Annotated in this window: 46 protein-coding genes and 7 pseudogenes (2 of these 53 cut by a window edge); 34 read left to right on the top strand and 19 right to left on the bottom strand. The window is 62.4% G+C overall.

Going from position 1 to position 57,206, the window contains the following annotated elements; translation table 11 throughout:
* Positions 1 to 1,260: pseudogene (locus E4Q23_RS02505) on the top strand (dynamin family protein); it begins 696 nt to the left of the window's first position.
* A 44-nt stretch (positions 1,261 to 1,304) separates the two neighbouring features.
* Here E4Q23_RS02505 and miaA read toward each other — a convergent pair.
* Positions 1,305 to 2,210, bottom strand: coding sequence for a tRNA (adenosine(37)-N6)-dimethylallyltransferase MiaA (miaA, locus tag E4Q23_RS02500; RefSeq protein ID WP_169065186.1), 906 nt, complete (start codon positions 2,208 to 2,210; stop codon positions 1,305 to 1,307).
* 47 nt (positions 2,211 to 2,257) lie between these two features.
* Entirely contained in the window at positions 2,258 to 4,141 is a 1,884-nt protein-coding gene (gene mutL, locus E4Q23_RS02495) for a DNA mismatch repair endonuclease MutL (RefSeq protein WP_169065185.1), read from the bottom strand.
* A gap of 256 nt (positions 4,142 to 4,397) precedes the next feature.
* On the opposite strand from mutL, the gene coaBC reads away from it, so the two are divergent.
* Entirely contained in the window at positions 4,398 to 5,591 is a 1,194-nt protein-coding gene (coaBC, locus tag E4Q23_RS02490) for a bifunctional phosphopantothenoylcysteine decarboxylase/phosphopantothenate--cysteine ligase CoaBC (protein ID WP_169065157.1), read from the top strand.
* Positions 5,591 to 6,055, top strand: coding sequence for a dUTP diphosphatase (dut, locus tag E4Q23_RS02485; protein ID WP_169065156.1), 465 nt, complete (start codon positions 5,591 to 5,593; stop codon positions 6,053 to 6,055). The genes coaBC and dut overlap by 1 nt, the downstream gene beginning before the upstream one ends.
* A gap of 16 nt (positions 6,056 to 6,071) precedes the next feature.
* Here dut and E4Q23_RS02480 read toward each other — a convergent pair whose 3' ends face one another.
* Both E4Q23_RS02480 and E4Q23_RS02475 read right to left on the bottom strand, forming a co-directional pair.
* Positions 6,072 to 6,602: a disulfide bond formation protein B gene (locus E4Q23_RS02480; RefSeq protein ID WP_291997939.1), complete on the bottom strand. Its 531-nt coding sequence runs from the start codon at positions 6,600 to 6,602 to the stop codon at positions 6,072 to 6,074.
* Positions 6,603 to 6,695: 93 nt separating this feature from the next.
* Positions 6,696 to 7,859 carry a DesA family fatty acid desaturase gene (locus E4Q23_RS02475; RefSeq protein WP_169065155.1) on the bottom strand — a complete coding sequence of 388 codons (1,164 nt, stop codon included), beginning with the start codon at positions 7,857 to 7,859 and terminating at the stop codon, positions 6,696 to 6,698.
* Between the two features lie 180 nt (positions 7,860 to 8,039).
* Here E4Q23_RS02475 and E4Q23_RS02470 point away from each other — a divergent pair, with 180 nt between their 5' ends.
* The 4 genes from E4Q23_RS02470 to E4Q23_RS02455 all read left to right on the top strand — a co-directional run bounded on the left by E4Q23_RS02470 (position 8,040) and on the right by E4Q23_RS02455 (position 10,567).
* A complete protein-coding gene (locus E4Q23_RS02470; RefSeq protein WP_169065154.1) occupies positions 8,040 to 8,747 on the top strand; it encodes a winged helix-turn-helix domain-containing protein in 708 nt (235 codons plus the stop codon).
* Entirely contained in the window at positions 8,734 to 10,140 is a 1,407-nt protein-coding gene (locus tag E4Q23_RS02465) for an ATP-binding protein (protein ID WP_169065153.1), read from the top strand. The genes E4Q23_RS02470 and E4Q23_RS02465 overlap by 14 nt, the downstream gene beginning before the upstream one ends.
* Before the next feature lie 77 nt (positions 10,141 to 10,217).
* Positions 10,218 to 10,376 carry a hypothetical protein gene (locus tag E4Q23_RS02460; protein ID WP_169065152.1) on the top strand — a complete coding sequence of 53 codons (159 nt, stop codon included), beginning with the start codon at positions 10,218 to 10,220 and terminating at the stop codon, positions 10,374 to 10,376.
* 5 nt (positions 10,377 to 10,381) lie between these two features.
* Positions 10,382 to 10,567, top strand: a complete 186-nt coding sequence (locus tag E4Q23_RS02455) for a hypothetical protein (RefSeq protein WP_169065151.1) — start codon at positions 10,382 to 10,384, stop codon at positions 10,565 to 10,567.
* A gap of 188 nt (positions 10,568 to 10,755) precedes the next feature.
* Here the strand turns inward: E4Q23_RS02455 and E4Q23_RS02450 are convergent, their stop codons facing one another.
* The 5 genes from E4Q23_RS02450 to E4Q23_RS02430 all read right to left on the bottom strand — a co-directional run bounded on the left by E4Q23_RS02450 (position 10,756) and on the right by E4Q23_RS02430 (position 15,581).
* Positions 10,756 to 12,072: an RsmB/NOP family class I SAM-dependent RNA methyltransferase gene (locus tag E4Q23_RS02450; RefSeq protein WP_169065150.1), complete on the bottom strand. Its 1,317-nt coding sequence runs from the start codon at positions 12,070 to 12,072 to the stop codon at positions 10,756 to 10,758.
* Positions 12,069 to 13,100: a DUF3108 domain-containing protein gene (locus tag E4Q23_RS02445; protein ID WP_169065149.1), complete on the bottom strand. Its 1,032-nt coding sequence runs from the start codon at positions 13,098 to 13,100 to the stop codon at positions 12,069 to 12,071. The genes E4Q23_RS02450 and E4Q23_RS02445 overlap by 4 nt, the downstream gene beginning before the upstream one ends.
* Before the next feature lie 18 nt (positions 13,101 to 13,118).
* Entirely contained in the window at positions 13,119 to 13,772 is a 654-nt protein-coding gene (gene purN / locus E4Q23_RS02440; RefSeq protein ID WP_169065148.1) for a phosphoribosylglycinamide formyltransferase, read from the bottom strand.
* Between the two features lie 127 nt (positions 13,773 to 13,899).
* Positions 13,900 to 14,556, bottom strand: a complete 657-nt coding sequence (locus tag E4Q23_RS02435) for a DedA family protein (protein ID WP_169065147.1) — start codon at positions 14,554 to 14,556, stop codon at positions 13,900 to 13,902.
* 152 nt (positions 14,557 to 14,708) lie between these two features.
* Positions 14,709 to 15,581 (bottom strand): lysophospholipid acyltransferase family protein, encoded by an 873-nt coding sequence (locus E4Q23_RS02430; RefSeq protein WP_169065183.1) that lies wholly within the window; start codon positions 15,579 to 15,581, stop codon positions 14,709 to 14,711.
* Between the two features lie 648 nt (positions 15,582 to 16,229).
* Here E4Q23_RS02430 and E4Q23_RS02425 point away from each other — a divergent pair.
* The 4 genes from E4Q23_RS02425 to E4Q23_RS02410 are packed head-to-tail and all read left to right on the top strand — an operon-like array spanning position 16,230 to position 20,650.
* A complete protein-coding gene (locus tag E4Q23_RS02425; RefSeq protein ID WP_169065146.1) occupies positions 16,230 to 17,003 on the top strand; it encodes a DUF3348 domain-containing protein in 774 nt (257 codons plus the stop codon).
* Positions 17,004 to 17,059: 56 nt separating this feature from the next.
* Positions 17,060 to 19,078, top strand: a complete 2,019-nt coding sequence (locus E4Q23_RS02420; protein WP_211203603.1) for a hypothetical protein — start codon at positions 17,060 to 17,062, stop codon at positions 19,076 to 19,078.
* On the top strand, positions 19,078 to 19,734 hold the full coding sequence (locus tag E4Q23_RS02415; protein WP_169065145.1) for an OmpA family protein: 657 nt from the start codon (positions 19,078 to 19,080) through the stop codon (positions 19,732 to 19,734). The genes E4Q23_RS02420 and E4Q23_RS02415 overlap by 1 nt, the downstream gene beginning before the upstream one ends.
* Positions 19,735 to 19,777: 43 nt before the next feature.
* The gene (locus E4Q23_RS02410) at positions 19,778 to 20,650 is read left to right on the top strand and encodes a DUF2894 domain-containing protein (RefSeq protein ID WP_169065144.1); all 873 of its coding nucleotides are present in this window, start codon (positions 19,778 to 19,780) and stop codon (positions 20,648 to 20,650) included.
* 328 nt (positions 20,651 to 20,978) lie between these two features.
* Here the strand turns inward: E4Q23_RS02410 and E4Q23_RS02405 are convergent, their stop codons facing one another.
* The 3 genes from E4Q23_RS02405 to E4Q23_RS02395 all read right to left on the bottom strand — a co-directional run bounded on the left by E4Q23_RS02405 (position 20,979) and on the right by E4Q23_RS02395 (position 22,471).
* Positions 20,979 to 21,701, bottom strand: a complete 723-nt coding sequence (locus E4Q23_RS02405) for an LrgB family protein (protein ID WP_169065143.1) — start codon at positions 21,699 to 21,701, stop codon at positions 20,979 to 20,981.
* Positions 21,698 to 22,057, bottom strand: coding sequence for a CidA/LrgA family protein (locus E4Q23_RS02400; protein WP_169065142.1), 360 nt, complete (start codon positions 22,055 to 22,057; stop codon positions 21,698 to 21,700). The genes E4Q23_RS02405 and E4Q23_RS02400 overlap by 4 nt, the downstream gene beginning before the upstream one ends.
* A 150-nt stretch (positions 22,058 to 22,207) precedes the next feature.
* Positions 22,208 to 22,471, bottom strand: coding sequence for a hypothetical protein (locus E4Q23_RS02395; RefSeq protein ID WP_169065141.1), 264 nt, complete (start codon positions 22,469 to 22,471; stop codon positions 22,208 to 22,210).
* A 176-nt stretch (positions 22,472 to 22,647) separates the two neighbouring features.
* On the opposite strand from E4Q23_RS02395, the gene hfq reads away from it, so the two are divergent.
* The 21 genes and pseudogenes from hfq to E4Q23_RS02290 all read left to right on the top strand — a co-directional run bounded on the left by hfq (position 22,648) and on the right by E4Q23_RS02290 (position 45,405).
* Positions 22,648 to 22,887: an RNA chaperone Hfq gene (hfq, locus tag E4Q23_RS02390; RefSeq protein ID WP_169065140.1), complete on the top strand. Its 240-nt coding sequence runs from the start codon at positions 22,648 to 22,650 to the stop codon at positions 22,885 to 22,887.
* A gap of 111 nt (positions 22,888 to 22,998) precedes the next feature.
* Entirely contained in the window at positions 22,999 to 24,171 is a 1,173-nt protein-coding gene (gene hflX / locus E4Q23_RS02385; protein ID WP_169065139.1) for a GTPase HflX, read from the top strand.
* A gap of 20 nt (positions 24,172 to 24,191) precedes the next feature.
* Complete coding sequence (gene hflK, locus E4Q23_RS02380; protein WP_169065138.1) at positions 24,192 to 25,457, top strand: FtsH protease activity modulator HflK; 1,266 nt, start codon at positions 24,192 to 24,194, stop codon at positions 25,455 to 25,457.
* An 11-nt stretch (positions 25,458 to 25,468) separates the two neighbouring features.
* Positions 25,469 to 26,347 (top strand): protease modulator HflC, encoded by an 879-nt coding sequence (gene hflC, locus E4Q23_RS02375; protein WP_423753296.1) that lies wholly within the window; start codon positions 25,469 to 25,471, stop codon positions 26,345 to 26,347.
* Positions 26,344 to 26,529 carry a DUF2065 domain-containing protein gene (locus tag E4Q23_RS02370; RefSeq protein ID WP_042330770.1) on the top strand — a complete coding sequence of 62 codons (186 nt, stop codon included), beginning with the start codon at positions 26,344 to 26,346 and terminating at the stop codon, positions 26,527 to 26,529. Before hflC ends, E4Q23_RS02370 begins: the two co-directional genes overlap by 4 nt.
* Positions 26,526 to 27,687 (top strand): annotated as a pseudogene (locus tag E4Q23_RS02365) (ATP phosphoribosyltransferase regulatory subunit). The gene E4Q23_RS02370 and the pseudogene E4Q23_RS02365 overlap by 4 nt, the downstream one beginning before the upstream one ends.
* 5 nt (positions 27,688 to 27,692) lie before the next feature.
* Positions 27,693 to 29,001, top strand: a pseudogene (locus tag E4Q23_RS02360) (adenylosuccinate synthase).
* A gap of 237 nt (positions 29,002 to 29,238) precedes the next feature.
* Positions 29,239 to 29,730, top strand: coding sequence for a hypothetical protein (locus E4Q23_RS02355; protein ID WP_169065136.1), 492 nt, complete (start codon positions 29,239 to 29,241; stop codon positions 29,728 to 29,730).
* A gap of 198 nt (positions 29,731 to 29,928) precedes the next feature.
* Positions 29,929 to 32,584: pseudogene (gyrA, locus tag E4Q23_RS02350) on the top strand (DNA gyrase subunit A).
* 106 nt (positions 32,585 to 32,690) lie between these two features.
* Entirely contained in the window at positions 32,691 to 33,782 is a 1,092-nt protein-coding gene (gene pheA, locus E4Q23_RS02345) for a prephenate dehydratase (protein WP_169065134.1), read from the top strand.
* A gap of 28 nt (positions 33,783 to 33,810) precedes the next feature.
* Entirely contained in the window at positions 33,811 to 34,899 is a 1,089-nt protein-coding gene (gene hisC / locus E4Q23_RS02340) for a histidinol-phosphate transaminase (protein ID WP_169065133.1), read from the top strand.
* Between the two features lie 7 nt (positions 34,900 to 34,906).
* Positions 34,907 to 35,812 (top strand): prephenate dehydrogenase, encoded by a 906-nt coding sequence (locus E4Q23_RS02335; protein WP_169065132.1) that lies wholly within the window; start codon positions 34,907 to 34,909, stop codon positions 35,810 to 35,812.
* 2 nt (positions 35,813 to 35,814) lie between these two features.
* Positions 35,815 to 37,767 (top strand): bifunctional 3-phosphoshikimate 1-carboxyvinyltransferase/cytidylate kinase, encoded by a 1,953-nt coding sequence (locus E4Q23_RS02330; protein ID WP_169065131.1) that lies wholly within the window; start codon positions 35,815 to 35,817, stop codon positions 37,765 to 37,767.
* Between the two features lie 189 nt (positions 37,768 to 37,956).
* Entirely contained in the window at positions 37,957 to 39,654 is a 1,698-nt protein-coding gene (gene rpsA / locus E4Q23_RS02325) for a 30S ribosomal protein S1 (RefSeq protein ID WP_169065130.1), read from the top strand.
* Positions 39,655 to 39,663: 9 nt separating this feature from the next.
* A complete protein-coding gene (locus E4Q23_RS02320; RefSeq protein ID WP_169065129.1) occupies positions 39,664 to 39,957 on the top strand; it encodes an integration host factor subunit beta in 294 nt (97 codons plus the stop codon).
* The gene (locus E4Q23_RS02315; RefSeq protein WP_248595197.1) at positions 39,888 to 40,307 is read left to right on the top strand and encodes a LapA family protein; all 420 of its coding nucleotides are present in this window, start codon (positions 39,888 to 39,890) and stop codon (positions 40,305 to 40,307) included. Before E4Q23_RS02320 ends, E4Q23_RS02315 begins: the two co-directional genes overlap by 70 nt.
* Before the next feature lie 160 nt (positions 40,308 to 40,467).
* Positions 40,468 to 41,637: a lipopolysaccharide assembly protein LapB gene (lapB, locus tag E4Q23_RS02310; RefSeq protein ID WP_211203601.1), complete on the top strand. Its 1,170-nt coding sequence runs from the start codon at positions 40,468 to 40,470 to the stop codon at positions 41,635 to 41,637.
* Positions 41,638 to 41,720: 83 nt separating this feature from the next.
* A pseudogene (gene rfaE1, locus E4Q23_RS02305) lies at positions 41,721 to 42,654 on the top strand (D-glycero-beta-D-manno-heptose-7-phosphate kinase).
* A gap of 9 nt (positions 42,655 to 42,663) precedes the next feature.
* Positions 42,664 to 43,668, top strand: coding sequence for an ADP-glyceromanno-heptose 6-epimerase (gene rfaD / locus E4Q23_RS02300; RefSeq protein WP_169065128.1), 1,005 nt, complete (start codon positions 42,664 to 42,666; stop codon positions 43,666 to 43,668).
* Positions 43,661 to 44,559: pseudogene (cysM, locus tag E4Q23_RS23490) on the top strand (cysteine synthase CysM). The gene rfaD and the pseudogene cysM overlap by 8 nt, the downstream one beginning before the upstream one ends.
* 60 nt (positions 44,560 to 44,619) lie before the next feature.
* A complete protein-coding gene (locus E4Q23_RS02290) occupies positions 44,620 to 45,405 on the top strand; it encodes a 3'-5' exonuclease (protein WP_169065127.1) in 786 nt (261 codons plus the stop codon).
* Between the two features lie 115 nt (positions 45,406 to 45,520).
* Here the strand turns inward: E4Q23_RS02290 and E4Q23_RS02285 are convergent, their stop codons facing one another.
* Positions 45,521 to 46,345, bottom strand: a complete 825-nt coding sequence (locus tag E4Q23_RS02285; protein ID WP_169065126.1) for a DUF2189 domain-containing protein — start codon at positions 46,343 to 46,345, stop codon at positions 45,521 to 45,523.
* A gap of 438 nt (positions 46,346 to 46,783) precedes the next feature.
* Here E4Q23_RS02285 and E4Q23_RS02280 point away from each other — a divergent pair, with 438 nt between their 5' ends.
* Both E4Q23_RS02280 and rimO read left to right on the top strand, forming a co-directional pair.
* Positions 46,784 to 47,002: a hypothetical protein gene (locus tag E4Q23_RS02280; RefSeq protein WP_169065125.1), complete on the top strand. Its 219-nt coding sequence runs from the start codon at positions 46,784 to 46,786 to the stop codon at positions 47,000 to 47,002.
* A 127-nt stretch (positions 47,003 to 47,129) separates the two neighbouring features.
* Entirely contained in the window at positions 47,130 to 48,455 is a 1,326-nt protein-coding gene (gene rimO, locus E4Q23_RS02275) for a 30S ribosomal protein S12 methylthiotransferase RimO (RefSeq protein WP_169065124.1), read from the top strand.
* Positions 48,456 to 48,482: 27 nt separating this feature from the next.
* Here the strand turns inward: rimO and E4Q23_RS02270 are convergent.
* The 6 genes and pseudogenes from E4Q23_RS02270 to E4Q23_RS02245 form a co-directional block, all read right to left on the bottom strand.
* Positions 48,483 to 51,615: pseudogene (locus tag E4Q23_RS02270) on the bottom strand (error-prone DNA polymerase).
* 67 nt (positions 51,616 to 51,682) lie between these two features.
* A complete protein-coding gene (locus E4Q23_RS02265) occupies positions 51,683 to 52,828 on the bottom strand; it encodes a nucleotidyltransferase domain-containing protein (protein WP_169065123.1) in 1,146 nt (381 codons plus the stop codon).
* Positions 52,828 to 53,745: an HprK-related kinase A gene (locus E4Q23_RS02260; protein ID WP_169065122.1), complete on the bottom strand. Its 918-nt coding sequence runs from the start codon at positions 53,743 to 53,745 to the stop codon at positions 52,828 to 52,830. The genes E4Q23_RS02265 and E4Q23_RS02260 overlap by 1 nt, the downstream gene beginning before the upstream one ends.
* The gene (locus E4Q23_RS02255; RefSeq protein WP_169065121.1) at positions 53,742 to 54,032 is read right to left on the bottom strand and encodes an HPr-rel-A system PqqD family peptide chaperone; all 291 of its coding nucleotides are present in this window, start codon (positions 54,030 to 54,032) and stop codon (positions 53,742 to 53,744) included. Before E4Q23_RS02255 ends, E4Q23_RS02260 begins: the two co-directional genes overlap by 4 nt.
* Positions 54,033 to 54,630: 598 nt before the next feature.
* Complete coding sequence (locus tag E4Q23_RS02250) at positions 54,631 to 54,996, bottom strand: hypothetical protein (protein ID WP_169065120.1); 366 nt, start codon at positions 54,994 to 54,996, stop codon at positions 54,631 to 54,633.
* A 170-nt stretch (positions 54,997 to 55,166) separates the two neighbouring features.
* Positions 55,167 to 57,206, bottom strand: partial view of a [protein-PII] uridylyltransferase gene (locus E4Q23_RS02245; protein ID WP_169065119.1) — the 3' portion only. 567 nt of this gene lie beyond the right edge of the window; only the last 2,040 of its 2,607 coding nucleotides appear in the window; its start codon lies beyond the right edge, outside the window — the gene reads right to left on this strand; it ends in the stop codon at positions 55,167 to 55,169.

The following is a 57,206-nucleotide window of genomic DNA, read 5'->3' as shown; positions in this document are numbered from 1 at the left end:
CCGTGCTCTTCATCCTGGCCGCTGACACCGGTGTCACGCAGTCGGATCTGACGGTCTGGCGCGAACACATCGGCACGCCGGGTGGCCGCAAGAAAGGGCGCATCGTTGTTCTGAACAAGATTGACAGCCTGTGGGACGAACTCAAGTCGCAGCAAGAGATCGATGCGGAAATCAGCCGACAGGTCGAAACTTGTGCATGGACGCTGGATTTGCCGGAAAACCAGATTTTTCCCGTTTCCGCCCAGAAAGCGCTGCTCGCCAAGATCAACGACGATCAGCCCTTGCTCGAGCGCAGTCGCGTGTCCGAGCTCGAGCGCGCGCTGACCGACGAGCTGATTCCGGCCAAGCAGGAAATCGTTCGCGACAATACCGAAAGCGAGTTCGCCGATTGCTACCAGCGCACGCGCAGTCTGCTCGACTCGCGCCTGCTTGGCTTGCGCGAACAACTCGTCGAACTCACCGAGCTGCGCGGCAAGAACAAGGGCGTTGTCGAGTACATGATGGGCAAGGTGCGTCATGAGAAGGAGGAGTTCGAGAGTGGCTTGCAGCGCTACTACGCGGTGCGCAGCGTCTTTTCACAGCTGACCAACAAGCTCTTTGCGCACCTCGGTGTCGACCCGCTGCGCTTGCTGACCAATCACACGCGTGAAACGATGGTTGCGGCAACTTTCTCGAAGACGCTATCCACAGCGATGGCGCATTTTTTTTGAGGCGGCGCGTGACAACCTCCGCAGATCGCGTGGCGAGGTTGCGGAAATCACGACCATGATGGAAGTCATCTACAAGAAGTTTGCCGTCGAGCATGGCCTGAAGCTGGGGACGCCGATCGCGTTTTCGCTGCGCCGCTACGAAAAGGAAATCGATCGCCTCGACCAGTGGTGCAATACCCACATCAACACCATGTTCCAGTTGCTGACTCACGAAAAGTCGCAGCTCACGCAGCGCTTCTTCGAGGAGGTTGCGGTACAGGTGCGGAAAACCTTTGAGCATGCCAATCGTGATGCCGAGTCATGGCTGAAGGCGATCATGGCGCCGATGGAGATTCAGATTCGTGAGCATCAGATCCAGCTGAAGCGCCGGCTGGAGAGCATCAAGCGCATTCACCAGGCGACCGACACGCTGGAAGAACGTATCGAAGAACTGGTTCACGTCGAGAATGGCCTGGTGTCGCAAAAGCAGGCGCTCACCGAAATCGGCACTGGGGTTGGTGACGTCCTGCGGCGGGCGGTAAGCATAGAGGAAGTGCGCAGCGCGGCGTGAGCAGCATGCGTCGCCGACCCCAGCCCATGCCGTATCCATCCCCCTCAGCGCAGAATGTCGCCGAGCAGCTGCGCGACGCGCTCTTCGGCGTCGGCCGCGAGGCAGTCGACGATCTCTGAGCGCAGCGTGTTCCTGAGCCAGGTGATCTGGCGTTTGGCCAGCTGGCGAGTGGCAAAGATGCCGCGGTCGCGCAGCTCGCGGCGTGGCAGCAGGCCATCCTGTACTTCCCACACCTGCCGATAGCCGACACAGCGCATCGACGGTAGCGCCGCGTGCAAGAGGTAGCGCTCGCGCAACATGGCCACTTCCGCTTCCAGGCCGGCGGCCAGCATTGCAGAAAAGCGTTCGGCGATGCGCTGGTGCAGGACGGCGCGTTCGGACGGCAGCAGGCCGATGGTCGTGAACTGGTAAGCCGTGCTCTGCTTCTCGCCCGCGGCGAGCAGAGTCGACAGCGGTCGACCGCTCAAGCGGAATACTTCGAGTGCCCGCTGGATGCGCTGTGCATCGGTCGTGTGCAGGCGCGCTGCCGTCGCCGGGTCGATCGTTGCCAGTTCGGCGTGCAGCGCTGGCCAGCCGCGTAGTGCGGCTTCGCGGTCTATCTCTGCGCGCGTGGCTGGATCGGCCTGCGGCAGTTCGGCCAAGCCTTCGAGCAGTGCCCTGAAGTAGAGCATGGTGCCGCCGACGAGCAGCGGCACGCGTCCTCGCGCGCTGATCTCGGCCATCGCCGCCAGGGCGTCGGTACGGAAGCGCGCCGCCGAGTAGACTTCGGTCGGCGGAATCAGGTCGATCAGCTGATGTGGAAATTCGGCCAGGGTCGCGGCGTCGGGCTTGGCGGTACCGATATTCATGTCGCGAAAGACCTGCGCCGAATCGACGCTGATCAGCTCCACCGGGAAGCGCCGTGCGAGAGCCATGGCCACCGCCGTCTTGCCGCTGGCGGTCGGCCCCATCAGCAGGATCGCCGGCGGTCGCTGTTCGCCACTTCCTGCGCACACGCTCAGCGGCCGCGCAGGAAGTGGCGGTCGAGCTCGGCCATGCTCAGCTGCGTCCAGGTCGGACGGCCGTGATTGCACTGGTCGCCCCGTTCGGTTTCCTCCATTTGCCGGAGCAGGGCATTCATTTCGGCGATCGACAGAAGGCGGCGGGCGCGCACGGCGCCGTGGCAGGCCATGCTGGCGAGGAACTCGTTACGGCGTGCGGTGAGCAGCTGGCTGACGCCGTGCTCGCGCAGCTCGCCGAGTAGCGAGCGCGCCAGGCTTGCCGGGTCGGCGCCCTGCAGCAGCGCCGGAACGCGTCTGACGGCGAGCTGACGAGGGCCCAGCGGCGCCAGTTCGAAGCCGAGCTGCTGCAGCGCGTCGGCGTGCTCCTCGGCGGTGGCGACGTCCACCGCTGCGGCGCTGAAAACCGCTGGAATCAGCAGCGCCTGGGTGGCTACTTGCTGATCGGCGAGCGCCAGCTTCAGCTTCTCGTAGAGGATGCGTTCATGGGCGGCGTGCATGTCAACGACCACCAGGCCCTGGCTGTTCTGCGCCAGGATATAGACGCCGTGCAGTTGCGCGAGGGCATAGCCGAGTGGCGGGCCGCCGGTCTCCGGGGCAGGGGGGTCGGCTAAGGTGCCGGGCAGGCTGTCGGCCGGCGGCTGCGCCGTGCCGACGAAGGCGAGGTAGGCGTTGGCGCTGCCAGCCGTGCCGGGGGGGCGCGGCTCACCGACGTGCAGCGAACCCTGATACGGAAGCCGGGCCCCGTATGAGGATTCGCCGCTGGCCGGTGCGCTCGGGTCCGTTGGTCCTTGGGGCCAGCGAGATTGTTCGGTCCAGGGCGCTGGCTGCGCTGCAGCGCTGGCCGTGGTGGCCAGGGGACTGCCCAGCAGACGCTGCACGGCGTGAAAGACGAACTGATGTACGGCGCGCGCATCACGGAAGCGGACTTCGGTTTTCTGGGGATGCACATTGACGTCGACCGTCGCCGGGTCGATGGTCAGGAAGACGCAGTAGGCCGGGTAACGGCTGCCGTGCAGCTGATCCTGGTAGGCCTCGCGTAGCGCATGCAGCAACAGCTTGTCGCGCACGAAGCGGCCGTTGACGTAGCAATACTGGGCGTCATTGCGTGCTCGCGAGTAGGCCGGCAGGGCGCAGAAGCCGGTGACGCGCAGCGCTCCGGCGCGTACGTCGAGTGGCCGTGACTCGGCCAGGAAGTCATCCCCGAGGATCGCCCCGACACGGCCGCGGGCGTCGCTTTTCTTCAGGTGCAGGCTGACGCGGCCATTGTGCGACAGGGTGAAAGCGACCTCCGGGTGCGCCAGCGCAATGCGCTTGACGGCCTCGGCGCAATGCGCGAATTCGGTGGCGTCGGATTTGAGGAATTTTCGGCGAGCCGGCGTGTTGTAGTAGAGGTCGCGCATTTCGACCACCGTGCCGGCGAGCAGCGCGGCTGGCTCGGCTGCCGCCCCCGGCTCGGCGCTGAGCCGCCAGGCGTGCGCTGCTGCGCTGCCGTCGCCGTGCTTGCCACGCTCGCCGTGATCATCGATAGCGGTGCGCCTACGGCTGGTCAGCGTGACTCGCGCGACACCGGCGACCGAAGCCAGCGCTTCGCCACGAAAACCGAGCGTGCCGACGCGTTCGAGATCTTCGAGCGAGCCGATTTTCGAGGTCGCGTGGCGGGTGAGGGCGAGAGCCAGTTCGTCGCGCGCGATGCCGGCACCGTCGTCGCTGACGCGGATCAGCTTGACGCCGCCTTCTTCGAGCTGGATTTGAATCGTCGAACTGCACGCGTCGAGTGCGTTTTCAAGCAACTCCTTGAGCGCTGAAGCGGGTCGGTCGACAACTTCGCCGGCGGCGATCTGGCTGATCAGCAGATCGGGCAGCCGCTGGATGGCGGTCATTGCCGGTGTGGCGGGTGTGGCGGGTGTGGCAGGTGTGGCGAGCATGGGCCGATTATCCCACGCCTGCCGGGACGGAAGTGAATCGCCCGCCCGCTCGCTCCGGCTACGCAGCGGCGGGCTGATCGACTGATTGGCACGCAGCGTAGTGATAACAGCCGGGGGCGGCTATTGCTGCCGGGCGGTGGCGCACCTCGGGGCGATCTTCTCCAGTAGAATGTGCCGCCAAGCAATCCCAATCAGATCAAGAGCACAGCGCATGGAACTCGCAGGAAAACGCATCGTCCTCGGCGTCACTGGCGGCATCGCCGCCTACAAGGCGGCAGAATTGCTCCGCCTGCTGATAAAGGAGGGCGCCAGCGTGCAGGTAGTGATGAGTGAGGCGGCGACGCATTTCGTCACCCCGGTCACTTTTCAGGCGCTGTCCGGCCAGCCGGTCTTTACTGACCAATGGGATGCGCGGGTGGCCAACAACATGGCGCACATCGACCTCTCGCGGGCAGCCGACCTGCTCCTGGTTGCTCCCGCATCAGCCGATTTTCTCGCCAAGCTGGCCAATGGTCTGGCCGACGATTTGCTCACCACTCTGGTGCTGGCGCGCGACTGCCCCTTGCTGGTGGCGCCGGCCATGAACCGGCAAATGTGGGAAAACCCGGCCACCGTGCGCAACGTCGCCACCCTGCACGGCGACGGCGTGCTCATCGTTGGTCCGGGCAGTGGCGACCAGGCCTGTGGCGAAAGCGGTCCGGGGCGAATGCTGGAAGCGGAAGAAATCCGCGACGCGCTGGTCGCCTACTTGCAACCGAAGCTGCTGGCCGGCAAGCGCGTACTGCTCACCGCCGGGCCGACTTTCGAGGCCATCGACCCGGTGCGCGGCATCACCAACCTGTCGAGCGGCAAGATGGGCTATGCCATCAGCCGCGCAGCGCACGAGGCGGGGGCGCAGGTGACGCTGGTTTCCGGGCCCGTCGCTCTCGCTTGTCCGGCGGGAGTCAGGCGCGTTTCCGTGACCAGCGCCTTGCAGATGCACGCGGCGGTGCACGCGCTGGTTGCCGAGAACGACGTTTTCATCGCCGTGGCGGCCGTCGCCGACTACCGGCCGGCACAGGTCGTCGGGCAGAAAATCAAGAAGCGCCTGCAGGCCTCGCCGCCGACCATCGAGCTGGTCGCCAATCCGGACATTCTCGGCGAAATCGCTGCCTTGCTTTCGCCGCCTCTGTGCGTGGGTTTTGCCGCCGAAAGTGAGAATCTGCCCGCGTACGCGGAAAGCAAGCGGCGCAGCAAGAAGATCCCGTTGATCGTCGGCAACCTCATCCAGGACGGCTTTGCTGGCGACCGCAACACGCTGATCCTGTTTGACGACGACGGCCAGCATCCGCTCGCCCCAGCAGCAAAGATTGACCTCGCGCGGCAACTCGTGGCACGCATCGCGCAGTTGTTGGAGAAGAGGTGATGAACGGCACAGGCGAGCTGTCGGTGGACGTCAAACTGCTCGACCCGCGGCTGGGCGATGCGCCGCCGCAATACGCCAGCGGCGGCGCGGCCGGACTGGATCTGCGCGCCTGTATCGCCGCCCCGATAGAAATCAAGCCGGGCGAAACGGTGCTGATTCCGACCGGCATGGCCATTCATCTTGCCGATCCCGGTCTGGCGGCGATGATCCTGCCGCGTTCGGGGCTTGGTCACAAACACGGGATAGTCCTTGGCAATCTGGTTGGCCTGATCGATTCCGACTATCAAGGCGAGCTGATGGTGTCGACCTGGAACCGCGGCAGCGAAGCCTTCACCCTGCAACCGCTCGAGCGCCTGGCGCAACTGGTGGTTGTCCCGGTCTTGCGGGTGGCGTTCAACGTCGTCGAGGATTTTGCCGCCAGTTCGCGCGGCGAAGGCGGTTTCGGCAGCACCGGCCGCTCCTGAACGAGCGGCGCGGCCCTCAGGGCCGTTGGCCCTTGCTGACCAGTTGCGCGGCAGCGACCATGACAGCAAGGAAGCAGACGATCGACCAGTTGGCCATCGACAGGCCGAGAAAAACCCAGTCCTTGCTCGAGCAGAAGCCGGTGGCCAGGAAGAGGTCGGGCCAGCGCACGCCGAACCAGTTGACGATCTGCTCGATCACGGTCGGCTCGCCAAACCCGCAGGCCATGCTGCTTTCTGGATTCTGCTGCAGCCAGGTCTGATAGGCGGCGGTGCCCAGTCCGCCGCTAGCGGTCAAGCCGACCAGCACTCCCCAGGCGCGCCACCAGCCGGGAAGGAGCACGCCGCACAGGGCAAGGCAGGCGATCAGCAGATAGAGCAGACGCTGAAAGATGCACAAGGGGCAGGGCTGTAGTTTCATCAGTTCGCCGATGAGCAGCCCGGCGCCGGTCAGCCCGACCGCAAACAGGGCTAATAGGCCGAAACAGGCCCGCAGCGAGAGACGCATCGGGCTTGTTGGGTTAATGTGAAAGTCGCGCAAGCGACTCACGAAACTCCCTTCTCCACTGCGGGAGAAGGGTCTGGGGAAGAGGGAAACGGTCATGACTTTCATGATCCGCGGTATCTCGACATGTCATGACCGTTAGGCCGGAACGTAGCTGCGCAGACGCATCGACAGTTCCTGCAACTGGCGGACCCCCGAGTTTTCGGCGCGTTCGCACCAGTCCTGCAGCGCCTTGAGCAGATGCTCGCGCGAAGCATTCGAACGCTCCCAGACCGCCACCAACTCCTCGCGCATGGCGTAGAGCGTGTGCAGCGCACGGCTCTCGCCGCGCAGCAATTCCAGCCGCGCGCGCAATTCCTGCGGGACGTCGCCGGCATGTTCGGCCAGCCAGGGCTTGAGGCCCTTGAAACGACTGCGGTCCTGGCGCTTGCTAACTTCCTCGTGGTAGACCTGCTTCAGTGACTGGGTGTAGCGTGAGATGACGTCATAACGGTTGGTGATTACCGCCTGCAAGGTGTCGAGGTCGACCACCGGCCGCAGCGTTCCCAGCCGAGGTCTCGGTGCCACTTTCTTGACCTGGGCCAGGCCAAGCGCCGCAAGAATGCTGATATAGAGCCAGCCGATGTCGAATTCGTACCAGCGATACGACAGCTTGGCCGAGGTCGGGAAAGCGTGATGATTGTTGTGCAGTTCCTCACCACCGATCAGGATGCCCAGTGGCGAGAGATTGGTGCTGGCGTCTTCGGTGCTGAAATTCCGATAGCCCCAGAAATGGCCGAGGCCATTGATCACGCCGGCCGCCCAGAAGGGAATCCAGGCCACTTGCACGGCCCACATCAGTGGTCCGGCAAGAACGCCGAAGACGGCGGTGTCGATGGCCAGCAAGATCACCACGCCGAGTTTGTGCCACGGTGAGTAGAGGTGATTCTCGAGCCAGTCGTTGGGTGTTCCATGACCGTAACGTTGCAGGGTCTCGGTATTTCTGGCCTCCTTGACGTACAGAAACACCCCCGTCCACAGGACCCGATGGATGCCGTACACCTGGGGACTGTGCGGATCCTCGGCGGTTTCGCATTTGCCATGGTGCTTGCGATGGATAGCCGCCCACTCCTTGGTTACCATCCCCGTCGTCAGCCACAGCCAGCAACGGAAGAAATGCGCCACCAGCGGATGCAGGTCGAGCGCGCGATGCGCTTGATGGCGGTGCAGGAAGATGGTTACCGAGGCAATGGTGACGTGGGTCAAGGCCAGCGTTGCCAGCACGTAGGCCCACCAAGGCCAGTCGACGATTCCAGCGTACATTGAACACCCTCAAAATCACGAACCTGCGATTGTAAGGCAATAAGTGCGCTGAGCAAAACGGGCGCACGCATGCCGGAAGGCGCCCTGTTCCGGCCATGGATGGCCGCTGTCTGTCGGCTGTTTCGGCGTTGATCGCCAGCATGCATTTGTTCGCCACCAACAACCCGCTATCATTGCGCCATGAAGACACGAATCCTGTTGGTCGAGGACGATGAGCGCCTCGCCGAACTCACTGCCGAGTACCTGCGCAAGAATGATCTCGAAGTGCTTGTCGAGGGACATGGCAACTCTGCCGAGGCACGCATCCTCGCCGAGCGCCCGGATCTGGTGATTCTCGACGTCATGTTGCCGGGCAAGGACGGCTTCGAGATCTGTCGTGCCGTGCGGGCGCGTTACCAGGGGGTGATCCTGATGCTGACCGCACGTGATGAGGATTTCGACCAGATCCTTGGCCTGGAACTGGGAGCCGACGACTACATCGCCAAGCCGGTGCAGCCGCGTCTGTTGCTGGCCAGGATCAAGGCGCTGTTGCGCCGTTCGCCGGTCAGCGCTGGCGGCGCCGACGCGCGCAGACCCGCCGAACTCACTTTTGGCAGCTTTCATATCAGCCAGGCAACACGCACCGCCTGTTTGGGGGCGGACTGCATCGACCTGACCACCGCCGAGTTCGATCTGCTGTGGTTGCTTGCCCGCCACGCCGGCAGCGTTCTGTCTCGCGACGATTTGTTGCAGGAACTGCGTGGCATCGGTTTTGACGGCCTTGACCGTTCCATCGACGCGCGTATTTCGCGCCTGCGCCGCAAGCTCGGCGACGACCCCGAGAACCCGACACGGATCAAGACCGTCCGCGGCAAAGGCTACCTGTTCAGCAAGCATGATTGGCAATAGCAGCAAACTGCTGTCGATCCTCGCGCCGTACACGCCGGCGCCCTGGCGCGAGCGCTACAGCCTGGCGCGGCTGTTCTTCAACTTCTACCTGCTGGTGATGGGTTCGTTCGTGGCCATTGCCATCTTCGCTGATTTTGTCATTTCGACAGCGGTGAAGGGCATTACCGACGATTACACCAGCCGCTTCATGCAGGGCACCATTGTTCTGATCGAAGACGAACTGTTCCGCAAACCGCGTTCAAAATGGCCGCAGGCGATCGCTGCGCTTGACCAGAAGTTTGCCTATCGGCTCGATATCGTCGAGCGCTGGACGTTGCATCTGCCGCCGAAACAGGCCGAGAAGCTCGACAACGGCGAGTTGGCGATCGATGCTCAGGGCGACATCCTCTATCATCGACTCAAGCAGAGCTCACAGGTCCTCGTCGTCGGTCCGATCTCGCCGGACCGCAATCCCCAGTACCACCGCGGCATGCCGCTCGACCTGCGCATCAGTCTGCTGACCTGGAGCCTGATTGGCGTCTGTCTGGCGATTGTCGTCTGGCTCTGGGTGCACCCCGTTTGGCGCGACCTGGAAGCCATGCGCCAGACCGCACGGGCTCTGGGCGAGGGGCTTTTCGAAGCACGTGCGCCAACGATGCGCAGCAGCGCTTTCGGGCCGCTCGCCGAGACCCTCAACGGCATGGCCGAACGCATCCAGCGGCTGATTGCCACGCAGAAAGACTTGTCGAGTGCCATTTCGCACGAGTTGCGCACGCCCATCGCGCGCATCCGCTTCGCCCTCGAGATGCTGGCAGGCTCCGAAGTGCCGGCCGATCGCGAGCGCCTGTGGCGCTTGATGGAAGCGGACCTCGATGAACTCGACGGCCTGATCGACGCCAGTCTGACCTATGCGCGTTTCGGCCGTGAACAACCCGATCTGCAGCTCACCGCCGTTGACTTGGGGACATGGCTTGACGAGCAGGTGGAGAGCAGCCGCTTGCTGGAAGGAAAGCTCGACCTGCAGGTCGATACCGCGACTTTGCCGTCGATGCTCTACGTCGAGCTCGATCGCCGGACGATGCCGCACGCGATTTCAAATCTGCTGCGCAACGCCATGAAGTATGCGCAAGGGAAAATCCGGGTCAGCGCACAGGTGCTCGGCGAGCAAATCCTGGTGCATGTCGACGACGACGGCATCGGCATCCCGGCGGACGAGCGCGAAAGGGTCTTCTCGCCCTTCACACGCCTCGACCGATCGCGTGATCGGTCGACGGGCGGTTATGGTCTCGGGCTGGCCATCGTGCAGTTGGTCATGGAGCAACACCACGGCCAGGCCAGCGCCGCGGAGTCGCCGCTTGGCGGCGCCCGCTTCACCCTTGCCTGGCCGCTGTCACAAAACGTCACTGAAAGCTGACGCAATGCCTGCAGACGAGTCGGCTGCGCATCCCTATCATCGGCGGCTGTTCCTGGATTACGAAAAAGGAAGGCCAAATGAACGAATTCAAGCTCAGCTACGCGCAGTTCTTCGCCGCGACGCGTCAGCATTTCTTCGCTTGCGAAGCCGCTTGCGCGTGCCACGTGGGCATTGATGAGGTTGTTTATGCGGCCGCTTGCAGCGAGACGCAGCAGCACGCGCCAGCCGGTAATTGATCGCTTTGGCTGTTCCTCCCGTCTCTGTCCCGATTGCCGAAGGCGTCGGTATCTTCGTCGGGATCGTCGCCTGGGATGTGCTCAGCGCTGGCGAAATGGAACTGCTCAAGGCCTTGCTGATCTCCGCCGGAGGTACTGCGGTCTGGTACTGCGCACGTTGCTGGCAGTGCAGGCGTCGCAAACGTCGTTGAATGCTTGGTGGTCGACGTCCCCTGCTGCTGCACGCGCCGGCCAGGCTGATCATCAGCGATTCGCTCTGCAGCGGGTTGATACGAAAGCTGCAACCCTAGACACCTCCCTGCCGCCCATCATCTGAAGATGGGCTTTTCATCCCGCACTGTTCAAGCTGCGGGATTTTTTTGCGCGCCCGGTTTACCACTCACTCACTCACTCGCCGTTCCATTGCCGCGGCATAGAAGGCATCGGTACCGTGGCGGTGCGGCAGCAGGCGTAGCTGCTCGCCGCAGTCGATGGCAATGTCCTGCTTGGCGAGGATCTCCTGGGCCGAGCAGAGGACAAACTCGGGGTGCTGCTCCAGAAATGTGCGCACGATGGCCTCGTTCTCCTGTTCGAGGAGGCTGCAAGTCGCGTAGACCAGTCGCCCGCCGGTTTTCACCAGGCTGGCGGCGGCGGATAGAATGGCCGCCTGCCTGGCGCTCAGTTCGGCGACGCTTGCCGGCGTCTGCCGCCACTTCAGGTAGGGGTTGCGGCGCAGCGTGCCGAGGCCGGAGCAGGGCGCGTCGACCAGCACGCGATCAAGCTTTCCTGCCAGACGCTTGATCTTGATGTCGCGCTCGGATTCGATGCGGACCGGATGGACGTTCGATAGTCCCGAGCGAGCCAGGCGGGGCTTCAGGCGGGCCAGCCTGTGTTCGGCAACATCGAAGGCGTAGAGCCTTCCCTGCGAGCGCATCAGGGCGCCGAGCAGCAAAGTCTTGCCACCCGCTCCGGCACAGAAGTCGGCGACCATTTCGCCACGTTTGGGTTGCAGCAGGAAGCCAAGCAGCTGACTGCCTTCGTCCTGGATTTCGATACTGCCGTCGACGAACAAGGGGTGTTGTGACAGCGCCGGCTTGCCGGCCAGGCGGATGCCATGCGGTGAATAGCGGCACGCTTCGGCGCTCAGCCCGTCGGTGCGTAGTCGTTCGAGGACTTCCTCGCGTCCGCTTTTGAGGGCATTGACGCGCAGATCCAGGGGCGCCGGCTGATTGAGTCCGGCGACCAGTGGCTCGATTTCGTCGGCGGCGAATTGTTCGCTGAGCAGCGCATGCAGCCAGTCGGGCAGATCCAGGCGTACGGCCGCTGGCAGCTCGCTGACTTGCACGGCTTTCGCGTGTGCCAGCCAGTGACTCTCGGCCTCGTTCAGCACCGCTTCGAGTTCGCGCCGGTTCATGCCTTGCAGGCAGGCCAGCGCGGCGAGCAACAAGCGCCGTGAGGTCAGCTCGCCGGCGCAGCGCGCGGACAGGGAACGTTTGCGGCGCAGCACGGTGAACACCGCGTCAGCGACGAAACTGCGGTCGGCGTGGCCGAGTTCGCGATGCTGGCGGAAATAGTCGGCAACCACGCGATCGGCGGCAAACTCCGAGCGCAGCAGTTCGGCGAGCAACTTCTGGGCATGATGGAAGATGGCCGGTGTGAAACGGGCTGCTGTTATGCGGCCCGGACTAACTCGGGCTACGGCAGGATGTGCGCTCATGGTTCCTCGCTCAATTCGATGGACGTCGCGATTTCGACGAAAATGGCGCCTTTGTGGTCGGTATGCAGGATCTTCACCGGCAGCAGCGAACGATCGTAGGCCAGCCACAGCTCGGTCGGCGAAACGCCGCCTACCCGCAGGTGCAGCGAGCGGAAGCTTCCGGCCGGGGTCTCGACGTCCTCGTCACCGACGACCTCGAACTGGTACTGCTCGTATTTCTTGCCGGTGGCCACGTGCATCAGGGTGCCGCTAGCCAGATCGGGAAGGAGTCCCAGCTGGTAAGGAAAGGAGAGCAGATCCTGGGCGCCACTGCTCAGTGCTTGCGGCGGCCGTTGGCCGACGCGAACCTGCATCTGCTGCCAGTCGAACTCGGCCTGTTCGCCGGTCGCGCGGCCCTTGCGGCGGCTGCTGAATTGCTCGGGAACCAGCCCGGCAGCGGTCACCGTGCCGCGGCTTTCGAGTTCGATTCGAAAGGGCTTGAACAGCGCCACCAGACCATTGGTCTCGGTCACCGCGGTAATCCGGTAGACGCCGTCGACGACCACCCAGTCGTGCGTCGACTGGCCGATCATGAAGCCTTGATCGCCGCGGTCGACGCGGTAGCGAATCGTCCCGCGTGCCGGCAGCCGGGATGCGTCAGGCATGCCCTCGACTGCTGCCGAAGGCGTCGCCAGTGCGAGCGGGCCAATCGCTGTCGCGGCCGGCTCGGTGCCTGGTGGCATTGACGTGCCCGTTGGTCTGCCAATTGCCGGCTCCGCGACGGCCAGCGGCGACTCGTGCGCCTTCAACACCGGCGCTGGTGCTGGCGGCGGTGCGGCGCGCGCCTGGCGGTGCTTTGCCGGTCGTTTGCTGGCGGCGGTCAGGGCGGCTTTCGGCGGCGGCTCGAGCGGCGTTTCTATCGCTGCTGCTGGTTTGAGCTCGGCGCGTAGCGGCGGTGGCTCAGGGAAAGGCGGCAAATCAAACTCCGGAGTGAAGAGCAACAAGGCATGCACGCCGAGCGAGGCCGCGATGGCGATGAGCAGGGCCATCGGCATCGCTTAGCCGCTTCACCCCGCGAAAGTCTGCGGCGCGATCAGTGCGCCGCACTTACTCTGCGGTGAGTCGAGGACGACGCGGCCGGCGTGCACACGCAGACGCCCTTCGGCAAACCAGCGCACCGCCAGTGCATAGACCTGATGCTCGTGCGCCAGAACGCGCGCGGCGAGGGTGTCTTCGTCGTCGCCGTCGAGTACCGGCACAGCGGCCTGGACAATGATCGGGCCGTGGTCCAGGTCAGGGGTGACGAAATGTACGGTGCAGCCGTGGATGCGGACACCTTCGCTGAGCGCGCGTCGGTGCGTGTGCAGACCGGGAAAGGTCGGCAACAGCGAAGGATGGATATTGATCAGTCGACCGTCGTAGTGGCGGACAAAGGCTTCGCCAAGAATCCGCATGAAGCCGGCCAGGACCACCAGTTCGGGCGCGAAAGCGTCGATGGCCGCGGCCATGGCGGTATCGAAGTCTTCGCGGCTGGCGAACTGCCGGTGGTCAACGACGCCGGTCGGCACGCCACGCGCGGCCGCCGTTTCGAGCCCCCCCGCGTCGGGGCGGTTGGCGAGGACGGCGGCGATACGTACCGGCAGTGTTCCGGCGTCGACTGCGGCAAGTAGCGACGCCATATTGCTGCCGCGTCCGGAAATCAGGATGACGACCGAGATCATGGGCAGGCGCTCCCGCTCCCGCTGGCAGGCAGCTGGCAAGTGCGGCGGCGCAGGCGGTTCACTCGCGCTTCTCGTAGTGCTCGTTGCGCAAGGCGACGCGCTTGGTCAAGGAAGTGGGGCGGCATTCTTAGGAGGCCTTGGGCTGGGCTTCGGCCTTGCGGTGTTGCAGCCAGCCGATGAGCAGTGGTAGCAGCGAAATGGCGATAATCACCAGGATCACCAGCGTCAGATTCTTCTGAATCCACGGCAGATTGCCGAACAGGTAGCCGGCCAGGGTCAGTGAACCGACCCAGCTGACTCCGCCGACGAGGTTGAAGAAAGTGAAGCGCGCGTAGCTCATGGCGCCAATTCCGGCGACAAAGGGCGCGAAAGTGCGAAACAGTGGCAGGAAACGCGAGATGACCAGCGTCTTGCCGCCGTGCTTCTCGTAGAAGGCGTGCGTCTTGTCGAGGGCCGCCCGGTTGAAGAATCGCGATTGTTCCCAGTGGAAGACCTTGGGGCCGAAATAGCGGCCAATCTGGTAGTTGAGCATATTACCGAGGATCGCCGCGGCCATCAGCACGACCATCAAGATGGAAATGTCCATGCCACCGACCGCAGCCAGGGCGCCGGCAACGAAAAGCAGCGAGTCCCCGGGCAGGAAGGGCGTGACGACGAAACCGGTCTCGCTGAAGATGATTACGAAGAGAATGACGTAGATCCACTGCCCGTATTGCTCAACCAGCATCGCCAGATGCTTGTCGAGGTGCAGGACGATATCGATGAAGTAAGTGAGGTATTCCATGGCCGGCAGGGTGGAAGGAGGTAAGGCGCGATTCTACCGGAAGCCAGGTTGCGTCGCTGTGCTGCTTGCCGCACTTGGCTGCTGTCTGGTCGTCAGATGGCGTGCGCAGGCGTGGGCTTGCACGGCGCCGGCTTGCCGCCGCCGCGCACAGGTCAGTAGGGGCGCGGCTCACCCGGCGGGCGGGTCTTGAAGCGGCGATGGACCCAGTAGTACTGCTCGGGCATGGTCCGTACGGCGGCTTCGATCCAGGCGTTCATGCGGCGGGTATCGGCATCGACGTCGGCGCTCGGAAAGTTCGCCCACGGCTCGCCCACCTCGACTGCGTAGCCGGCGCCGCCGGGCAGAATACGCGTCACGCAGGGAACGACGGTGGCGCCGGCCAGGCGTGCCAGCCGCGACAGGCCGCTGATGGTCGCCGTCTGGACCCCAAAAAAAGGCACGAAGATCGACTCCTTGCTGCCGAAATCCATATCCGGCAGGTAGTAGAGCGGCCGGCCCGATTTCATCGCCCGGACGCTGGCGCGCACGCTTTCCTGGCGCGAGAGCAGCAGTTGATCGCCAAAGCGCAGGCGCCCGCGGTGCAGGAGAGCGTCGAAAACCGGGTCGGACTGCACGGCGTAGATGCTCGCGCTGTTGAAGCGCATGGCGATGGCTGCACCGCCCGCGTCCAGCCCGACGAAGTGCGGCGTCAGCATCAGCACCGGCCGACCGGCGTCGAGCAGCTGGCGCATGTGCTCTTCGCCGCTTACCCGCAGCAGCGGCGACAAGCGCTGCGCACTTGCCCACCACAGTAGCGAACGTTCGAGGATGCTGCGGCCGAGGACCTTGAAATGTTCCTTCGCCAGGCGCCGCCGTTGCTCTTCGTCGAGTTCCGGGAAACACAGGCGCAGATTCACCAGCACGATGTGCCGGCGCCTGCCGGCAAGGCCGAAGAGCACCAGGCCAAGCGTCCGGCCGAGGAAGGCCAGGGCCGCGAGTGGCAGAAAGTGCAGCAGCCATAGCAGGGCGACGAGCAAACGACTCAGCATCGGCACGCTACTCGCGAGTTGCCTGCCTGGCGTAGGCGGGCTTGTGGGAAGTGGGTCATCAGATCAGCGGTGAGGCAGCGGATCGCCGGTCAGATCGGCAAGCGACGCAAGGGGGGCAGGGCAGCGTATTGTATCTTGTTCTGTCATTCGCTTTTCGCTTCGCGCTGCTTGCCTGATGCAAAGTCCGTGTCTCGGCATCACCCCGGAACGGGCGGAACAGGTGTGCCTGCGTCCCGCCCGGGAAGGATCTGGCGTGCTGCTTGCCGGCGGCAGTTCTGCAGTACTATGCGCCACCCGCAAGTGTTGACGAAGACGGGGCGGTGAAGAGCTCCGCTCGACGAAGTCACTGACGCGATTCCGGGCTGTTTGCTATCACCCCGACTGGCGTGGCTTGTGCTGGGCCAAAGTTCGAGATTGACGCCGTTTGCCGGGGCCTCATATACTCTTGCCGCCGTCGAAATCCCTGTTCTTTCCGACAGGCGTCATGTCCTCTGCCGAGCAGGGAAATGATGCAGAAGTTTCTAGCGCTTGCACTTTTACCTGCATGAACCACAGCTAGCCAAGCTCTTCTTTCAGGTTTAAAGCAATGAGTTTTCTGGAGTTTTTAAGCGATTTCGGCCGTAGCGATCTGGCCGACGCCATTTTATGACTCAAGCGCGGTCACCAAAACCGTTGCAAGGCCCTAGATTAGTTCGCTTCCTGTCTGATCTAGCTGTTGCCGATGGCGAGGTTTCGCATAAGGACTTTGCTGAACGACTCGGGCGACTAATCGCTCTGCCTGATTCCATTGCCCTGTCAATGGTGCACGCCAGGCTTTCGACGATGACCTCCGAGCCCATGCCAGAGGCAGGTGTGGCGGTGTCCAGTGAGTCGGTAATGGCCGATTTTCTCAGAGTTCGCACGACCCTCGTGGAAACCATCGTCGATAGCTTTACTCCCGGTGCGGGCGCCTCGTGGCTAAGCTTTCCGAGGGTGACAGCGAGTACGCCGGCCGAAGAGATGGCGAGCTACAAGCGCTACCAGATGTTCTATGTGAATCAGCAACGGGAGATTGCTCTCAGAATCAACAAGCTCAGGGCCGATGTCCGCCTTACTGTCTCGGGTCGTTCAGCGAGGCTCGCCAGGCTGGTCGTCCTCGATACAGGGCTTGATGAGGCCCTTTCTGCGCCTGCCCAGAACCTGTTTGCGGAAGTTCCACGGCTGCTTGGAAAGCGCTTTGAGGATCTCTACCAGCGCCATCAGGAGACGATTGTCGACCGGGAGACCGACGATGATCGACAGTTGTGGAGTCAACCGGGAGGCTGGCTTGCGCAATTTGCGGGTGAAATGCAAGGGTCGCTGCTGGCGGAGCTTGAAGCTCGCCTGCAGCCGGTTCTTGGACTCATGGAAGCACTTAAGGAAGAGGGTGAGAGCGCTTGATAAGTAGATTGCTTTTTGCGACAGCATTTTTGTTGGGAGCCGCGGCGATTGCTGCGATGGGGCTGACGTTTATCACTTCCGATCCATTGGGCCTGGCCGTGACCGTGGTGATTGGCGGCGTCTATAGCATCGGCTTTATCGAAATTCTGCAGTTCCGGCAAGCGACGTCGACGCTCTCGAATGCGCTGTCGGGATTGTCCGGGACGACGCAGGAAGTGGGCGCTGATTTTCTTGAGCGATGGCTGGCCAGACTGCATCCGTCGTTGCAGAACTCGGTGCGGCTGCGTATCGAAGGCGAGCGTTTGGGGCTGCCCGCGCCCGTGATCACCCCCTATCTGGTCGGTCTGTTGGTCATGCTGGGCCTGTTCGGAACCTTCCTTGGCATGGTCGCCACCCTGCAGGGAGCGGTTTTTGCGCTCGAAGGAACGAATGAGTTGCAGGCCATTCGCGCCGGTCTGGCTGCGCCCATCAAAGGTCTCGGGCTCGCTTTCGGCACCTCCGTGGCCGGCGTGGCGGCGTCCGCCATGCTCGGCTTGAGTGCCACCATCAGCCGACGCGACCGAATGTCAGCCACCCGGCAGCTGGATGGCCAGGTCGCCACGACCTTCCGGGAGTTTTCTCTGGTCTACAGTCGGCAACAGGCCTTCAAGGCGGTGCAGGCGCAAGCCAAGGCGCTTCCCGACGTGGTGGAAAAACTGCATCTCCTGGCGGCGGCAATGGAGCGCATGGGTGAACAGCTGGGGGACAAGTTGATTGCCAACCAGGAGCGCTTTCACCAATCCGCAAGCAGCAGCTATTCCGAGCTCGCCAGCTCGGTCGATCGATCCCTCAGGGAAAGTGTCGTCGAGAGCGGTCGCCAGGCGATCGAGAGTGGACGGCTGCTCGGCGAGAACATCAGACCACTGATCGAAGGCCTGATCACCAGCATCGGCGCTGAAACGCGAAGAACGCATCAGCACCTGACCACCACCGCCGAACAGCAACTTGAAGGCCTGACCAGCTCGCTCCTGGAATCCTTCGATAGGCGCTCGGCTGGTTGGGCAGAACGCCAGCAGCTGGCCGACGGGGAGCGACTTGAGCTTTGGACCCGTTCCTTCGAACAGGCGGGCGAGCGCTCGCGCACTCAACACCAGGCGCTGTCGGACTCACTGCAGCAGACGGCCCGTGCAATGGCGGATACTGCCCGTGCGACTTCCAGCGGCATGCTCGCTGAAGTGAGCACTCTCCTGCAATCCTCCGAGGTCTTGGTCGAGACCCGGATCAATGCCGAAGCCTCATGGTTGCAGGGGCATGGCGAGCGCATGAATCAGCTGACGGCGACCCTGAAGGCGGAGCTGCAGGCGCTGAGAAACGACGAAGAACGACGCGGCCAGGCCGCTGTTGCCAGTCTTGCCGGCCTGGAGTCGACGGTGGCGGCACAATTGGCGAGCCTGGGGAACTCACTCGAAGAACCCATGACCCGGCTCATTCAGACAGCTTCCGAAACCCCGCGCGCTGCCGCCGAAGTGATTGCCCATCTTCGCCGCGAGATGTCGAACAACATGGAACGGGACAACGCTCTGCTTGCCGAGCGGCAGCGGATCATGAGCGAACTTGGCAGCCTGGCGACCTCACTGCAAGAGGTCACCAAGGGGCAGCGAGAAGCGGTCGAGTCCTTGCTCACCTCCTCCGCCACTCTGCTGGAGGATGTGGGCTCGCGTTTTTCCGGGCAGGTGGAGTCGGAAGCGTCGAAGCTCTCCGGAATCGCCGACAATCTGGCGGGTAAAGCGGCACAGATTGCCGATGATTTTGCCGGGAGCGCGATAGAAATGTCGAGTCTCGGCGAAGCCTTCACTCTGGCCGTCGGTCTGTTCAATGAATCCAATGGCAAGCTCGTCGAAAGCCTTGATCACATCGAGCAATCGCTGGAGAAAGCGACGATCCGCAGCGATGAGCAACTGGCCTACTACGTGGCCCAGGCCCGGGAGATCATCGATCACAGCATACTTTCCCAGAAGGAGATTTTCGAGGAATTGCGTCAGCTTCGGCGTCCTGGGAAGCGCACTTCCGAGACCGTGCGGGAAGAGGTCGGCTGATGGAAGAGCTGGAAGATGGCTTTTCCGAGGCGACGCCCATCTGGGCGATTTTCGGGGACCTCATGTCGGCACTGGTCGGCGTCTTCGTCCTGCTTCTGGTGTGGGCGCTTGGATTTCAGCTGGAGCTTGCGCAGTCACTGGAACGGGAAGTCGAGAAGCGCCAGGTGGAGGAGCAGCGGCGAATGGCGCTTGAACAAGCACTGGCCGATCCGCTGGCAGCGGGCAGGGTGACCCTGCGTGACGGTCGCATCGGTATCAGCGGCAGCGTCCTGTTTTCGCTGAATTCCGACGAGTTGCAGCCAGAAGGGCGCGAGTTGCTGCGCACTCTGGTGGGACCGCTCAAGGTCTATCTGGACCAAAGAGACCAACTATTGATGGTCAGCGGGTTTACCGACGACCTGCCGATTCAGCACGGCAACAATCGCTACAGTGACAACTGGCAGTTGTCGGCGGAACGAGCACTCACCGTGACCCGGGCATTGATCGAAGACGGCATGCCGCCAGCGATGGTCTTCGCCGCCGCGTTTGGTGCGCAGCAACCGGTCGTTTCCAATCAGGACGAGAAGGGCCGCTCGCAGAATCGTCGCGTCGAGATGGCGCCCGTGCCGCGGGCCAAGAATCAAGGAAACGAAGCGCAGTCGTCGGATGATGGATAGGGGCGCTGATGCTGATTCTGCCAGCCTGAAGGCTGCGATACCGATGGTCTTGCCGGAAATGGGCGCTGCCGATGTCAGGCAGGTGATTGCTGATCTGGCGCGAACCGGCGCCGATCAGTTCGATCCGGTTCGCTTCAGGGTCATCGAATCGATGGGCGCGAAAGCTGCGAAGCAAAGAGAATCAGTTCGCCTGATCCTGGAAAGGAAGGCGCTCATTGCACTGTTTGACTACCAGGATGACTTCGCGAGCGCACGAGAGGGTATCGCGCCCATTGCCGCCGGTATCGCCGCGCAATTCCCCGAGTCGGCTGAAATGCTTCGTTCCTTGTTGGCGGCGGGCAAGATCGGCGCGGTGCAGCGACTTGCGCTCAAGCTGAAAAGAGAAGGCGGTCGGGAGGAGGGTGCCGCAGCGGTGAGTACTCTGGCCAGCTTGACAAGGCAGATTGGCCTGAATTCGTTTGGCTCGGCTGAGGAAGACAAGGAGGTGTCTTTTGTCGACCTGTTGCAGCGACAGGAAGAGGCGGTGCTGCAGTCCTCCTTGCTGGCCAAATCGCAGCCACGATCCAGCACTGCGGTGGTGGCGTCGAGCAAGTTGCGCCCCAAACGTTCTGGCGGCCGCGGCAGCAGTCACCGGGCAGGGGAGTCGACTTCTGCGCGACAGTTCCGGGAACTCCTCGAGAAACACGGTTCCGACAAGCGGGTAAAGCGGGCCATCAGCGAAGGCCCCGAAGCCCCAGGTCCCCTGAATCCACAGGCCCTGGTGATACGCTCCCTGGCGACTCTGCGGGAGTTGTCTCCGGATTACCTCAACCGCTTTGTCGCCTATGCGGATACGCTCCTGTGGCTGGAGCAGGCTGGGGAAAAGAGCAAGCCTGCCGGTAACAAAGGGAAAACGAGCAAGCCTAAATCGACCTGAGTTGATTGCCCGATCAGGCGAAGCGCTCGTCGTTCGGCAGGGTACCGCTGCGAGACTGGTGACCGGCGGGGGGCGCTGTGTTAGCGATGTTTCCCCACCCTGTGCCAATATGACTTGAGACGACACCGTCAGTTTCTGGCTGACCAGCGCCATTGAGCCATCCTGCGGCCAAGCGGCCATTGACGTTGCTCATCCACGCGCATGCGGGGTTTGCGTTTGCTGAAAAGCGGTGCAGCGCGCAGCCGGCTTTCGCCCGATTCATCGGGCGATTGGGTGGGTGGGTGGAGGTTGCTCGGCCACCGCTGCTATCGCACGGGTTGCCGCGCCCCTACCCCAGCAGCCACGGAATCAGCACCGGCAGCAGCAGGGCGGTGGTCAGGCCGTTGAGGCCCATCGCCAGGGCGGCGAAGGCGCCCATTTGTTCGCTGTCCTGGAAGGCGCGGGCGGTACCGATGCCGTGCGCGGCGATACCGAGGGCGAAGCCGCGCACGCTGTCGTCGTCGATGTGCAGGGCGCGGTAGATGTAGCGCGCGCCGATGGCGCCGATGACGCCGGTGGTGATCACCAGGACGGCGGTTAGCGACGGCAGGCCGCCGATGCGTTCGGCGATGCCCATGGCAATCGGGGTGGTGACCGATTTCGGAGCCAGCGACAGCAGGGTCGCCTTGCTGGCACCAACTACGCCGCCGATGGCCACTGCCGAGAGCGCGGCGGTCAGCGAGCCGACGAGCAGGGCGCCGAGGAGCGGGATGGCCAGGCGCTTCAGGCGGTCGAGCTGGGCGTAGAGCGGAATGGCCAGGGCGACGGTCGCCGGGCCGAGCAGGAAATGCACGAACTGCGCGCCGTCGAAGTAAGTGCCGTACGGCGTATCGGTGAGCCAGAGCAGGCTGACCAGTGTGGCGACTGCCAGCAACACCGGGTTGGCCAGCGGATGGCCATGGCAGCGCTTGTTTACATAGACCGCGCCCTGGTAGGCGAGCAGCGTCAGGGTGAGGCCGAGCAGCGGCGAGGCGGAGAGGTATACCCAGATCTCGTCCAAGCGGGTGTTCACGGCGTGTCGCTCCGGTGATCGCGGCGCCGGGCCAGGAAACGCAGGGTCAGGGCGGTGACGGCGATGGTGATCAGGGTGCTGCCGAGCAGTGAAAGGGCCAGCGCCAGCCACTCCTCGGACATGCGCTGGAAGTGCAGCATGATGCCGGTGCCGGCGGGAACGAAAAGCAGCGAAAGGTGTTGCAGGAGCCCCTGTGCGGTACCGCGCAGTTCGCTGGAGGGGCCGCCGCGCGCGACGAGGGCGGCGAAGAGCAGGGCCATGCCGATGACCGGGCCCGGAATCGGCAAAGCCAGCGTCTTGGCAATGACTTCGCCGATCAGCTGAAAAACCAGGAGCAGGGTGATGGCGCCGATCATGCGGAGTGTTTCCACGGGGCGGTGACGTTGCCGCCGGTATGGCGGACGCTCGCATGGCGATTCGCCGTAGCGGGGCAGGAGAAGGCAAGGGCGGGCGCGAGACGGTGCGAGCAGGTGACGTGGTCATGCGGGCGCGCCAGCCCTGACGAGCTACTTCGGGTCATCCTCGTTTTCGGCCTGCAGCGTTTCCTGCAGGCTTTCGAGGTCCTTGCGGTTTTGCCGAAAAAAGAAGCGCAGGCCCCACACCAGGCCTGTGACGATGAGCGCCAGCAGCGCGATGGCTCCCCAATCGAGGTCGCCCGATGACCCTGGCTGCATCTGTTCCTCCTTTGCGTGATGAAAGACCTTGCCGGTGTGCGCCAAGCGGCCGCTTCGTGGCAGGTAGCGGCCGTGTCGGAAAACGACGTGGCGCATGCCTTTGCAAGACTACTATAGCCGCTGGCCCAAATCGCAGCATCGTCGCCGGAACGGTGGCCACTGGGCTCCAGAGGTAGCGGGTGTCGATTCCCCTTTGACCTTGATATGGCAAACGACACTGAAATCAATTATGCTGGCCTCTCCAAAACACGAATAAACATGGAGTTCGCAGGATGAATAATAAAGGGCAACTTCTACAAGACCCGTTTCTTAATACCTTGCGGCGGGAACGGGTTCCCGTTTCGATCTACCTGGTGAATGGTATCAAGCTGCAGGGTCAGGTCGAATCCTTCGACCAGTACGTCGTCCTGCTCAAGAACACGGTTACCCAGATGGTATACAAACACGCTATTTCGACGGTCGTTCCTTCGCGTCCGATTACCATCCAGCAGGATGCCAACGGCGACGGCTGATTGATCAGCTTCTGGTCACGTGGGCGTCAGGTCGCGCCCCGGCTCCGCTTTTCCGATTTTTGACCTGCTCCGATCTTTTCAGGTCGGAGCCAATTCTCCTGGAACAATTGCATGCATGAGCGTCCCTCAGGCGAGGAACGGGCGGTCATCGTCCAGCTCGATTTCGGCCGCGACGACCTGTCCGAGCAACTTGAAGAGGTTCGTCTGCTGACACTTTCTGCGGGCGCATCGATCAGTGCGGTGGTGCATGGTCGTCGCCACAGCCCGGATGCGGCGACTTATGCCGGTAAGGGCAAGGTCCAGGAAGTGGCTGCCGAAGTGCTGGCGCACGAGGCCGACCTGGTAATCTTCAATCACGAATTGAGCGCTGGTCAGGAGCGCAATCTCGAGCAGGCCCTGCAGTGTCGCGTCATCGATCGGACCAGCCTGATTCTTGACATCTTCGCGCAGCGGGCAAAGAGCGCCGAAGGCAAATTGCAGGTCGAACTGGCACAGCTCGAACACCTGTCGACGCGGCTGGTTCGTGGCTGGACGCACCTGGAGCGGCAGAAAGGCGGTATAGGTCTGCGCGGTCCAGGCGAAACGCAGCTGGAAACCGACCGTCGCCTGCTCGGTCTGCGGGTCAAGTCGCTCAAGGAACGGCTGGTCAAGCTCGAACGTCAGCGTGGCGTGCAGCGCAAGGCGCGCGGGCGAGGCGAGTTGCTGAACGTGTCCCTGGTCGGCTATACCAACGCCGGCAAATCGACGCTGTTCAATGCGCTCACCCACGCTGGCGTTTTTGCTGCCGACCAGCTTTTCGCGACGCTGGATACGACGACGCGCAAGCTGTGGCTGGCCGAGGTTGGCCATATCGTGCTTTCCGACACCGTCGGCTTCATCCGCGATCTGCCGCACTCGCTGGTGGCTGCTTTTCACGCTACGCTAGAAGCGACAGCCGAGGCCGATCTGTTGCTGCACGTGGTCGATTCGGCGAGTCCGGCGCGTGATGAACAGGTGGGCGATGTCAACAAGGTGCTTGCCGAGATCGGCGCCGCCGAGGTCCCGCAACTGATGGTACTCAACAAGCTCGATCTGACCGGCCTGCCGCCGACGGTCGAACGGGATGAATATGGTACACTCCTGCGGGTTCGCGTCAGCGCTCGTTGCGGCGACGGTCTGTCGCTGCTGCGCGAAGCCTTGGCAGAAATCGCTCTCGCCAAGACCCGAAACCTGCCTCAGCGGGTGTCCGGCGACGCTGCTTTACAGGATATGGATATGGTTTTCGATTCAGATGGTTCCGCATGATTTCAAGCCTTGGAGTACTTATGTCGCTGAATGATCCGCAGTGGGGAAATCGCGGCAACGATGATAACGATGGCGGTGGGCGGCGTCCCAATCAGGGGCCGCCTGATCTCGATCAGTTGTGGCGTGATCTCAATCGTCGTTTGTCGGGAATGTTCGACAAGAAGCGCGGCGGTGGGGACCGCGGCGGCGATGGTGGCGATCGTCCGCCGGTACAGTTCAGCCCAAAGTTCCTTGGCGGCGGCATTGGCTTGCTCCTGGTCCTGGTGCTCATCGTCTGGCTGGGCAGTGGCTTCTACATTGTCGACGCCGGGCAGCGCGGTTTGGTGCTCCAGTTTGGTCGTTACAAGGAGAGCTCTGAGCCGGGTCTGAGGTGGCGCCTGCCGTATCCGATCCAGTCGCATGAATTGGTCAACATCGCCGGCGTGCGGACGCTCGAAGTCGGTTATCGCGGCACCGAAAGGAACAAGGTCCTCAAAGAGGCCCTGATGCTGACTGACGATGAAAACATCATCAACATTCAGTTTGCCGTGCAATACATTCTCAAGGACCCCGTTGACTACGTGTTTGCCAACAGAAATCCGGACGAAGCGGTGATGCAGGTGGCAGAGACCGCCATTCGCCAGATCGTCGGCAAGAACAAGATGGACTTCGTCCTTTACGAAGGTCGCGAGCAGGTAGCAGTGACAGCTTCGCAGCTGATGCAGGACATTCTTGATCGCTACAAGACGGGGATCCTGATTTCGAAGGTCACCATGCAGAACGCGCAACCGCCGGAGCAGGTTCAGGCGGCGTTCGATGATGCGGTGAAGGCCTCGCAGGACCGTGCCCGGCAGAAAAACGAGGGCCAGGCCTACGCCAATGACGTCATCCCGAGAGCTCGTGGTACGGCCTCGCGCCTGTTCGAGGAGTCCGAAGGTTACAAGCAGCGTGTCATCGCGACGGCCGAGGGTGATGCGAGCCGCTTCACGCAGATTTATGCCGAGTACGCCAAGGCGCCCGAAGTGACCCGCAGCCGCATGTATCTGGACACCATGCAGGAAGTCTATGCGAACACCAGCAAGGTCCTGGTCGATAGCAAGGGGCAGGGCAATCTGCTCTATCTGCCGCTCGACAAGCTGATCCAGGCCGCCGGCGCGGTCGCGGCGGCGCCTGGTGGTCCGGGCAGCAGCCTGGAGGCGCCTGGTGTCGCTCGTTCGTCAGCGCCAATATCCAACGAGGTGCCACCGCAAATGAGCGAAGGACGTTCGCGCGAAACCCTGCGTCAGCGTGACCGGGGGGTCCGCTAATGAGAACGGGCATGAATGTTTTTGCGGCTCTCGTGGTGAGCGCGCTGGTTGTGCTCGGGGCGACGATTTTCACCGTTGATCAGCGCCAGCACGCGATCGTTTTCCAGCTTGGTGAAGTGCGCAGTGTCATCGACGAGCCGGGCCTGTATTTCAAGTGGCCGCTGATCCAGAACGTGCGCTATTTTGACAAGCGCATTCTCACCCTGGACGCTGCCGAACCCGAGCGTTTCATTACCTCCGAAAAGACCAACGTTCTGGTGGATTCCTTCACCAAATGGCGGATCATCGATCCCAAGCTGTACTACGTCTCGGTTGCCGGTGACGAGTCGCGTGCCAAGACACGGCTGTCGCAAACGGTCAATGCCGGCCTGCGCGAGGAATTCGGCAAACGAACCGTGCATGACGTCGTTTCCGGTGAGCGCGATCAGCTGATGGAATTGATGCGCGAGAAAGCCGACCTTGATGCGCGCAAGATCGGTGTGCAGATTGTCGATGTGCGCGTCAAGCGGGTCGAGCTGCCAAGCGATGTCAGCGAATCGGTCTACCGGCGGATGGATGCCGAGCGCAAGCGAGTGGCCAACGAGTTGCGTTCGCAGGGTGCTGCCGAGGCCGAGAAAATTCGCGCAGACGCTGACAAGCAACGCGAGGTGATCGTCGCCGAAGCCTATCGCGACGCTCAGAAATTGAAGGGTGAGGGTGACGCCACGGCGGCGGCAACCTATGCGCAAGCGTTTCAGCGGAATCCGGAGTTCTACGCCTTCTATCGTAGCCTGGAAGCCTATCGCAACAGCTTCAACGGCAAGAGCGACGTGATCGTTGTCGAGCCGAGTTCAGATTTCTTCAAGTACATGAAGAGCATCGGCCGAGGTGGTGACAACACCGCCAAATGACCGACAATCTGCTGCTTGCGCTTGCCCTCATGCTGGTGCTTGAAGGCCTGGTGCCGTTCGTGGCACCGAATGCCTGGCGTGAGACCTTTCGCCGCCTGATCCGTTGTTCAGACGGGCAAATCCGTTTTGTTGGCCTGACGTCGATGCTGATCGGCCTGGTCCTGTTGATGGTTTTCCGATGAACTGGCTGCTTCCCGAACATATTGCCGACGCGCTGCCGTCAGACGCCGCGCAGATTGAACGGCTGCGGCGCGCGTTGCTCGACCTCTTCCGCGTGCATGCCTACGAGCTGGTCCTGCCGCCACTACTTGAGCACCTCGATTCACTGCTCACTGGTTCCGGGCAGGATTTGAAGTTGCGCACCTTCAAGCTGGTCGATCAATTGTCGGGACGCACGCTTGGCGTGCGCGCCGACATGACGCCGCAGGTCGCCCGTATCGACGCCCACCTGCTCAATCGCCAGGGGGTGACCCGGCTATGCTATTGCGACAGCGTGCTGCACACGCTGCCGGCGTCGCTATCCGCGAGCCGCGAACCCATCCAGGTGGGCGCTGAAGTCTTCGGGCATGCCGGTCTGGCGGCCGATCGCGAAGTGATTCGCTTGATGGCCGATGCTTTGCAGGCGGCGGGCGTGCCGGCCGCACGAATAGACCTCGGCCATGTCGGCGTGTTTGGCGCACTGGCGGACGCCGCTGGTCTGGATGGCGAACTTGAGGGGGCTCTGCTGCAGTTGCTGCAAGCCAAGGATATGCCGAGTTTGCGCGAGCGGTGCAGCGCTATTGCTGAGCCCTGGCGCTCGGCACTGCTGGCTTTGCCCGGCCTCTACGGCGACGTTGAAACGCTGGCCGAAGCGGCTAGCGTCTTGCCGGCCCTGCCGGCCATCACGGCGGCCCTGAATGCCTTGCGCGAGCTGCACGCGGCGCTGCCGGATCTGTCCTTGTCTTTCGATCTCGGCGATCTGCGTGGCTATCGCTACCACAATGGTGTTGTCTTCGCGGCCTATCACGCGGCCTTTCCGAGTGCTATCGCGCTCGGCGGGCGTTATGACGGCGTTGGCAAGAGTTTTGGCCGGGCACGCCCGGCGACCGGTTTTTCGATGGACCTGCGCGAGCTGGCGCGGCTGACGAGCACGCGCGGCGAACAGACGGGGGGCAGTGCTGGCGCCTTACGCCGCTGGCAGCAGTGCTCTGGCAGCCGCGATTGCCGTTTTGCGCGCGCAGGGTGAGGTGGTCGTCGAACTGCTGCCGGACGAAAAAAGCAGCGACGGACCGTTGTGTGACCGGCAACTGGTCGACCACGATGGGCAATGGGTAATCAAGGCAATCAACAGGGACGGATAACAAGCATGGCCAAGAATGTCGTAGTCGTGGGCACCCAATGGGGCGACGAGGGCAAGGGCAAGATCGTCGACTGGCTCACCGATCGTGCGAAGGGGGTCGTTCGTTTCCAGGGCGGGCACAACGCAGGCCATACCCTGGTAGTCGGCGAAAAGGTGTACAAGCTCAATCTGGTCCCCTCGGGGATCGTTCGCGAAGGGGTCGACTGCTTCATCGGCAACGGTGTGGTGCTGGACATTCATCACCTGCTCAGCGAAATCAAGGTGCTCGAGTCCGGCGACATCGATGTGCGTTCGCGCCTGAAGATCAGTCCTGGTTGTCCGCTCATCCTCGGCTACCATGCGGCGCTGGATCATGCCCGCGAGGCGGCCAAGTGTGCCGATCTGCGCATCGGGACCACCGGCAAGGGCATCGGTCCGGCCTACGAAGACAAAGTGGCACGGCGTGCCCTGCGGGTCTACGATTTGTTCTATCCTGCCCGTTTTGCCGAGCGCGTGCGCGAGAACCTGGACTATCACAACTTTGTTCTGACCCGCTACCTTGGGGCTCAGGCCGTCGATGGTGAAGCCGTTCTGGCGCAGGCGATGGCCGACGCGGAAGCGATCAAGCCCCTGGTGACTGATGTCTCGGCGGCGCTGTATGCGCTCAACAAGGCCGGCCATAACCTGCTTTTCGAAGGCGCTCAGGGCGCCTTGCTGGACATCGATCACGGTACCTATCCGTTTGTCACCTCGTCGAACTGCGTGGCCGGCCAGGCAGCCGCAGGATCCGGCGTCGGTCCCGGGATGCTGCATTACGTTCTCGGGATTACCAAGGCCTATTGCACGCGCGTGGGTGGGGGGGCCTTTCCCGAGCGAACTGGATATCGAGAAGGAAGGCCTGCCGGGCTATCAGATGTCGCAGAAAGGCCGCGAATTTGGTACCGTCACCGGACGCAAGCGTCGCTGTGGATGGCTCGACGTGGCTGCACTCCGGCGTTCGATCCAGATCAACGGGGTGACCGGTCTGTGCATCACCAAGCTCGATGTCCTCGACGGCTTGTCCGAGTTGAAGATCTGTACCGGTTATCTGCTCGACGGAAAATCTGTCGATCTGCTGCCAATGGGCGCCGACGACGTCGCGGCTTGCGAGCCGGTGCTCGAAACCCTGCCCGGCTGGTCGGGGTCGACGGTCGGCGCGAATACCATGGAAGCGTTGCCGGCTGCGGCGCGCGCGTATCTGGCGCGCATCGAAGAGCTCTGTGACGTGCCGATCGATATTGTTTCGACCGGGCCGGAGCGCGGCGAGACGGTGGTTCACCGCCATCCGCTGGGCTGATTCCGCCTGAGCTGAGCTTGTGTTGATCTGAGCTGGCACGCGCTTCTCGTTCCCTAGCGCTGCGACCATCGGCTCTGCATCGCCATTGCCCAGCGCCGGGCCGTCGTCCTGCCTGCCCGGCAACTGCAGCAAGGGCAGGCCGCGGGCGATTCCTTCGAGTTGTCCGGTGTGCTATCGTACGATCGCCGCAGCGGGATATGCCGTCGCATATCGACCAGGCATTCAGGAGAGACAGGCATGAATCGAGAGGAGCTCCGTGACCAACTGCTGGCGCCGGTTTTCCAGTGGACCCGGCTGGGGCGGCAGACCAACCGCTTGATGACGGGCAGCAGCGCGGTCATCAGTTACCGTACTCGCCGCCTGCTGCGCGCAGGCGCATTTTCGCGGCAGGCAGATTGGGACGAGGTGGCCCGGATGACTCGCGAGAAGGTCGAAATTCCTCTGCAAGCCGCAACTGCGATGGCCGTGGCGATGCTTCCTGTCGTCAAACAGTTCTGGACGCACACCGGGCAGTCGATGTTGGCTTGCAGCAGCGACAGTATGTCACTGCTCGGCAGTCGTGGCCCCGAGGAGTTTCGCGAGCGGCAGGCGGATCTGTGCGCCACCTTGATCAACGTCAGCGTCGGTTGGTTGCGGGTCTTTGGCAGCCTTGCCGAGGTCGCCAGCCAGGGCGTGGCGCCTGTGCTTCGCCAGGTGCAGGGCAACGCCGAGCGACTCGGAAAGCGCTGATCTGTTGATCGCTGCCGGCGAGCCGGTCTTTCAGCTTGCCGGGTGTGCTTTGCCGTCCCCTGCTTGACCGGAGTGCGCACAAAACCTTCGCAAATCAGCCACTCGCCGCGCCAGGGGAAGGGCTTGGCGTGCTAGAATCACGGGCTTGATCAAGACGATGACATTCCTCCGGAATGTCTCGTTGACAGCGGAAAAAAGATGGAAGCCTTCGCCAAAGAAACCCTGCCCATCAGTCTCGAAGACGAGATGCGTCGATCGTATCTCGATTATGCCATGAGCGTGATTGTCGGCCGTGCCTTGCCCGACGCTCGCGACGGCCTGAAGCCGGTGCATCGTCGTGTTCTCTTCGCCATGCACGAGTTGTCCAACGACTGGAACAAGGCTTACAAGAAGTCGGCGCGGATCGTCGGTGACGTCATCGGTAAGTACCATCCCCATGGCGATACGGCGGTCTATGACACGATCGTACGCATGGCGCAGAATTTTTCTCTGCGCTACATGCTGGTCGACGGGCAGGGCAACTTCGGCTCGGTAGACGGCGACAATGCGGCGGCGATGCGCTACACCGAAGTGCGCATGGCGCGAATCGGGCACGAGCTGCTGGCCGATATCGACAAGGAAACCGTCGATTTCGGGCCCAACTACGACGGCTCCGAGCAAGAGCCGCTGGTCATGCCAGCGCGCATTCCGAACCTGCTGATCAACGGTTCGTCGGGTATCGCGGTAGGCATGGCGACGAACATTCCACCGCACAACCTCGGTGAGGTGGTGGACGCCTGTCTGGCCTTGCTGGGCAACGCGGAGGTGACAATCGACGAGCTGATCGCCATCATGCCGGCTCCCGATTTCCCGACGGCCGGCATCATCTACGGCATTGCCGGTGTCTGCGAAGGTTATCGGACCGGGCGCGGGCGGGTGGTGATGCGTGGTCGGACGCATTTCGAGGACCTCGAAAAGGGTAACCGCCAGGCGATCATCATCGACGAGCTGCCATATCAGGTTAACAAGCGGACCTTGCTCGAAAAAATCGGCGAGTTGGTCAACGACAAGCGCATCGAGGGCATCTCCGATCTGCGCGACGAGTCCGACAAGTCGGGCATGCGCGTGGTCATCGAGCTCAAGCGTGGTGAAGTCGCCGAGGTGGTGCTCAACTGTCTGTACAAGCAGACGCAGCTGCAGGACACCTTTGGCATGAACATGGTGGCGCTGGTTGATGGCCAGCCGCGGCTGTTGAACCTCAAGCAGCTCCTCGAGTGTTTTCTGTGGCATCGCCGTGAAGTGCTCACTCGGCGCACGGTGTTCGAGTTGCGCAAAGCGCGCGAGCGGGCGCACATCCAGGAAGGTCTGGCGGTGGCGCTCGACAACGTCGATGAGATCATTGCGCTGATCAAGGCGTCGCCGACGCCTGCGGATGCCCGTCGGGGCTTGATGGCCAGGACGTGGACCTCGCCGACGGTTGCCGAGATGCTGCGTCGCGCCAAGCTCGATGCGACTCGCCCGGACGGTCTGGCTCTCGAATTTGGATTGTCCGAGAGCGGTTACCTGCTTTCGGAGGCGCAGGCGCAGGCCATTCTGGAGCTGCGTTTGCAGCGCCTGACCGGCCTCGAGCGCGACAAGATTGTTGCCGACTTTGGCGAACTGCTGACGCGTATTGCCGATCTGATGGATATCCTGGCGCGACCCGAGCGCATCACCGCGATGATCGTCGAAGAATTGACCGGGATCCGCGCCCAGTTCGGCGACAAGCGGCGCTCGGAAATCGTCATTAGTACGCAGGATCTCGGCATTGCCGATTTCATTACCCCGGTCGACATGGTGGTGACGCTTTCGCGCACCGGCTATATCAAGTCGCAGCCACTGGCCGAGTACCGTGCGCAGCGGCGCGGTGGGCGCGGCAAGCAGGCAGCGGCGATGAAGACCGACGATTTCGTCGATCGCCTGTTCGTTGCCAATACCCACGACTCCATTCTCTGCTTTACCAACCGCGGCCGGGTCTACTGGCTGAAGGTCTACGAAGTGCCGCAGGGAACGCGTACCAGCCGCGGCAAGCCAGTGGTCAATGTCTTCCCCTTCGAGGACGGCGAGAAAATCAGCGCCATTTTGCCGATCAAGGAGTTCGCCGCCGATCGCTACATTTTCATGGCCACTTCGCAGGGGACGGTGAAGAAGACGCCGTTGTCTGATTTCTCCAATCCACGCAAGAGTGGCATCATCGCGGTTGCCCTCGACGATGAGGACTTCCTCATCGGCGCCGAGATCACCAATGGCAGCCAGGACGTGATCCTGGTTTCCGATGCCGGCAAGGCGGTCTGGTTCGACGAGGAAGACGTACGCCCGATGGGGCGTACCGCACGCGGTGTGCGCGGCATGCGGCTTGGTGACAAGCAGCAGGCCTTGTCCTTGCTGATTGCTGATAGCGATCAGCAAACGGTGCTTGTGGCCACCGAAAACGGCTTCGGCAAACGCACGGCGCTGGCCGATTTCCGCCATTCGGGGCGCGGTACGCAAGGGGTCATCGCCATCGCCGCCAGCGAACGCAACGGCAAGGTGGTCGCCGCGCGCCTGGTTTCCGACGACGACGAAATCATGTTGATCACCACCGGTGGGGTTCTGATCCGCACCCGGGTCCGTGAGATCCGCGAACTCGGCCGGGCAACGCAGGGGGTCACCCTGATTGCGCTCGACGCCGGTGAAAAGCTCGCCGGCCTGGAAAAAAGTCGTCGAGAGCGAAGAGGACAGCGGCAGCGAGCTGGATGAGAATAGTGAGCTGGATGAGAGCAGCAGTGAGCCGTCGGAGCAGGAACCGGCCGCTGAACCCGAGCCGGATCCTGCTGCTGATCCCGAACAGGAGTGAAATGCATGGCCCGCTTGCTTGATCGCCGCGGTCGAGCTGTCCCGTGCCTGCGCCCGCTGGCCGCTTGCTTGTCACTGCCGCAGGCGGGACAGGCGGCGCACGTTCGATGAGCGACGAACTGCAGCGCGAATTGGCGCTTGTCCGCCAGGAGATCGATGGCCTCGACGGGCAACTGCTCGAACTGCTTAACCAGCGTGCGCGCTTTGCCCAGCAGGTCGGCGAGATCAAGGCGCGTCACGGTGAGGCGGGTTTCATTTATCGCCCCGAACGTGAAGCACAGGTCTTGCATCGCATCCAGGAAGAGAACGCGGGGCCTCTCTCGAATGAGACCGTGACCTGGTTCTTCCGCGAGGTCATGTCCGCCTGCCTGTCGCTCGAACAGCCCTTGGGCATTGCTTTCCTGGGCCCGCTCGGGACCTTTTCGGAAAGCGCCGCGACCAAGCACTTCGGCCACGCCGCGCGCTTGATGCCGCAGATTTCGATCGATGATGTTTTTCGGGAAGTCGAGGCCAGCCATGCTGATTACGCGGTGGTCCCGATCGAGAACTCCACCGAGGGAGCGATCGGGCGTACGCTCGACCTGTTGTTGACCACGCCGCTGAAGATCTGTGGCGAAGTCGTCTTGCGCATCCACCAGCATCTGCTGTCGAACGAGGCGTCGCTGGGTGAGGTCAAGAAAGTCTATTCGCACGCCCAGTCGCTGGCGCAATGCCACGAGTGGCTGAACCGTTCCCTGCCGCACGTTCAGCGTATTTCAGTGGGCAGCAATGCGCAGGCGGCACAGTTGGCGGCCGCCGAGGCGGGTGCGGCGGCGCTTGCCGGGCAGGCCGCTGCCGACCGCTATTCTCTGCCGCAACTGGCCAGCAATGTCGAAGACGAACCGAACAATACGACGCGTTTTGTCGTTCTCGGCCGCCAGGAGGCCGGACCTTCGGGGCGCGACCGGACGTCCTTGATCATGTCGGCACATAACCACACCGGCGCCCTCAGCAAGCTACTGGCGCCGTTTTCCGATGCTGGCGTGTCGATGACCCGGCTCGAGTCGCGCCCGGCGCGGCATACTCTGTGGGCCTATGTCTTCTTCGTCGACCTCGAAGGTCATCGCGACGATGGCGCGGTCGGGGCGGCGCTTGCCGAACTTGCCCGGCGTGCGCCCTACCTGAAGATCCTTGGCTCCTACCCGATGGCCGCCTACTAGGCCGGGCGAACTTTTTCGAGGAACGCAGATGCCACTCCACGAACAATCATTGCCGTACATACGCTCCATTTCACCTTACCAGCCGGGCAAGCCGATAACGCAACTGGCACGCGAGTTGGGCCTGGATGTTGAGAAAATCGTCAAGCTGGCTTCGAACGAGAATCCGCTCGGCATGAGTCCCAAGGCGCAGGTGGCGGTGGCTGCGGCGATCGCCGGCCTGTCGCGTTACCCGGATGACTTCGCCCTGAAGAAGGCGCTCGCCGAGCGCACGGGCCTGGGAATGGAGCGTATCGTTCTCGGCAACGGTTCGAATGACGTGCTCGATCTGGTGGCGCGCGTCTTTCTGGCGCCAGGCCGCTCGGCAATTTTCGCGCAGTTCGCTTTTGCCGTCTATCCGCTGGCGACGATTGCAGCGGGCGGCGAGCCGATTGCGGTGGCGGCCAGCGACTACGGCCATGACCTGGACGCCATGCTGGCTGCCATCCGGCCGGATGCGCGACTAATCTGGATTGCCAACCCCAACAACCCGACCGGCACGTTTCTGCCGTATGCGCAGCTCAAGGCGTTTCTGCAGGTGGTGCCCGAGGATATTGTCGTAGTTCTCGACGAAGCCTATAACGAGTACCTGCCGCCCGCCGAGCGTGTCGACACCACCGCCTGGCTGGGCGAACATGCGAACCTGGTGATCACCCGGACTTTCTCGAAAATCTACGGCATGGCCGGTCTGCGCATCGGTTACGCGCTGTGCTCGGCGGCAATTGCCGACTTGATGAATCGTGTTCGCCAACCGTTCAATTGCAACAACCTGGCCCTGGCGGCGGCAGTGGCGGCGCTCGACGACTACGAATTCGTTGCCAGGAGCTACGCCCTGAACCGTGCGGGCATGGAGCAGATCGTTGCCGGCCTGAAACGACTTGCTTGTCGGCATATACCGTCGCACGGTAACTTCGTGACTTTTTGCGTGCCGGACGCGGCGGCGGTGAACCACAAGCTGCTCACGAACGGGGTCATCGTTCGCCCGATCGCGGCCTACGGGATGCCCGACTGGCTGCGTGTGACGATTGGCAGCGAACGCGAAAACAGCCGTTTCCTCGAGGCTTTGGAGCGCTCCTTATGAGTCGTTCATGCGCGGGTGTGCGGCCGTGAGCGGCGCGGCTCCCTTGGGCAAGGTCGTGGTCTTCGGCGTTGGCTTGATCGGTGGCTCGTTTGCGTTGGCACTCAAGGCCGCCGGGCAGGTCACGGAGGTGGTCGGTTTCGGGCGCACGCTTGGCTCACTGACGCAGGCGCTGGAGTTGGGGATCGTCGATCGCGCCGGTTTCAACATCGGCCAGGAAGTGTCGAATGCCGACCTGGTGCTGATTGCCACCCCGGTCGGGACGACTCCCGAGCTCATGGCGCGCATTGCGCCCTGCCTGGGGTCGCAGACGGTGGTGACTGACGCCGGCAGTACCAAGGAAGACGTGGTCAAGGCCGCGCGCGCATGCTTTGGCGAGCGCATCGGGCAGTTCGTTCCGGCGCATCCGATTGCCGGCGCCGAAAACAGTGGCGCACTCGCCGCACGGCCTGATCTCTATCAAGGGAAGCAGGTGGTGCTGACGCCCTTGCCCGAAAGCAGCGAAACGACCGTCGCCCGCGTACGCGCGGCCTGGGAAGCCTGTGGCGGTCTGATCTGCGAGCTGGCTCCGGCGGAACACGATCGTATTTTTGCGGCGGTCAGCCATCTGCCGCATTTGCTGTCGTTTGCTTTGGTGCATGACCTGGCGCGCCGCGACAACCGCGAGCTCCTGTTCGCTTACGCGGCCAGCGGTTTCCGAGACTTCACGCGCATTGCCGCCAGCCATCCCGAGATGTGGCGCGACATCTGCCTGGCCAATCGGCAGGCACTGCTCGAGGAGCTCGATCGCTACCGCGAGCAGCTCGACGAACTGCGCGATGCCCTGCAGCGGGGCGACGGTGCCAGCCTCGAAGCGACTTTCGACATTGCCCGTACGGCACGACGCGAGTGGGCCGAGAGCAAAACAAGGACTTGAACGTGGACTTCATCGATCTGCCGCAACTGCTCGCTGCGCGGGGCACCGTGCGCTTGCCGGGTTCGAAGAGCATTTCCAATCGCGTGTTGCTGCTGGCGGCGCTGGCCAGCGGCGACACCGAGCTCCGCGACCTGCTGCAGTCGGACGATACGGCACGCATGATCGATGCGCTGCGGACCCTGGGTGTCAAGGTCGAGGCCTTGGCCGACAGGCGCTTTCTGGTCAGCGGCGTCGGTGGCGTTTTTCCGGTTCGCGAGGCTGATCTTTTTCTCGGTAATGCGGGTACTGCCGTCCGCTCATTGACCGCAGTGCTGGCCCTGGCCGGTGGCGATTATCGACTCTCCGGTGTCGCGCGCATGCACGAACGGCCGATCGCCGATCTCGTTGACAGCTTGCGGCAGCTGGGTGCCGAGATCGCTTACGCTGCGCAGGACGGCTTTCCGCCCTTGCTGATTTCGTCACCGACGCCTGGCTCTGCGGCTGTGGTCCGAGTACGCGGTGACGTGTCGAGCCAGTTTCTCACCGGCCTGCTGATGGCTTTGCCCCTGCGCACTGTCGCGACGACGGTCGAAGTGGTCGGCGAATTGATTTCGCGACCCTATGTCGAGCTCACGCTGGCCAGCATGGCGCGCTTTGGCGTCGAGGTGGTTCGCGAGGGCTGGCAGCGTTTCACCGTCCCGGCCGCTAGCGCGTATCGCTCACCAGGGTTCGTTGAAGTCGAAGGCGATGCGTCGTCAGCATCCTATTTCCTGGCCTTGGGAGCGCTTGGCGGCGGTCCGCTGCGCGTTGAGGGCGTGGCTCGCGACTCGCTTCAGGGCGACGTGCGCTTTGCCGACGCGCTGGCCGGGATGGGCGCGAAAATTACTTTCGGAGACACCTGGATCGAGGCGGCGGCTGCCGCTGACGGCCGGCTGCAGGGCGTCGATCTGGACTGCAATCACATCCCGGACGCGGCGATGACCCTGGCGACCGTTGCTCTGTTCGCCGACGGAGCGACGACTTTGCGCAACATCGCCAGCTGGCGGGTCAAGGAAACCGACCGCATCGCGGCGATGGCCAGCGAGTTGCGCAAGCTCGGTGCCCGGGTCGATAGCGGCGACGACTTCATCCGCGTCGTGCCGCCTGCCCGAGCACAGGGTCTGCGTCCGGCGGCGATTGCCACCTACGATGACCATCGCATGGCTATGTGCTTTTCGCTGGCGGCGTTGGGTACGCCACTGCGCATCAATGACCCGGCGGTGGTCAGCAAAACCTTCCCGGACTACTTCGAGCGTTTCGCGGCAGTCACCCGGCCTGTGCCGGTGGTGGCTATCGATGGCACGTCGGCATCCGGCAAAGGGACGGTCGCGTCGCGCGTTGCCGAAGCGCTGGGCTGGCATTACCTGGATTCCGGGGCGCTCTATCGCTTGACCGCCCTGGCGGCTCGCCGGGCCGCGATCGCTTGGGATGATGAAGCGGCTGTCGCGGCGATTGCGACCAATCTCGACGTTGACTTTTCCGGCGGCCTGATCAGCCTCGCCGGCGAGGAGGTCGGCGACGCCATCCGCAGCGAGGAAATCTCTGCTGGCGCGTCGCTGGTGGCGGCACTGCCGGCAGTGCGCGCCGCTTTGCTTTTCCGGCAGCGGGCTTTCCGCCGCTTGCCCGGCCTGGTGGCCGACGGGCGCGACATGGGCGCGGTGGTCTTCCCGGATTCGATGACCAAGGTCTTCCTCACCGCGAACGTCGCGATACGCGCTGAGAGACGTCATAAGCAGTTGATCGAAAAAGGAATCGCTGCTAGTATTGCAGCCCTCTTGCTGGATCTGCGCGAACGTGACGAACGGGATAGCCAACGTAGCGTCGCTCCGATGCAGCAAAGTGCGGATGCTGAATTGCTCGACACGACAAACCTGACCATAGCCACGGCGGTGGCGCAGGTGCTGGAATGGGTCAACAAGGTCTCCGATAGTGGGTGAAACGGCTCTGCCGTTCACCAAAGGTGTTGCCAGTTCCACGCCTCATTTCGTCGGCGCAGTGGCTGTTCCGTTCAGGGTCGGCCAGTGCAGTGTCCGCGCTCACCGTTCTGGTGAGCGCTGCGGAGTGATTGGAACTGGTGATCGTTTCTAACTCACCCCGCAGCTCTGCGGTTAGGTAACTCAATTCATATGTCAGATAATCCCAGCATGGAAGAAAGCTTTGCCGAACTTTTCGAAGAAAGTCTCGGACGTCAGGAGATGCGCCCCGGCGAGGTCATCACTGCCGAAGTCGTGCGTATTGACCAGAACTTTGTCGTGGTCAACGCCGGCCTGAAGTCGGAAAGCTATATTGACCTTGAAGAATTCCTGAGCGATCAGGGCGAACTGGAAGTCAGCGTTGGTGACTTCGTCCAGGTCGCCATCGAACAGCTCGAGAACGGTTTCGGCGAAACTCGACTGTCGCGCGACCGTGCCAAGCGGGTCGCGGCGTGGAACGCGCTTGAACTGGCCCTCAACGACGGCAGCCTGGTGTCCGGTACGATTACCGGCAAGGTCAAGGGCGGCTTGACGGTCATGACCAACGGCGTGCGTGCTTTCCTGCCGGGTTCTCTGGTCGACATGCGTCCGGTCAAGGACACCACCCCGTACGAAGGCAAGACCTACGAATTCAAAGTCATCAAGCTCGATCGCAAGCGTAATAACGTTGTTGTTTCGCGGCGTGCGGTGCTCGAGGCGAGCGTTGGCGAAGAGCGCGATGCGCTGCTTGCGGCACTCAAAGAAGGCAGCATCGTCAAAGGCGTGGTCAAGAACATCACCGACTACGGCGCGTTTGTCGACCTCGGTGGCATCGATGGCTTGCTGCACATTACCGATTTGGCATGGCGCCGTGTTCGTCACCCCTCAGAAGTTCTCGCCGTTGGCGACGAATTGCAGGCCAAGATCCTCAAGTTCGACCAGGAAAAGAACCGCGTCTCACTCGGTCTCAAGCAGTTGGGCGAAGATCCATGGGTCGGCATTTCCCGCCGTTACCCGGCGACGACCCGCCTCTTCGGCAAGGTCACCAACCTCACCGATTACGGCGCTTTCGTCGAGATCGAGCAGGGCATCGAAGGACTGGTTCACGTTTCCGAGATGGACTGGACGAACAAGAACGTTCACCCGTCGAAGGTTGTTCAGCTGGGTGACGAGGTCGAAGTGATGATCCTCGAGATCGATGAGGATCGTCGCCGTATTTCGCTGGGTATGAAGCAGTGTGCTGCCAACCCGTGGGACGACTTCTCGATGAATTACAAGAAGGGTGATCGCGTGCGCGGCGCCATCAAGTCTATTACTGACTTCGGCGTGTTCATTGGCTTGCCCGGCGGCATCGATGGCCTGGTTCACCTGTCCGACCTTTCGTGGTCCTTGCCCGGTGACGAAGCGATTCGCAACTTCAAAAAGGGTGACGAGGTCGACGCGGTGGTGCTGGCGATCGATACCGACAAGGAACGGATTTCCCTGGGTATCAAGCAGCTCGATGGCGATCCCTACACCAGCTATATTGCCACTCACGAGAAGAGCAGCGTTGTCCGCGGAATCGTCAGGTCGGTTGACGCACGTGGTGCGGTGGTGATGCTTGATGGTGACATGGAAGCCTATCTGCGTGCCTCTGAAGTCTCACGCGATCGTATCGACGATCTGACCAAGGTGTACAAGGAAGGGGATACCGTCGAAGCGATGATTATCAATGTCGATCGCAAGACGCGTTCGATCAGCTTGTCGATCAAAGCCAAGGATCAGGCCGAGCAGCACGAAGCGATGCAGAAGTTTTCTGCGGACAGCAGTGCCAGTGCGGGTACCACCAACCTTGGCGCCTTGCTGAAGGCCAAGCTTAACAACCCCCAGTAGGGTTAGAGGATGACCAAGTCGGACCTTATCGGTCAATTGGCCGGGCGCTTTCCCCAACTGGTCGCAAAGGACGCTGACTTGTCGGTGAAAACGATTCTCGATGCGATGTCCGAAGCCTTATCCAGAGGCGATCGCATCGAGATTCGCGGCTTTGGGAGCTTTGCGCTGAATTACCGGCCGCCGCGTGTTGGCCGGAACCCGAAGTCCGGTGAAAAGGTCGACGTCCCGGAGAAATGGGTGCCGCATTTCAAGGCCGGGAAGGAATTGCGGGAGCGCGTCGATGGCTCGCTGGAATTGGTCTGAATGGTCAAGCTATGTCTTATTGCGGGCGGCAACGAGAGTTGCCGCCCGTTTCCTATGGGAAGCTGATGATGCGTTGGTTGTTGTGGATCCTGAGATTTGCCCTGTTTCTCCTTTTTTGTGCGTTTGCCCTCAGAAACACCGATCCGGTAGACGTCCATTTCTTTCTTGACGCCGCCTGGCAGGCGCCACTGGCGATTATTCTCTTGGTTTCTTTTGCTGCCGGCGTCGCCTCTGGCATACTCTTTCTGTTCGCTTCTCTGCTGGGGCGGCGCCGCGAGCTAGCCCGCTTGAAGCGCGAGCTGAGCCAGCTTCGTGCACGCCTCGTCGCTCATCGCGAGAGTCCGATGTGAGTCTGCTCGGAAAGCAGCGACGGGGTGAGTGGGTGCTAGCCAGGCGATTCCCGAGACTCGAGAGAGCCGCTTGCCGCGCTCCGCTGGACTGCTGCCCGGCATTTGCTGACTGCGCGCCCTGGCCCAGCGGCGCTGTGCGTGCCCGGCTGCAGTTTCACGGATGATCGAGTTCGAGTACTGGCAGCTGTTGCTTTTCCCGCTGTTCTTCGGCTTGGGGTGGGCAGCCGCGCGCGTTGATATCCGCCATCTGGTAAAGGAATCGCGAACCCTGCCACGTTCGTATTTCCAGGGCCTCAACTTCCTGCTCAACGAGCAGCCCGATCGGGCCATCGAGGCCTTTGTCGAAGCCGTCAAGGTAGACCCGCAAACCATCGAAATTCACTTTGCACTCGGTAGCCTGTTTCGTCGCCGTGGCGAGACCGAGCGCGCTATCCGCATGCACCAGAATCTGGTCGAGCGCGAAGACCTGCCGCAGGATTTGAAACTGCAAGCGCTGGCCGAGCTGGGCCAGGATTACCTCAAGGCCGGGCTGCTCGATGGCGCCGAATCGGTCTTCGAAAAGCTGCGCGACTCGGCGATGGCCGAAGAGGCCAAGCGCAATTTGCTCGAGATTTACCAGTTGGAGAAGGACTGGGAGAAGGCGATAGCGATCGCCTCGGAACTGCCGGATTTTGCCTCGCACAAGGAAATCGCCGAGTACTACTGCGAACTGGCTGCTGCCGAGATGATTCGTTCGCGCCCGGATCTGGCGGAAAAATTCCTGCAAACGGCACTCGAACGCAACCGCAAGTGCGTTCGCGCCAGCCTGCTTCTCGGCGACCTGCAGTTCCAGCAGGATCAGTTTGCTGCCGCCATTGCCTCGTGGCAGCGCATTGAACAGCAGGCTCCGCCCTATTTGGCGCTGGTCGCGAAACGCTTGCTCGACGCCTTTCGCAAGCAGGATCGGCGTGAGGCGGGTTTGCAACTGTTGCGCGGCTATCTTGATCACTACCCTTCGCTAGACCTGCTTGACGTCGTCTTCGAGCTGGAACTGGAAAGCAGTGGGCCAGAAGCGGCTTACCGCCTGGTTCGCGATGAGCTGAAGCGTAATCCCACTCTGCTTGGCTTCGACAAGTTGCTTGAGGCACGACTGCTCTTCGCATCGCCCGAGATCCGCCCCGATCTGGATCTGGCCAAGGGGATCGTGCATGGCTACACGCGTCGCCTGGCTCGCTATCGATGCGATAATTGCGGCTTCAAGGCGCGCCAGTTCTACTGGCGTTGTCCGGCCTGTGGCGGTTGGGAGACCTACTCGCCGAAGCGCACCGAAGAGTTCGATCTGACACCCTAGGAGTTCCATGTCGCCTGCCACCGTGCTGGCTACCCGGCTAACAAGCCCGGTGAGCACAGCTTGTCTTGCCAACAGGGCGCGCGATGCAAGTCGCTAGTCGGTCGGCCGCTCGCCTGCTGATCGTCGGCGATGTGATGCTCGATCGCTACTGGTTTGGTGACGTTTCGCGCATTTCTCCGGAGGCCCCGGTGCCGGTGGTCAAGGTGGCGCGTAGCGAGGAGCGGCCGGGCGGGGCCGCCAATGTCGCCCGCAATGTCGCCGCGCTGGGCGCACGCGTCAGCCTGCTGTCGGTCGTTGGTGACGACGAAGCTGGGCGAAACCTGCAAGCCCTGCTTGCAGCGAGTGGTATCGATGTCAGTCTGCATATCGATGCGGAAATCAGCACGACGGTCAAGCTGCGGGTCATTGCTCGCCAGCAGCAACTGCTGCGCATTGATTTTGAAACCACGCCCTCACACGAGGTCTTGCGCACCAAACTGGTCGAATTTGAGGCCCGTCTTGGCGAATGCGATGCCGTGATTCTTTCCGATTACGGCAAGGGCGGCCTGGCGCATATCAGCGCGATGATCCGCATGGCGCGCGCTGCCGGAAAAAAAAGTGCTGGTGGATCCGAAAGGTGACGATTTCTCCAAGTATGCCGGCGCGACCATCGTCACTCCGAACCGTGCCGAGTTGCGCGAAGTGGTCGGCCGCTGGCAGGACGACGAGGGACTTGCCCGCAAGGCCGAAGCCCTGCGCAGTGAGCTCGGACTGGAGGCCTTGCTGGTGACCCGCAGCGAGGAAGGGATGTCGCTCTACCATGCCGCCGGAGCAGTGCACGAGCAGGCGGTGGCGAGAGAAGTCTTCGACGTGTCCGGGGCTGGCGATACGGTCATCGCGACGCTCGCGGTGATGCTCGCGGGCGGGGCCGCCTGGGCGGACGCCGTGCATGCGGCGAACGTCGCCGCCGGCCTGGTGGTTGGCAAACTCGGGACGGCGGTGGTCAGCCGTGACGAGCTCGATGCTGCACTGAACTGAGGTAGAACCATGTACACCATCGTCACCGGCGCAGCCGGTTTCATCGGCGCCAATCTGGTCAAGGCGCTCAACGAGCGCGGCGTGCTCAAGATCATTGCCGTCGACAATCTCAGCAAGGCCGACAAGTTCAGGAATCTCGTCGATTGCGAGATTGCCGATTACCTCGACAAGAACGAATTCATCGAGCGCCTGGCCGCCGGCGACTTCGATGGCGATGTCGATGCCATCCTCCACCAGGGTGCCTGTTCCGACACCATGGAGAGCGATGGTCGCTACATGATGGAGAACAACTACCGCTATTCGCTGGCGCTTCTCGACTGGTGCCTCGATCAGGAAGCCCAGTTTCTCTATGCTTCGAGTGCCGCGACCTACGGCGGCGGCGGGGTGTTCAGGGAAGAGCGGCAACATGAGGCGCCGCTAAACGTTTACGGCTACTCGAAGTTTCTTTTCGACCAGATCGTCCGCCAGCGCCTGGCAACTGCCGGCTCGTGCAATTCGCAGGTCGTCGGTTTTCGCTATTTCAACGTCTATGGCCCACGCGAGTCGCACAAGGGGCGGATGGCGTCGGTGGCCTTTCACCACTATCACCAGTTCCAGAGCGCGGGCCGGGTCAAGCTCTTCGAAGGCTGTGAGGGCTATGCCGATGGTGAGCAGCGGCGCGATTTCGTCTATATCGACGACATTGCGCGAGTGAACCTGCACTTCCTCGAACATCCGGAAAAATCGGGCATCTTCAACGTCGGCACGGGTCGTGCGCAGACTTTCAACGAGTTGGCGGTCGCCAACGTCAATGCCTGCCGCGCGCTGGCCGGGCAGGAAGCGCTGCCGCTCGTCGAACTGGTCAGGAGTGGCCTGATCGAGTACATCCCTTTTCCGGCAGATCTGCGCGGCAAGTACCAGAACTTTACCCAGGCTGACCTCGCGAAGCTGCGCAAAGCGGGCTACAAGGACGAGTTTTCAAAGGTCGAGGAAGCAGTTCCGCAGTACGTCAAATGGTTGAACGGCCGTGTATAAGACACTCGAGAGTAGCGTCGGCGACACCCCCCTGGTGCGCCTTAAACGTTTGCCGGGCGCCGCTTGCGAGGCACGTGGCAATGTCGTTCTGGCCAAGCTGGAGGGCAATAACCCGGCGGGTTCGGTGAAGGATAGACCGGCACTGTCGATGATCGTCCACGCCGAGGAGCGGGGCGATATCCACCCCGGTGACACGCTGATCGAGGCTACTTCCGGCAATACCGGCATTGCGCTGGCGATGGCCGCTGCCATGCGCGGTTACCGGATGATTCTGGTCATGCCCGAGAATCAGAGCGTCGAACGGCGGCAGACGATGCGCGCTTTTGGCGCCGAACTGGTGTTGACGCCTCGTGACGGTGGCATGGAGCTGGCGCGCGACGTCGCCGAAAGCATGCGCAGCGAAGGGCGCGGAATCATCCTCGACCAGTTTGCCAACCCGGATAACCCGCTTGCCCACTACGAAGGGACGGGCCCCGAGATCTGGCGCCAGACCAAGGGACGCATCAGCACTTTGTCAGCAGTATGGGGACTACGGGAACGATCATGGGCGTTTCGCGCTTTCTCAAGGAGCAAGATGCCGGCATCTGTATCGTCGGCTGCCAGCCCGAAGATGGTTCGCAGATCCCGGGGATTCGCAAATGGCCGGAAGCGTACCTGCCAAAAATCTTCGACCGTGCTCGCGTCGATCGTGTCGAATCGGTTGCGCAGGGCGAGGCGGAGGAAATGACCCGGCGTCTGGCGCGCGAGGAAGGGATTTTCGCCGGCATCTCGTCGGGTGGCGCATTGGCCGTCGCTTTGCGGCTGGCTGGCGAACTCGAAAATGCGACCATCGTCAGCATCGTCTGCGATCGTGGTGACCGCTACCTGTCGACGGGCGTCTTTCCGGTGTGAAACCGCTCGCTGCCGTTGACTACAGTGACTGCCTGAATGTGAGGGCCCTGGATGCGCGCGATGAAACCCGTTCTTGCCTTTGACATAGAAACCATCCCCGACGTCGCAGGTCTGCGGCGGCTGCATGAGCTCGATGCGACGCTGTCCGATGACGAGGTGGCTGAACTCGCCTTCCAGCATCGTCGTGCTACTCACGGTAACGATTTCCTGCCGCTGCATTTGCAGCGGGTAGTCGTCATTTCGTGTGCTCTGCGCGCTGGCAAGGACTTCCGCGTCTGGTCTCTGGCGGAGCCCGAGCAGGGTGAGGGCGAGATCATTCAGCGCTTCTTTGACGGCGTCGAGAAGTTCACGCCACAGATCGTTTCCTGGAATGGTGGCGGCTTCGATCTGCCGGTGCTGCACTATCGGGGGCTCATCCACGGCGTTGTCGCACCACGCTACTGGGACCTCGGTGACGGCGATTACGCCGACAGCCGTGAGTTCAAGTGGAACAACTACATCAGCCGCTACCATTCACGTCACCTCGACCTGATGGATCTGCTGGCCATGTATCAACCGCGTGCCAGCGTTCGCCTTGACGAACTCGCCAAACTGATCGGTTTTCCCGGCAAGCTCGGCATGGACGGGGGCAAGGTGTGGCAGGCGTGGCTGGCGGGCGGCATGTCCGAAGTGCGCGACTACTGCGAGACCGACGTGCTCAATACCTACCTGCTTGCCGTGCGTTTTCGCCTGCTGCGCGGCGAACTGTCGCGCGCCGAATACGCTGCCGAGATGTCTTTCGTGCGTGGCGAGCTGGAGAAAATCGGCAAGCCGCACTGGCAGGAGTTCCTGGCTGCCTGGGAGTAGTGGGGGGCGTGGCTTGTGCCTACGCCTCGGATCGCGCCTTGTTGATCAGCCTGGCGCTCGATCCTGGAAAGCCTCTACTTTTTGAACGGCTTGCCGGAGTAGCGAGCGGCAGCGGTCAGGCTACGGCCGCTGCATCCGCATCGTCGAGCTTTTCGTCCTCCTCCGGTGCGACGATGTCCCGATAGGCATACCAGGTAGAGTGCCCGACGAGGGGCATGGTGATGATCAGGCCGACAAAGAAGGTCGCAAAGCCGATGATGCCAAGGATCCCGATGCACGTTCCCCATAGCAAGAGCGGAACCAGGTTGCGGCTGCAGGCGACGAGGCTGGCGATGGTCGCGGTGACCGCGTCGGTCTTGCGATCGAACATCAGAGGTACGGCGATGACGCTGATGGCAAAAACAAACATCGCAAAAAAGCCCCCGACGGCGAAGTAGACCAGCGCGAAGTCGAGCTGCTCGAAAGTCAGAACCGTATGCACGACGTTACCGAAGGTCGGGAATCCGCCCGTAAAGAAGAGCGCAAAAACAATGATCGATGCGCGCGCCCAGACCAGCAGGACGATGGCCAGCAGGGCGGCAAAGAGACCGACGTTGGGCAGGTTCGGGCGCCAGGCGGCGAGGGTCGGCAACAGTCGCGGCGGCATGCCGAATTCGATGCGCCGACTGAGATCATAGAGGCCGAGCGTCAGGAACGGGCCGACCAGCAGGAAGCCTGTCGTCAGGCCTGCGAAGAGGGCGTAGGCTTCGGCAAAAACAATCTGCAGCAACCAACCAGCGATGGCGAAGCAGCTCCCGTAGAAGAGGCTGGGCCAACCGCTTCGGCGCAGGTCATGCCAACCGCCGCGCATCCAACCGACGACAGCGCCGGGTTTTACGCTGCGGATGACCGGGAAGCGGCTGGCAGGGTTTGCTGTGCCAGGCGTATCGTTCTCGCTCATTGACGGGCCTCCTTTGGTTTTCTTGTCGGTTGTGCTTCGCTGTAGCGCAGGTCCGCGGCTTTCTCTGGCCGCTTCACGCCCGCGTCTGCGGTGCAGGTTCTCGCCGTAAGCGCGCACCTGCCTGCCGAAGGACTGAATGCTGCGCCTGCCGTGACACCAGCAAGGGCACTTCTTTATATAACACACTGTGCACCATTCGTAAGCTGTTGGCGAGCGGCGCAGAACGCTGTCGGATGCTTCGTCTCTTCCTGCCCCCTTCAATCCTTCATTTCTTGATTTCTAGACTTCTTGACTCCGGACGGTTCTTGCCTACAATCGGACTGAACGGCGCCTGCTCTTGTACCTTGCTCAAGGCGCTTTTCTGTCCGGGGATCAGCTCGCTTGTCCCTTTCATGGCAGAGCCTCAGCATTCGTTCTTCATGCAAAAAAGGTAATAAAATGGATGTTCTTCTGCTGTCGTTGGGACGCGCTGCCGGCTTCGCTGGTGTGCTGTTGTGCGTCGTCGTTGCTGTCGCGCGTCTGCTCGGAAACTACTGGCTGGCTGGCTTCCAGTTGGGGACGCTGATGCAGGCGGGGATTGCGGGCGTGGTCATTGGCTGCTTCCTGCTGCTGGTCGCCCAAGCGCGGACGGACGCTTCCATGCGCTCGCGCCGATGATCCGGGCAAGCCGGCGGGGAGTGGCGCCAGAGGAATTTGGCGCCGGAGGGCTAGGCGCATTTCGTAAGCTCTGAATCGCTGCGGGCTGGCGGTATACTGGCGGGCTACTCAACAGCACTGGTCTGCCATGTCAAAGCCAAAAAGCATCGGTTTCGTTTCGCTGGGTTGTCCGAAAGCACTCGTCGATTCCGAACAGATCCTCACCAAGCTGCGCGCCGAAGGCTATCTGATTTCGCCTTCGTATGAAGGCGCAGATCTGGTCGTCGTCAATACCTGTGGCTTCATCGACGCCGCGGTGGAGGAGTCGCTCGACGCCATTGGCGAGGCCTTGACCGAAAACGGCAAAGTGATCGTCACCGGTTGCCTGGGGGCCCGGGAGGAGGTCATTCGCAAGGCGCATCCGCAGGTGCTGGCGGTCACCGGACCGCATGCGGCCGACGAAGTCTTGCAGCACGTGCATGCGCATCTGCCGCAGCCGCATGACCCGTTCACCAGCCTGGTGCCGCCGCAGGGAATCAAACTGACGCCGCAGCATTTTGCCTACCTGAAGATTTCCGAAGGCTGCAATCACAGTTGCACCTTCTGCATTATTCCGTCGATGCGTGGCCCCCTGGTCAGCCGACCGATTGGCGATGTGTTGCAGGAAGCCAGGCATCTTGCCGATGCGGGTGTGCGGGAGTTGCTGGTCATCTCGCAGGACACCAGCGCCTATGGTGTCGATGTCAGGTATCGAACCGGCTTTGCCAATGGTCGGCCGCTGCGCACCCGACTGCGCGAGCTCTGCGAAGCGCTGGGGGAACTCGGGATCTGGGTGCGTCTGCACTATGTCTATCCGTATCCGAGCGTGGACGCCTTGCTGCCGTTGATGGCCGAAGGGAAAATACTGCCGTATCTTGACGTCCCTTTCCAGCATGCCAGTGCCCGCGTCCTGAAGGCGATGAAGCGACCGGCGAGCGCCGAGAACAATCTCGAGCGGCTTCGCGCATGGCGTGCGGTTTGTCCAGAGATCACGGTGCGCAGCACCTTCATTACCGGTTTTCCTGGTGAGAGCGAAGCCGAGTTCGATGAATTGCTGGCTTTCATCAAAGAGGCGCGCCTGGATCGCGTCGGCTGCTTTGCCTATTCGGCAGTGGATGGCGCGACGGCCAATGCACTGCCCGGCGCGGTGGCGGAAGAGGTTCGCGAGGAGCGCAAGCGGCGGCTGATGGAACTGCAGGAGGATATTTCGGCCGAGTTGCTGGCGGCGAAGATCGGCCGCGAGATCGAAGTCCTGGTCGACGAGGTCGATGAGGACGGGACGATTGCCCGTTCAGCGGCGGACGCACCGGAAATCGACGGCCTGGTTTTCGTCAACGAATACTTCGATGCCGAACCTGGCGACTTCCTGCGCGTGCGCGTGGTCGATGCCGACGAGCACGATCTTTATGCCGAGGTCGTTGCCAGGGCGAGTTGACGCACGGCCGCCAGGCCCTCCTGGCGGTCAATGAAAATTGCGACTTGCCGTCGGTAGGCGACCGAGCAGCGAAGACAGGTCGACGAGCCGTTTGGCCACCAGATGGACGACCTGGCCTTCGCGCTGGACCTGTCCGAGAACGCCGAGCAGGCGGGCGCCGAGCAACTCGTGGCGCTGCTGCTCGACCAGTCGCGAGTGCACGACGATATTGGCCAGCCCGGTTTCATCTTCCAGGGTGACAAAAACGATTCCGCTGGCCGTGCCCGGCCGTTGCCGACAGGTGACGATTCCGGCGGCTCGAGTGAGCTGGCGGTCGGCCGCGTTCTGCAGCTCGCTGGCGGAAATGAAACGCTGTGCACTGAGTCGGCTACGCAGTAGCGTCAAGGGATGGCGACCGAGAGTGAAGCCGGTGGTCGCGTAGTCGGCAATCAGCTCCTCGGCTTCGGATGGCGTGGCGAGTTCGGCAGCAGCTTCCACGGGCGGTACGCTGCTCAGCAGATCGAATTGCGCGTTGGCCTGGTTGGCGCCGGCGGCAAACCAGGCGGCTTGCCGCCGATGGCCGGCGAGCTTGGCCAGAGCGCCGGCAGCGGCGAGCAGTGCGAGATCCTTGTGGGTCAGCTGTGCGCGTGTCGCAAGATCAGCAACGCTGTGCAGAGGCCGCTGTTGGCGGGCAGCGAGCAGGCGTGCGGCAGCGGCCTGCGGCAGGCCGGAAATACTGCTCAGACCGAGGCGGACGGCAGGCGTGCTGGCCATCGTCCCAGGCTCGCAGCCCGAACTTTCGAGCTGCGCTTCCCAGGCGCTTTCGTTGACACTCATCGGTCGTACCTCGACGCCATGCCGGCGCGCATCCTGCAGTAATTGTGAGGGAGAGTAGAAGCCCATCGGCTGGTTGTTGAGCAGGGCGCAGAGAAAAGCGGCCGGATGGTGGCGCTTGAGCCATGCGGAGACGTACACCAGCAAGGCGAAGGAGGCGGCGTGTGATTCGGGGAAACCGTATTCGCCGAAACCGCGAATCTGCGCGAAGACGCGCTGCGCGAAGGCTTCATCGTGGCCACGCAGGCGCATGCCGCTGATCAGCTTCTCTTCGAAGGGTTCCAGCCCGCCCTTGCGTCGCCAGGCGGCCATTGCCCGGCGTAGCTGATCGGCCTCGCCGGGGGTGAAGCCGCCGGCGACGACTGCCAGTTGCATGACCTGTTCCTGGAAAATCGGCACGCCGCAGGTGCGCCCGAGTACGCTGGCGATTTCCGGGCGCATCGGTTCGATCGCTTCCTGGCCGTGCCGGCGACGCAGGTAGGGGTGGACCATGTCGCCCTGGATCGGCCCTGGCCTGACCAGCGCCACTTGGATGACCAGGTCGTAGAAACTGCGCGGCCTGAGGCGCGGCAGCATGGCCATCTGCGCCCGTGACTCGATCTGAAAGACGCCAATCGTGTCGGCCGCGCAGAGCATGTCGTAGACCGCCGGGTCTTCGGGCGGCACCTCTGACAAAGCGATGCCGACCAGATCCAGCGCGCGGTGGATCGCCGAGAGCATGCCGAGTGCCAGGACATCGACTTTCAGCAAGCCGAGCGCGTCGAGATCGTCCTTGTCCCACTGGATCACCGTGCGCTCGGGCATGGCGGCATTCTCTATCGGCACCAGCCGTGCCAGGGGACCGCGCGAGATGACGAAGCCACCGACGTGTTGCGAGAGGTGGCGGGGAAAACCGCGCAGCGCTTCGCTCAGTGCCAGCCATTTGTCGACGCGCGGCGCTTCCGGGTCGAGGCCGGCTGCGCGCAGGCGTTCGGGCAGTTGCTCGCGCTTGTCCCACCACGCCAGCGAGGAGGTCAGGGCGTCGATCTGGGCGCTGCCGAAGCCGAGGGCGCGACCGACGTCGCGCAAGGCGCCGCGCGTCCGGTAAGTGATCACCGTTGCCGTCAGTGCGGCGCGCTCACGCCCGTAGCGGCGGTAGAGGTACTGAATCACTTCTTCACGCCGCTGATGTTCGAAATCGACGTCGATATCCGGCGGTTCACCGCGTTCCCGGGAGATGAAGCGCTCGAAAAGCAGCCGCGAACGTGCCGGGTCGACTTCGGTGATGCCCAGGCAATAACAGACTGCCGAGTTGGCGGCCGAGCCGCGTCCCTGGCAAAGGATATTCCGGCTGCGGGCAAAATTGACTAGGTCGTAGACGGTCAGGAAGTAGGTTTCGTAAGCGAGTTCGGCGATCAGTGCGAGTTCGTGCTCGACGCGTTCGCGCACCGCGGCGGCTTCTCCGTCGGGATAGCGTCGGCGCAGGCCTTTTTTCGACTTCCGCGCGCAGAAAGCCTGGTGCTGTCTGGCCGGCGGGCACTACTTCGTCAGGGTATTCGTAGCGCAGTTCGGCGAGCGAGAAATTGCAGCGTGCGGCGATGCTCAGGGTTTCGGTGAGCAGTTCTGGCGGGTAGAGTCGTGCCAGCCGCAGGCGGCTGCGCAGGTGGCGCTCGCCATTGGCAAAGAGCGCGCGACCGGCGGCAAAGAGCGTGCTTTTCAGGCGGATCGCGGTCAGTGTGTCCTGCAGCGGGCGGCGCGCGCGCTGGTGCATGTGCACGTCGCCAGCGGCGACTGCCGGCAGGCCGCTCGCCGTGGCGAGTTCGAGCAGCATCGCCAGGCGTGTCGCGTCATCGGGCCCGGCATGCAGTTCGACGGCCAGCCAGGAACGGGCTGGGAAGCGCGCCGCCAGCCAACGTCCCTCGTCCACCCCGGCGCCAGCGTCCGGGATCCACAGCGCCAGGCAGTCCGGCAGGGCGCCGCTGCTGCCGGCAAAGTCGCCGGGACTTTCGAGGTCGCCGCGGTAGAGGCGGTATTGGCCCTTGAGCGAGCGTCGCCGCGCCAGGGTGGTCAGAGCCGACAGATTGCCGTAACCGGCGCGGTTCTGTGCCAGCAGGACCAGTCTGAGGTCTTTCCCTGGCTCACTGCAGAGGCGAAATTCGGCACCGATGATCAGTTGCAGGCCGCGAGCACTGGCTGCGCGATGTGCTCGCACGACGCCGGCCAACGAGGCTTCGTCGGTGATCGCCAGCGCACTGTAGCCGAGTTCCTGCGCCTGCTCGACCAGTTCTTCCGGATGCGAGGCGCCGCGCAGGAAGGAAAAGTTGGAGCAGCAGTGAAGTTCGGCATAGGGGGGCAGGGCGGCGGACATGGCGATAACTGTGTTTATTTACAGTATATCGTCCTATCCAGCCTTTGTTGCTGCCTGCTCTTTCCGGCTACTGCTGTTTGAGATCGAGCTGGGCCAGGTCGACCCGTTTGCGGAATCCGCGAAAGCGCAGCCAGGCCTTGTGCGACAGGTGCTTGATGAGCAGGCCGGGTGGCATTCGCAACCAATGGGCGCGCACATAAATCAGCCAGCGGGCCAGAGCCGCCAGGTGGGAAGGGTGATCCGGGTGTCCGGGCAGCAGGGCGAGGGGGATCAGACGATTCATCAGCTTGCGGATCGGCCAGGCAGGCGCCGCGTCTTCCAGTTCGTGCAGCACATCCGGGGGAATCGGTGTGCCAAAAAATTGATGCGCATGATGCAGTCCGTAGAACAGTGGGCGCTGGAAACCCAAGGCGCGTGCTCGTGGTACGAGGCTCGCCCAGAAGGCAGGCTCCTGACCATGGTGGCAAAGCAGATCATGGACATCGGCCAGATCCCGCAAGCGCAGACCCTCGTCGGGATCGCCCTCGAGAAACAGGTGCACCAGGGCGTGCAGTATCATGTCGGCAGGCGCAAGAACGCGCAGCCGCGGGTCGGCGAGCGTCCGGGCGGCCGCAAAAAGTGGTGCGGGAGCCGAGGCCAGATGGCTGGTCTTCGGTAAGAGCCGATGGTGGATGTCGATTTCAGTGCCTCGCTCACGGTGACGGAGCGGAGGAATCTCGTGCATCCAGACGCGGTAGTAGCGGTCGTCGTAGGGGTCGATTTCTGTCTTGAACCAGCCACGTTCGACCAGTCTTTCCTCGATCTCCCTGACCCGATCTTCAGGTACCAGAAGATCCACGTCGGCAAAGATTCGGCCCTGTGCGGGCGGCAGGTCGGCGAGAAGATAAGCGGTCCCTTTGAGCAGAATCAGCGGTGCATCGATTCCCTTGAGCGCCCAGAGCAAACGGTTTACTTCCCACGAGATCAGTGTTTTCCGATGCTTGATGACGTTGCGGGCGGCTCTCAAATGGGCTGCCACAGGTGGTGGGATGTCGCCAAGCAATCCTGCATGGTGCAGTGCGGATTCCAATCGTCCGAGCACCCGGGCGCGACGAGCCACGCGCAACAGCAATTCCCAGTCGGCGAGGGACAGAGCGGGCAGCGTTTCCGGCATTTTCAGGGCGTCGAGCAGGAGCTTCCGCGCCCGCAGCCTTTCGTTCGCAACCTTGGCCATCAGCGATCCATGCTGTTGCAAAGCTCGTCAAGCGCGGGAATAGCCTCGTTGAGATCGGAGTACACCAGCGAATAGCAATCACAGGCGTGAACCATGTCCGTAACCAGTCGAAAAGCTGTTTCGTCGAGCACGTCGTAGTTGAATGCGTTGGTCGCGACCATCAGGAAGGCCTGGCTCCTGGACATGGGTTCGAGCGTGAGCGGCGCGCCGGAAACCCAGCGCGGGAAGATCAGCCAGCGCGGCCGGGCTGGCTCCTGCGCGCGCCTGATGCTGTCCAGCGGCGGCCGTACATGCGCTACCGTACCTTTGCGGGTCGCCAGGAAAGATGGCCCGATGATCGCTTCAGGTCTGAATCTTCTGATAACGTCGATCGACTCGTTCTTCAGCGGGATCAGGCGCGGTATCGGGAGCAGCAGGCCATCTTCGGGCCGCACCAGGCCGAATTCGTCCGAGAGCAGGCGCCATCCGGAGTGGACGAGCGCAGTACAGAGGGTCGATTTGCCGTTACCGGGCGAGGCGGGGAACAGGATTGCCCGGCCATTACGCTCGACTGCCGCCGAATGCAGGAGCAGCAGATGATGCGCTCGCGTTGCCACGCACCAGTTGATTCCCCATTCGAGTGCTGGAAAGGCGTGTTCAACCGTATATGGCGCGAAAGGGAACTGCCCATCGACACCGAAACATGCCTGGCGGCGCAGCCAGCGACGTAGCCCGCGGGGAGCGCAGATCTGGACGTGGAAGTCACAGATTGCCGTGGTCTCCGGAAGGGGATAAGGTTCGTAAAGCTGGTGCGCGTGCGCGGCGAAGGAGTCCAGGTCGGAACGAAGCCGGAGGTTGAAGGGACCAAACTGCAGCGCGACCCCGTCGCCGGCCAACTGTTCACCGAATTCCCGGCGATTTAGGTCACCGACATTCATTGAGCGGTGCTGACATCGTCCGCGGACTCGACGAGGCCCAGTTCCTCAAGCCTCATGGTGGCAAATGCAAAATCGTCGGCGGCGAGTTCACCCAGGTCGACGCCGAGGGCAGCTTCGGTCCGCTCCTTCGCCGTGGCCGTCGACAGCGAGCCGTGCTCCAGGCACTTCAGGATCTGTGCGGTTGTCTCGTTGAAAACATGTGTTTCGGCGGAGGAAGGCTGATAGACGAGATAGACATCACCCCAGTCCTGCCAAATCAAACCGCGACCAGCTGCCATCAAGATCATCAGTTCTACCTGATCGGAGGGGAAAGTGGTACCCCCGAGGTCGCCTGAGCTACCCCGAATGTCTTGAGGCGAATTTTACTCCACAGCGAAGACTTCTGCGGATGTGCCGGCCAGGGATTACCTCATCCCTGCAGGGAGCTGGCACTTGCCGAGCTGAGAATCGCAACCGTCTTGTCGCTGAGGTGGCTTCCCGTGTCGCCACAATAGAACAGTCCGCCGCCGCCTGAGGCGGGGCCGCCTGCTGAGGTTACGGGCAGTACCGACGCTGGCTGCGTCAGCACCTTTGTGGAACCAGGCGTGGTTGGATAGTCGGGACAGACAGGGGGAAAATCTGCGTTGATGCAAACGTCCCCCGCGTCCGCTGGAGAAAATTTTCCATCCGCGGGAAGCTGCACCAGTCTGGCTCCTGTGCAAGAAGCCGCAGCCAGCGCCCCGCTGCGTAAAGTCAGAACCAATGGCGCGAAGGCTACCGCGCCGCGCACCAGGCGTCGACGCTTGTTCTCCGGGGCCGAAGCGGCACCTTGGATGACTGCTTCGGTAGTCGTGGGCGATAAATCCATCGACCCCTGCGAGTCGTCAATTGATTTATTAGTCTTCATCATGCTGCTCCCAAAGTTTTCTGAGCTTGGACCACACGCTGCAAATCCAGTATTCTTGTTTCGTCGTTGTCGGTAAGCATCTCGTCATCCTCTCCAGCAGCTCCGCCGGCGACTACCATCCGGTGAAGGCTGGCCCGCCGTTCCACGGCGATCACCATTCCAGAACCGACATCCACTTCCACCCGACCAGAATCATTGTAGCGTTCTCGGTCAGGACCGACCGCGAATTGCGTCACGGTTGCGCCAAGCTGGCAGCGAGCAATCGCTGCCGTGAGATCCTGCTTCCGATAGCCAAAAAAATAACCGTTCAGAAAACTATAAGCAAGCTTTATACCATGCGCTGTTAAAAAAGAGAATAAGCCCATAAATCATGCCATTGCCTGTTCGTCGCTTGGCGTCGATCGATCCTCGAAGGTTTCGGTGTAAAAAAAAACCGACACTTGAGCAGGCGTTTTCGCCGAGCGTTTTTTCTGATTCTCTTGTTACAGGGAGGTTTTGGAGATGCTCATCGTCGTCGCGCCCGCCAAGAAGGAAGTCAGAGTTTCAAACGTTCCAGCAACTCGGTTTCCAGCTTGATCCGGCGGGCAGTCATGCCGAGGTCGCCGCCGCTGATCAGAAAGGTATCCTCAATCCGTTCGCCGAGAGTGGAGATCTTTGCCGTATGTAGGTTAGCACCATGCGCGGCCAAAGTCATGGCGATGGTGTACAGCAGGCCGGGACGGTCGGCAGCGCTTACCGAAAGCACGTAGTGCAAGCCTTTCTCGTCGGGCTCGATGGTCACCAGCGGTTGTATCGGGAAGTGCTTGACCTGTCGCGAGATGCGTCCGCTGCCCGGGGCCTCCGGCGGGCCCGGGTGACTCAGCCGTTCTTCCAGTTCGTGTTCGATGAAGCTGATCATCGCGCGATCACTGCCGAGTTCGCCAACCTTGAGCAACATGAAGCTGTCCAGGGCGTAGCCGTGACGGGTGGTGTGAATCTTGGCGTCGACGATGGTGTAACCGGCGCGGGAAAAAAAACCGACCAGGCGCGCGAACAGATCGGGCTGATCCGGCGCGTAGATCATTACCTCCAGGCCCTCGCCCTGCGGGTTGATGCGCGCTTTGATGACTGCTTGTTCAACAACCGGCCGATAGTGCAGGGCACGCGTATGCCACGCGATCTCTTCTGCGGAATGGCGCAGGAAGTACACGGTGTCGAGTTGTTTCCACAGGCGTTCGTGTACCGCGTCGGGAAGGGCAAAATAGCGCAGCAGGCGCAAGGCCTCTTGTTGCCGTTCCTCGATCAGCCCCTGCCTGACGGGAACTTCACCACCGGCCAGGAGTGACCGGCAGGTGCTCCGGAACAACTGTTCGAGCAGTTGCCCCTTCCAGCTGTTCCAGACTTTCGGGCTGGTGCCGCGTATGTCGGCGACGGTGAATAGGTAGAGCGCTGCCAGGTGGCGTTCGTCCTTTACCGTCGCAGCGAATGCGCCGATCACTTCGGGGTCGCCAATGTCCTGCTTCTGGGCGACGGTCGACATCAGCAGATGCTGCTCGATCAGCCACACAATGAGCTCGCTATCGACGGCATCGAGGCTGTGATCTGCGCAGAACCTGGCGGCATCGACCGCGCCGAGCTGCGAGTGATCTCCCCCTCGTCCCTTGGCGATGTCGTGGAACAGGGCGGCGATGTAGAGCACCCAGGGACGGCGAAAGTCGCTCATCAATTCGCTACACAGCGGATACTCGTGGGTGAACTCATCGGCGAGAAAGCGTCGCAAGTTGCGCAGGACGCGCAGGATGTGCTGGTCTACGGTGTAAACATGGAACAGGTCGTGCTGCATCTGGCCGACAATCCTGCCGAAATTCGGTAGATAGCGGCCAAGTATGCCGAACTGATTCATGCGCCGGAGTTCATGCAGCACGCCGCGTCGCTGCTGCATGATTTCGAGAAAGCGCGCGCGATTGTCGGGATGGTTGCGGAACTCGTCGTCGATCAAGGTGCGCGCGTGCCACAGCGCGCGCAGGGTGCGTGCGGTCATGCCCTGCAGCGCGGGATGCTTCTGCATCAGCAGGAAGGCTTCGAGGATGGCGGCCGGTTCGCGGTCAAAGACCTCGTCATCGGTGATGTCGAGAAAATCGTGGGTAATCTCGAAGCGTTCGTTGATTGGCTCTGGTGCCTGGTCCGGCAGCGGTGATATGGCGGCACCGATATTCAGCAGCAAGATGGTGTTGATCTGGGTGACTTCTTTTGCCGTGCGATAGTACTGTTGCATCAGCAGTTCGCTGGCCCGCCGGGTCGCTGTCGCCTGGTAGCCCAGCTGCTCCGCGAGCGCCGTCTGGTAGTCGAAGAGGAGGCGATCTTCACGGCGGCCGACATGAACGTGCAGACGGGTACGCAACTGTTGCAGGAACTTGATGCTGCGCTGCAGCTGGGTTTCTTCTTCGTGAGTCAGAAAACCGTATTGCGCCAGCTCTGCCCAGGTAGAGCCGTAGCCTGCCGCGCTGGCAATCCAGAGGATGGTTTGCAGATCACGCAGTCCCCCCGGGCCTTCCTTGCAGTTCGGCTCCAGGCTGTAGGGCGTATCGTCGTAGCG

The sequence above is a fragment of the Candidatus Accumulibacter phosphatis genome (assembly GCF_012939955.1).
Lineage (GTDB): Bacteria > Pseudomonadota > Gammaproteobacteria > Burkholderiales > Rhodocyclaceae > Accumulibacter > Accumulibacter delftensis.
The sequence above is the reverse complement of the archived record's forward strand: the minus strand, read 5'-3'. Positions and strand labels throughout refer to the sequence as shown.

Bases quoted from the DNA above. Each gene is read 5' to 3' on its own strand.
- miaA (WP_169065186.1), bottom strand. From the start codon at position 2,210: ATGGGGCCGACCGCCAGCGGCAAGACGGCGGTGGCCATGGCTCTCGCA.
- mutL (WP_169065185.1), bottom strand. From the start codon at position 4,141: ATGACCGCCATCCAGCGGCTGCCCGATCTGCTGATCAGCCAGATCGCC.
- coaBC (WP_169065157.1), top strand. From the start codon at position 4,398: ATGGAACTCGCAGGAAAACGCATCGTCCTCGGCGTCACTGGCGGCATC.
- dut (WP_169065156.1), top strand. From the start codon at position 5,591: ATGAACGGCACAGGCGAGCTGTCGGTGGACGTCAAACTGCTCGACCCG.
- E4Q23_RS02475 (WP_169065155.1), bottom strand. From the start codon at position 7,859: ATGTACGCTGGAATCGTCGACTGGCCTTGGTGGGCCTACGTGCTGGCA.
- E4Q23_RS02470 (WP_169065154.1), top strand. From the start codon at position 8,040: ATGAAGACACGAATCCTGTTGGTCGAGGACGATGAGCGCCTCGCCGAA.
- E4Q23_RS02465 (WP_169065153.1), top strand. From the start codon at position 8,734: ATGATTGGCAATAGCAGCAAACTGCTGTCGATCCTCGCGCCGTACACG.
- E4Q23_RS02460 (WP_169065152.1), top strand. From the start codon at position 10,218: ATGAACGAATTCAAGCTCAGCTACGCGCAGTTCTTCGCCGCGACGCGT.
- E4Q23_RS02450 (WP_169065150.1), bottom strand. From the start codon at position 12,072: ATGAGCGCACATCCTGCCGTAGCCCGAGTTAGTCCGGGCCGCATAACA.
- E4Q23_RS02445 (WP_169065149.1), bottom strand. From the start codon at position 13,100: ATGGCCCTGCTCATCGCCATCGCGGCCTCGCTCGGCGTGCATGCCTTG.
- purN (WP_169065148.1), bottom strand. From the start codon at position 13,772: ATGATCTCGGTCGTCATCCTGATTTCCGGACGCGGCAGCAATATGGCG.
- E4Q23_RS02435 (WP_169065147.1), bottom strand. From the start codon at position 14,556: ATGGAATACCTCACTTACTTCATCGATATCGTCCTGCACCTCGACAAG.
- E4Q23_RS02425 (WP_169065146.1), top strand. From the start codon at position 16,230: ATGACTCAAGCGCGGTCACCAAAACCGTTGCAAGGCCCTAGATTAGTT.
- E4Q23_RS02420 (WP_211203603.1), top strand. From the start codon at position 17,060: ATGGGGCTGACGTTTATCACTTCCGATCCATTGGGCCTGGCCGTGACC.
- E4Q23_RS02415 (WP_169065145.1), top strand. From the start codon at position 19,078: ATGGAAGAGCTGGAAGATGGCTTTTCCGAGGCGACGCCCATCTGGGCG.
- E4Q23_RS02410 (WP_169065144.1), top strand. From the start codon at position 19,778: ATGGTCTTGCCGGAAATGGGCGCTGCCGATGTCAGGCAGGTGATTGCT.
- E4Q23_RS02400 (WP_169065142.1), bottom strand. From the start codon at position 22,057: ATGATCGGCGCCATCACCCTGCTCCTGGTTTTTCAGCTGATCGGCGAA.
- E4Q23_RS02395 (WP_169065141.1), bottom strand. From the start codon at position 22,471: ATGCGCCACGTCGTTTTCCGACACGGCCGCTACCTGCCACGAAGCGGC.
- hfq (WP_169065140.1), top strand. From the start codon at position 22,648: ATGAATAATAAAGGGCAACTTCTACAAGACCCGTTTCTTAATACCTTG.
- hflX (WP_169065139.1), top strand. From the start codon at position 22,999: ATGCATGAGCGTCCCTCAGGCGAGGAACGGGCGGTCATCGTCCAGCTC.
- hflK (WP_169065138.1), top strand. From the start codon at position 24,192: ATGTCGCTGAATGATCCGCAGTGGGGAAATCGCGGCAACGATGATAAC.
- hflC (WP_423753296.1), top strand. From the start codon at position 25,469: ATGAATGTTTTTGCGGCTCTCGTGGTGAGCGCGCTGGTTGTGCTCGGG.
- E4Q23_RS02370 (WP_042330770.1), top strand. From the start codon at position 26,344: ATGACCGACAATCTGCTGCTTGCGCTTGCCCTCATGCTGGTGCTTGAA.
- E4Q23_RS02355 (WP_169065136.1), top strand. From the start codon at position 29,239: ATGAATCGAGAGGAGCTCCGTGACCAACTGCTGGCGCCGGTTTTCCAG.
- pheA (WP_169065134.1), top strand. From the start codon at position 32,691: ATGAGCGACGAACTGCAGCGCGAATTGGCGCTTGTCCGCCAGGAGATC.
- hisC (WP_169065133.1), top strand. From the start codon at position 33,811: ATGCCACTCCACGAACAATCATTGCCGTACATACGCTCCATTTCACCT.
- E4Q23_RS02335 (WP_169065132.1), top strand. From the start codon at position 34,907: ATGCGCGGGTGTGCGGCCGTGAGCGGCGCGGCTCCCTTGGGCAAGGTC.
- rpsA (WP_169065130.1), top strand. From the start codon at position 37,957: ATGTCAGATAATCCCAGCATGGAAGAAAGCTTTGCCGAACTTTTCGAA.
- E4Q23_RS02320 (WP_169065129.1), top strand. From the start codon at position 39,664: ATGACCAAGTCGGACCTTATCGGTCAATTGGCCGGGCGCTTTCCCCAA.
- E4Q23_RS02315 (WP_248595197.1), top strand. From the start codon at position 39,888: ATGGGTGCCGCATTTCAAGGCCGGGAAGGAATTGCGGGAGCGCGTCGA.
- lapB (WP_211203601.1), top strand. From the start codon at position 40,468: ATGATCGAGTTCGAGTACTGGCAGCTGTTGCTTTTCCCGCTGTTCTTC.
- rfaD (WP_169065128.1), top strand. From the start codon at position 42,664: ATGTACACCATCGTCACCGGCGCAGCCGGTTTCATCGGCGCCAATCTG.
- E4Q23_RS02290 (WP_169065127.1), top strand. From the start codon at position 44,620: ATGAAACCCGTTCTTGCCTTTGACATAGAAACCATCCCCGACGTCGCA.
- E4Q23_RS02285 (WP_169065126.1), bottom strand. From the start codon at position 46,345: ATGAGCGAGAACGATACGCCTGGCACAGCAAACCCTGCCAGCCGCTTC.
- E4Q23_RS02280 (WP_169065125.1), top strand. From the start codon at position 46,784: ATGGATGTTCTTCTGCTGTCGTTGGGACGCGCTGCCGGCTTCGCTGGT.
- rimO (WP_169065124.1), top strand. From the start codon at position 47,130: ATGTCAAAGCCAAAAAGCATCGGTTTCGTTTCGCTGGGTTGTCCGAAA.
- E4Q23_RS02265 (WP_169065123.1), bottom strand. From the start codon at position 52,828: ATGGCCAAGGTTGCGAACGAAAGGCTGCGGGCGCGGAAGCTCCTGCTC.
- E4Q23_RS02260 (WP_169065122.1), bottom strand. From the start codon at position 53,745: ATGAATGTCGGTGACCTAAATCGCCGGGAATTCGGTGAACAGTTGGCC.
- E4Q23_RS02255 (WP_169065121.1), bottom strand. From the start codon at position 54,032: ATGATCTTGATGGCAGCTGGTCGCGGTTTGATTTGGCAGGACTGGGGT.
- E4Q23_RS02250 (WP_169065120.1), bottom strand. From the start codon at position 54,996: ATGGGCTTATTCTCTTTTTTAACAGCGCATGGTATAAAGCTTGCTTAT.